This is a genomic window from Streptomyces sp. NPDC028331 (genome assembly GCF_055565775.1).
Genome location: NZ_JBVHTR010000014.1, coordinates 1 through 56,201 on the forward strand (window position 1 = coordinate 1; position 56,201 = coordinate 56,201).

Below are 56,201 nucleotides of genomic sequence, written 5' to 3' on the forward strand. Positions count from 1 at the left end.
CTCCCCCCCCCCCCCCCCCCCAACCCCCCCCCCCCCCCCCCCCCCTTCCCTCCCCCCCCCCCCCCCCCTCCCCCCCCCCCTACCCCCCCCCCCCCCCCCCCCCCCCACCCCCCCCCCCCCCCCCCCTCCCCCCTCCCCCCCCTCCCCCCCCCCCCCCCCCCCCGCAGTCGGGCTTCCCGCTGGGCTACGGAGTGGGGGGTGTCCGGGAAGCTCCTTCAGCCGGTTGCGGGTTCGGCGCGGCGGTCTGCGGGGCGGGCGGCGTCGTGGCGCGGGAGCGGACCAGGGAGGCGGCCGCGGCGGCCAGGGACATGGCGATGGCGAGGGAGAAGACGACGACGAGGCCGTCGTGGAACGGCTGCGAGATCAGGTGGGGGAAGAACTCGCGTCCTGTCAGGTGCGCGGCCGCGCTCGGAGAGAGGTGGCCGAGGATCGTCGGCCCGAGCAGGTGCTGGATCGGGTTGTAGCCGAGGAAGGCGGCGAACAGGACGCCCACCGGCGGCAGTCCGGCGACGGTGTGGGCGGCACCCGCCGGGACGCCCTGGGCGGTGAGCCCCGCGGTGAGCGTGTGCGGCAGGGAACCGGAGAGTCCGGCCACCATGAGCGAGAAGAACACGCCCATGGACAGCACCATGCCCGCGTTCTGGAAGGTGGCGCGCATGCCGGAGGCGGCACCGCGGGCGTGGGCCGGCACGCTCGACATGATGACCGAGGTGTTCGGGGCGGCGAACAGGCCGCCGCCGAGGCCGTTGAGCAGGATCAGCACGGCGAAGATCCCGTAGGAGAAGTCGCTCGGCAGGAGGAGCAGCCCGGCGAACGACACGGCCATCACCAGGAACCCGGCGGCGGCGAACAGACGCGCGCCGAACTTGTCGGACAGTGCTCCGGAGACCGGTCCTGCGAGCAGGAAACCGACGGTCAGCGGCAGCATGTAGATGCCGGCCCACAGAGGGGTGTCGGCGTAGTCGTAGCCGTGCAGGGGCAGCCAGATGCCCTGCAGCCAGATGATGAGCATGAACTGCAGTCCGCCGCGGGCGATGGCGCCGAGCAGGGTGGCCGCGTTGCCGCCCGCGAAGGCGGCGTTGCGGAACAGGCGCAGCGGGAACATCGGCTCGGCGACCTTCATCTCCACGACGCAGAAGACGGCGAGCAGGGCCGCACCGCCGCCGAGGCCTGCCAGCACCCAGGGGTTGGTCCAGCCCATGGTGTGGCCGCCGTAGGGCTGGATGCCGTAGGTGATGCCCACGAGCAGGGCGGTCAGCCCGGCGGCGAAGGTGATGTTGCCCCACCAGTCCATCCGCCCCGGCCTGCGGATCCCGGCCTCGTGCAGTGACTTGTACGCCCAGAACGTGCCGATCAGTCCGATGGGTACGTTCACCCAGAAGACGGAGCGCCAGTTCCACGTCACGAGCGCTCCGCCCAGGACCAGGCCGAGGAACGACCCGGCGATGCCCGCCACCATGTTCACGCCCAGGGCCATCCCGCGCTGGCGGGCGGGGAAGGCGTCGGTGAGGATGGCCGCCGAGTTCGCCATCAGCATCGAGCCGCCGACGGCCTGCACGATGCGCCAGCCGATCAGCCACAGCGCCCCGTCCCCGCCGTGGAAGGGGTCCAGGGACAGCACCACCGAGGTGAGCGTGAATATCAGGAAGCCGGCGTTGTAGATGCGGACGCGGCCCATCATGTCGCCGAGCCGGCCCAGGGCGACCACCAGCACCGCCGTGACGAGCATGTAGCCCATGAGCATCCACAGCAGGTAGCTGACGTTGGCGGGCTGGAGGGGGTCGAGCCGGATGCCGGTGAAGATGCCGGGCAGGGAGATGAGCACGATGGAGCTGTTGATCGTGGCGAGCAGCATGCCCACGGTGGTGTTGGTCAGCGCGACCCATTTGTAGCGGGGGTGGTCCACGCCGATCCACGTCCTGCGCTCGCGCCGCTGCTCGGGGGCGGCGACGGCGGGTGTGTGACGGGTTTCGTCAGTGGTCATCGCGTGCTCCCGGTGGGCTGCTGTTCGGGCAGGGGGCGCGGCTGCGTGACGTGCTCGAGCATCCGCTGCACGAGCGGCAGGGCCGTGCGCAGCGCGCCTGCCAGCGCCTGCTGTTCCTCCTCGGAGAGGCGGGCCAGCAGGTCGGCCAGGCGGGCGTCCCGTGCCCGCCTGCGCTCGGCGAGCAGGGCGCGCCCGGCGTCCGTGATGGCGACGAGCGTGACCCGCCCGTCGCCCGGATCCTCGATGCGCTCCACCAGCGCTTGGCGTTCCAGGCGCTGCACCAGCTGGGTCATCGAGGGCTGGGCGACGCTCTCCGCCGCCGCCAGCGCGGTCAGCCGGACCGGGCCCTCCCGCTCCAGCCGGGCGAGCGTGGACGCCGTGGTGAAACTCATGTCCCGCCGGTCGGTCAGCGTTCTGACGACGGCGGAGGCGACTTCTGCCAGCGCCCGCGCGGTTTCGCGCGGGTCGTCTCCGGTGTGGGGCTGCTCCATGCCTTCCAAATATCACGCGCCTATATAGGCGACCTATAGAAATTCGGCAAAGGATCCCGCCGGGGCAGCCCGGCGGGCGAGTCGAGCTGCGGTGGGACGCCGGTCGGCCCCGGCCGGGCGCCAACCGGTCGGGGCCGGGCGAACAGCGCGGCGACGGAGGGCGGTCTCCCACGTGTCAGTGGCCGGCGGTGGCCTTCCAGTCGACCAACTGGACGATCACACCGTTGGGGTCACGGACCTGGAAAGCGCGCTCGCCCCACTCCTCCTCGGTCAGCGGCATGGTGACCGTGACCCCCTCGGCGCGCAGGCGCGCCAGTTCCCCTTCGAGGTCGTCGACGACGAAGGCGAGGATGAGGCCGGCGGCGTGCTCGTCGCGCTGGTCCGCCGGGAGGGTGTCCAGCCCCCTCCGCAGGAAGACGACGTTCATGCCCACGTCGTCCCGCGTCAGGGACGCGAACCCGTCCGCGGCCATCTCCTCCCGGAACCCGAAGTGGGTGCGGAGAAAGGCGCTGGACGCCCGTTCGTCGTCGACGTTGAGTGACACGGCACTGGCAGTGACCTTCATGGAGGCTCCTACGTCCCGAAGTTTTCCCTGTACGACTCTGTACGCCGTACAATGTACAGCGTACAGAGATTCGGTGCGAGAGGATTGCCCTCGTGCCTACGGACCGAACCAGCGCGGGCGACCCGGCCCGCACCCTCCAACTGCTGTGGCGCCACTCGGCGCCCGACCGCGGGCGCGGACCGCGACGCGGGCTGAGCATCGACGCGGTGGTCGAGGCGGCCACCGCCATCGCCGACGCCGAAGGCCTGGACGCGGTGACCATGCGCCGCGTGGCCCAGGAACTCGGCGTGGTGCCGATGACGCTGTACACCTACGTCCCGGGCAAGGCCGAGCTCCTCGACCTGATGCTCGACGCCGCCTACGCCCGCATGCCCCGGACGGACACGACGGGACAGCCCTGGCGCCGGCGCGTCACCGCCATCGCCGACGAGAACAAGGCACTCTTCGAACGCCACCCGTGGGCCGCGGCCGTCTCCACCGCCAGGCCCCCGTTGGGGCCGGGGCTGATGGAGAAGTACGAGCACGAGCTGTCCGCTTTCGAGGGCCTCGGCCTCAGCGACGTCCACATGGACGACTGCCTCACCTACCTGCTCACCTTCGTACAGGCATGCGCCCGCGCCGCCGCCGACGCCCGGGCCGCCCGGCACGACAGCGCCATGAACGACGAACAGTGGTGGCAGGTCAACGCCCCGCTCCTCGCCCGGGTCCTCGACGCGGACGCCTTCCCCACGGCCGTCCGCGTCGGCACGGCGGCGGGCACGGCGCACGGCAGCGCCTACGACCCCGACCACGCCTACGTCTTCGGCCTGCAACGCACCCTCGACGCCTTCGCCTCCCTGATCGACGAGAGCCGCGACGCGAACGCACCCACCTCGACGTAGGAGGTGGCCGGCTCGCAGTGGGCCGGGCGGGGCGATGTCCGGTGCGGGCGGGTCGCCGCACCGGACCGATCAGGATTCGAGAAGCGCCGGTCACGTCGGCGCACCTAGTCTTGGCCGCCGGGCCGGCGGACGTCGTCGCGACCGCGCCGACGGAGGAGGGCCGGACGTTAGGCTCAAAGCCGCTCGGACCGAGCCAGGCGACGCCCACGAAGACCGCGAAGGCGGCCCCGCGCAACGGATGGAGACACCATGAGCATGGCCACGAACACGGACCCGCAGTCGCCTGCGCCGCACGTCGCCGACAGCCACGACCTGATCCGTGTGCACGGGGCGCGCGAGAACAACCTCAAGGACGTCAGCGTCGAGATCCCCAAGCGCCGGCTGACGGTGTTCACCGGCGTGTCCGGCTCGGGCAAGAGCTCACTGGTGTTCGACACGATCGCCGCGGAGTCGCAGCGGCTGATCAACGAGACGTACAGCGCCTTCGTGCAGGGCTTCATGCCGACGCTGGCCCGGCCCGAGGTCGACGTACTGGACGGGCTGACCACCGCGATCATCGTCGACCAGCAGCGGATGGGGGCCGACCCCCGCTCCACGGTCGGCACCGCCACCGATGCCAACGCGATGCTGCGCATCCTGTTCAGCCGGCTCGGGCAGCCGCACATCGGCTCGCCGCAGGCGTTCTCGTTCAACGTCGCCTCCGTCAGCGGGGCGGGTGCGGTCACCCTCGAACGCGGCGGCAAGACCGTGAAGGAGCGGCGCGACTTCAAGATCACCGGCGGCATGTGCCCGCAGTGCGAAGGCAGGGGCACGGTCACCGACATCGACCTCACCCAGCTCTACGACGAGGGCAAGTCGCTCGCCGAGGGCGCCATCACCGTCCCCGGCTACAACGCGGGCGGATGGAACATGCGGCTCTACAAGGAGTCGGGCCTCCTCGACCCGGACAAGCCGATCCGCGACTACACCGAGGCCGAGCTGCACGACTTCCTCCACCACGAGCCGACCAGGATGAAGATCGCCGGCATCAACATGACGTACGAGGGGCTGGTCCTGCGGGTCCGGAAGTCCTTCCTCGCCAAGGACCGGGAGGCGCTGCAGCCGCACATCCGGGCGTTCGTGGACCGGGCGGTCACCTTCACGACCTGCCCCGACTGCGACGGCACCCGGCTGAGCGCGGCGGCCCGGTCGTCGAAGATCAAGGGCATCAGCATCGCCGACGCCTGCGCCATGCAGATCAGCGACCTGGCCCAATGGGTGCGCGGCCTCGACGAGCCGTCGGTGGCCCCGCTGCTCGCGAAGTTGCAGCACACACTCGACTCGTTCGCGGAGATCGGCCTCGGTTACCTCTCGCTCGACCGGCCGTCGGGCACCCTGTCGGGCGGCGAGGCGCAGCGCGTGAAGATGATCCGTCACCTCGGCTCCTCACTCACCGACGTCACCTACGTCTTCGACGAGCCCACCACGGGTCTGCACCCCCACGACATCCAGCGGATGAACAACCTGCTGCTGCGGCTGCGGGACAAGGGCAACACGGTGCTCGTCGTGGAGCACAAGCCGGAGGTGATCCGGGTCGCCGACCACGTCATCGACCTCGGCCCCGGCGCCGGCACGGCGGGAGGCACCGTCTGCTTCGAGGGCACCGTCGAGGGGCTGCGGGCCAGCGGCACCATCACCGGGCGCCACTTCGACGACCGGGCCGCGCTCAAGGAGACGGTGCGCAGGCCCACCGGCACGTTGGAGGTGCGCGGCGCGACGACGCACAACCTGCGGGGCGTCGACGTCGACATACCGCTCGGGGTGCTGGTCGTGGTCACCGGCGTCGCCGGCTCCGGCAAGAGCTCGCTCGTCCACGGGTCGATCCCCGCGGGCGCCGGCGTGGTGTCCATCGACCAGGGTGCGATCCGCGGCTCCCGGCGAAGCAACCCGGCGACGTACACGGGACTCCTCGACCCGATCCGCAAGGCGTTCGCGAAGGCCGGCGGTGTGAAGCCGGCGTTGTTCAGCGCCAACTCCGAGGGCGCCTGCCCCACCTGCAACGGCGCGGGCGTCATCTACACCGACCTGGCGATGATGGCCGGCGTCGCCACCACCTGCGAGGAATGCGACGGCAAGCGGTTCCAGGCCTCGGTGCTGGAGTACCACCTCGGCGGCCGCGACATCAGCGAGGTGCTGGCGATGTCGGTGTCGGAGGCGGAGGAGTTCTTCGGCGCGGGCGAAGCGCGCACGCCGGCCGCGCACGCCATCCTCCGCCGGCTGGCCGACGTCGGGCTCGGCTACCTCACCCTCGGCCAGCCCCTCACCACGCTGTCCGGCGGCGAGCGGCAACGGCTCAAGCTGGCCACGCACATGGCCGACAAGGGCGGCGTCTACGTCCTCGACGAGCCGACCGCCGGGCTCCACCTCGCCGACGTCGAGCAGTTGCTCGGCCTGCTCGACCGGCTCGTCGACTCCGGCAAGTCGGTCATCGTCGTCGAGCACCACCAGGCGGTCATGGCCCACGCCGACTGGATCATCGACCTCGGCCCCGGCGCGGGCCACGACGGCGGCAGGATCGTCTTCGAGGGCACGCCCGCCGACCTCGTCACCGCCCGCTCCACCCTCACCGGGCGGCACCTGGCGGAGTACGTCGGCGCCTGACCGACCGCGGCCGAGGTATCAGCGTTCCCGCCTCGGCCGCCTCCCTTGCCCCAAGGCGCAGTCGACCAGCCGAGAAGGGGATGCCGAACCGACGAGCGACGGCACCATACGCACTTCCGTCGTCACACAACGCAAGGGAAAATGCGCGGACTGTCACGCCAACACAACCGGTCATAAAAAGAGGTAGAAACGGGCGCAATCGGGCGTAAAACGGTCTAAGCTGGACATTGCGCCAGCCAAGGTGCACTGCATGACCGCCTTGACGCCAGGAGAGCCGAATGATCCATGGAGCGAATGCAGCTCCTGATCCAAACCCCCGCGCCGACGCCGCTTTGGCCGCACGTTGCGAAGTGTGCAATGGCTGGGGAAGCGTGATCACCTACTCGGGGCGCCACGAACTGTGCTCCACCTGCCAGCTCGACGCCGATCAAGAGGACCACTACGGCAGCAACACGTACCAGTCCAGGCGCAACGGCTGACCGGACGGGGAGCACGGGGCGCACTAGACGTGCTCCCCGTCGGTGAACTCGCCCGGCCCTCCCCGTTGTCACCGCCCCCTGCCGCAGCTCCAGTCCGTCGGCCGCAGCCACGCCTCGCTCGACGCACGCGGCCGAGCACCGGCCTAACGACCCAGGGACCGACCCGAATCAAGGGGTTTCACCCAATTGCGTTGGCGATATGATGGCCGTGTGGCGACGGGAGCACAGCTCCCTGGCCCCGAAGGGTCCGAGCCGTCAACCAGGCCTTCCTGGCCGGCTGCTTGAACGGCCTCGGCAGCGACAAGACCACAGCGGTCCTCCCCCCGCGGCCCGACGCGTGCAGCGTCGAACTCCTCGCGGACGGTATGGGTCAAGGCCCCTCGGAACCGGACCCGCCTGCGGGCGGTGTGCCGCGGCGGAGGAGCCGCGGACCAGGAGCTCCTGCGGCCGATGTCGCGGGGATGCTCGCCGTCCGGCCGGTGGCCCGGCGCCCGGCCCCGGGCTGCGGAAGCTCCCCCCACACGTGCTCACCGGAGCATCCCATGACTGCCAGGGGTTACACGCACCGAACTCCGACTTCCGCGGAACCGCGGTACGCCGCGACGCCGCGGTCATTCGCCTCCGACTGGGGGCTCCTGCTGATCAGGCTGACCTTCGGACTGCTGATGGCCGGGCACGGCGCTCAGAAGCTGTTCGGTCTTTTCGGAGGCAAGGGCCTGACCGCGACCGGTAACGGGTTCGCGGCCCTCGGATACCACCCGGGAAAGGTATTCGCCCTGGTCTGCGGCCTGTCCGAATTCCTCGGCGGCCTCGGACTGGCTCTGGGGCTGCTCACACCGCTCGCCGCCGCCGCCATCATCGGCGTGATGATCAACGCCATGGCAACGGTGACCGGCGCACACGGCCTGTGGGCGACCAGCGGCGGCGTGGAGTACGGCGTCTGCATCGCCGTTGTCGCTCTGGCCGTCGCCACCATCGGCCCCGGTCGGCTCGCCGTCGACCGGTTCTTCCGTTGGGGTGCGGGCGGCTGGGCCGAGGGTGCCCTCGCCCTGGGCCTCGGCGGAATCGCCGCGGCCGTCGCACTCAGTCTCTGAACTCCCGGGAGACGGCCGTCACCTGCGACCGGTGAGCGGCACTGGAAGCCGCGGTTCGGTGCGCGGGTGGCGGGTCTCCGGCTCCGCCCGTGCGGGGCTTGACGCCTGGCGGGCCGCGGAAAGACCACGTGTCATTGGTGAAACCGCTGGTGACAGGGCCGGTCAGGAGGAGCGGCTGCCGCCCACCGCGTCGACGATCATGGACGGCCGACTGGTTTCCGGGCCAGTTCGTAGGCGAAGCCGACCGTTTCCACGAGGCCGTCGTCGCCTCCGTAGCGGCCGAGTGCCGCCGTGAGGTCGGCGTCGAACTCAGCGGCGTGCTCCGCGAGCACCGCGGGCGGCAGGAACGACGTCGACCGGATGTGCCCGGCGAGTTCGTCAACCGTCCAGTGGTGCTCGGCAGCGAACTCATGTCGCCCGGCGGGCTCGAAGCCGGCACGGGACAGTACGTCGCGGTCCGGGTCCTGCTGCCGTGGCTTGTCCCAGCCGGGCGGAACGCGGTCGGTCGCACCGAGCGCTTCACGCCACCTGTGCAACACGTCGTCGAGCGCCCGCTGCCAGTCCCTCGGGCCCACCCACGGGGAGGTCGACCAGCACAGCGCAAGACAGCCACCGGGCTCCAGCCAGGCGTGGGACCGCTCCGCGACCAGGGCGCGGTGCAGTCGATGGAAGGCGTTGCCGATGACGATCAGTTCGAAACCGCCCGGCTCCGCCCGCAGGTCCTCGGCGCTCGACGTGACGGCCCGGACATGGGCTGCACCGGCGGCGACCGCCTTGGCGCGAACCACCTCGGTCATGTCGGGTTCGGCGTCCACGGCCCATACGTCCGCGAACCAGCCGCGCAACGGGAACGCGAGCTGGCCCGTGCCGGAAGCGAGGTCGAGCAGGCGTCCGCTCCCCGACGGGGCAGTCCGGCGGACAAGGTCGGTGATCATCGCGTCCGGGTAGGGCAGCCGGAACCGGTCGTAGTACACGGCGGTGCCCCGGTACAGGCCTGGCTCGAAACTCACCTCGTCGGTCATGCGACCACCTTCCAGCCGGGCGGACCGAAGGCCGGCCGGCAGCCGGCCCACTTCTGCATCGGCCAACGGTTGCTCGGGTGTCGGCCCGGGGGAACGCACACTGTACGCGGCACAGGTAGGGAGGGGTCAGTTCCGTCTGTCCGCCGGGGAGGCGGCAGCCCGCTCTCCCTGTGCGTCTGCGTGCGCGAGCCGTTCGACGAGGAGCATCGCCGCGTCGTCCGCCAGGCGGCCCCCGGTATGGCGGATCAGCCCCTGGTGCAGCCGGTCCAGGAACTCGGACGGGGTGCACGGGTGCACCGCCTCCATGGCCTCGTGCAGGGAGAAGTAGACGCCGTCGGGGCTGCGGGCTTCGATCACTCCGTCGGTGTGCAGCAGCAGACGGTCACCCGGCTCGAACGGATAGCTCTCCACCTTGGCAGGGGGACCGGCGACGAAATCCTCCAGGCCCAGGGGAGGCAGGGGTGAAGTGGGCATCAGGGCCTCGACCTTGCCGTTGCGCAGCACCAGGGGCGGCGGGTGCCCTCGATTGACCACCTGGACCACGTGTCCGTCGGGCACCTGGGCCACGACCGCCGTCACGAAGTCCTCGGCCTGGTCTTCCCCATGGCCTTGGCCGACGGTGCTCGGCCCGGCGCGTTCGAGCGCGGCGGCACAGTGGTTCATCACCTCCGCCAGGTCGGCGTCGTAGTGCGCGGCCTCCCGGAACGCGCCCAGGACCGCGGCGGCCAGGCGCACGGCGGGCAGCCCCTTGCCACGGACGTCCCCCACGATCATCCGGACCCCGTACCGGGTGTGCACGGCCTCGTACAGGTCGCCCCCGATCTGTGCCCCCGTCTCGGCCGCACGGTACAGGCTGGCCAGCTGCACCGCACCCAGCCGGGTCGGCACCGGCTGCAGGACCACTCGCTGCGCCGCCATGGCGACCCGTCGCACCTGGTCGAGCTCGCTCTGCGCGCGCATGCGCATGGCGTTGCTCATGGTGATGCTGGCCACTGACACCACGAGGAGGGACAGGAGGTTGCTGTAGGCCTGACCGGCCCAGCTCTGGTGGAGGGTGGCGGTGATCGCGGTGACGGCGAAAGCGGCGGCGGCTGCCGAAAGGGTGCCTTTCGGCCCCATCGTCAGCGAGGCCACGGCCGGCATCGCGGCGAGGATGGGTCCGGTCACCACAGCGTGTGCGGGCGAGAGCTCGATGCCCAGGGCGAGCAAGATGATCACGAACGGCACGCACTGCGCGAGTCTGAGGAGGACCCGGCTGTGACCGTCCGCTCCTGGTGGGTCGGATGAGCTCAGCAGCGACCGCATGGCTACAGCCTGCCTCGCCGAGGTCGCGTGCTCCACTCAGGGCGCACGTCGCCCTCAACGCAGGCTCATCGTGTCCACGTTCGGGACCACACCATGGGGAGCGGCCGCCGGGACCTGGTGTACCGCTTCAGGGAGCGCCTTGTACGGGGCTGCGAACCCCTCACCCCGGTGACCGGTCGCATGCCTGGTGCCGTCCTTGAGTGTCCGGTACGTCGCTCCGGTCATCGCGGACGACAGCTTCGCCCTGTGGATGGCCCGGCATCGATTCAGCAGGTGCCGTGGACGGGAGCGGAGAGCCCTTCACCGAGTGCCGCGATCGCGGCGGGCCCGTGGCCTGCGGCGAGCAGTGGGGTGCGGACGTCGCGGTCGAGATCGGGGAGGAAGCCGAGCAGGACGTCGGCCGGTCCCTCGATCCGCAGGCGGCCCAGCGCGGCGGGCAGCAGCAGGCTCTCGGCCCGGGCGAGTCGCTCCCGTCCGCCGGGGGTGGCGACGGTGACGGGCGGTCCCGCGTTGCTGAGGATCAGCCCGCCGGTGAACTCGTGTACCAGGGGCGCGGCGGTGCCGACCCGCCACCGCTCCAGGGCGAAGTGGGGACCGGCGCACAGCACGGTGCGCTCCACGCCGTCGTCCACCGGCACGCTCAGACCGGACTGGAAGTCGGGGCGCGGCTCGGGTCGCCACTCCTCCAGAAGCCGCTCCAGATTGGTGTGCCACTCCTGGTCGGTGATCGGCGAGCCGTCCTCCATCCGGTGCCGCATGGCGTGCTGCTGGATGTCGGAGGTCTGCTCGATCTCGTAGACGAGGGTGCCGGGGCCGAAGCTGTGCAGGGTCCCGCCGGGGACGTAGAGGGTCTGTCCGGCGCGTACCGGCAGGCGGCGCAGGACCGCGTCGAAGTCCTGCGCGAGGAGGGCGCGGTGGAGCCGGTCGCGGTCGACGCCGGGTTTGACGCCGACGAGGGCGGTGGCGCCGGGGGCGGCTTCCAGAACGTGCCAGGCCTCGGTCTTGCCGTTGGGCTGGTCCTCGAGGCGGCGGGCGGTCTCGTCGTCGGCGTGCAGATGGACCGGGAGCGGCCCGGTGGCATCGATGAACTTCGTCAGAACGGGGAAGCGCTCACCGTGCCGGCCCGGGCCGACCAGTTCCTCCGGGTGCTCCCGGACGAGTTGTCGCAGGGTGTGCCCGGCCAGCGGTCCCTCGGTCACCACCGCGCCCTCGCCGTCGACGTCGCTGACCTCCCAGGTCTCGGCGACCGGACCGTCGGGCAGCCCCGCACGGCCCCATCGGTCGGCCAGGACGCGGCCGCCGAAGACATGCTGTTTGACCGGGGCGGTCAGCCGCAGCGGGTACCAGTCCACGAGGTCCGCCTCCTCAGAGGATGGGCTGTCCGCCGGTGACGGCGACCCGGGCGCCGGAGACGTACGAGCCCTCGTCGGAGGCGAGCAGGACGTAGACCGGCGCGACCTCGGCCGGCTGGCCGGGGCGGCTCAGCGGCACCTGCGAGCCGAAGTTCTCGACCTGCTCCGGCGGCATGGTCGCGGGGATCAGCGGCGTCCAGATCGGCCCGGGTGCCACGCTGTTGGCGCGGATCCCCCGCTCACCGAGCATCTGCGCCATGGCGCCGACCATGTTGGCGATGCCCGCCTTGGTGACGTCGTAGGGCATCAGGGCGGGCGGGGGCATGTCGGAGTTGACCGAGGTGGTGGCGATGATCGACGATCCCGGCCGCATGTGCGGCACCGCCGCCTTGGCCAGGTGGAACAGCGCGCTGAGGTTGATCGCCAGAGTGCGGTCCCACTCCTCGTCGGGGATCTCCTCCAGCGATCCGTGGGTCATCTGGAACGCCGCGTTGCTCACCAGCACGTCGATCCTGCCGAACGCCTCCACGGCCCGGCCGACCACCTCGCGGCAGTGCGCCGGTTCGGCGAGGTCTCCCGGAACCAGCACCGCCTTGCGGCCGGCGCCCTCCACCCAGTGCGCGGTGTCGCGGGCGTCCTCTTCCTCCTCGGGCAGGTAGGAGATCAGCACGTCCGCGCCCTCCCGGGAGAACGCGATGGCCACCGCCTTGCCGATGCCGCTGTCGCCGCCTGTGATCACCGCGGCCTTCCCGGCCAGTCGGTCCGACCCCCGGTAGCTGTGCTCTCCGTGGTCGGGCCTGGGCCGCATCTCCGCTTCGGTCCCGGGGGGCTGCTGCTGCTGCGCGGGTTGCGTCATGGAACAACACATCCTTGACCTGTGGGGCGAATGAGGCGGGAACGGGGCGACGCAGCCCCGAACTCCGGGAACGGCTACCCGGGAACATTCGGGAGAAACAGCTCATATCGCCTGACGTGCTCGCCGGCGGTCGTGCCGTCTGGCGTTCAGTCGCGGCTCGGCCGGCTTCCCGGTCGCCGGACCCGGGCGTGCAGGACCAGGGCCAGCAGTCCGCCGAGGGTGGTGTCGACCGCCCGGTAGAGGGCGGAGTCACCCGGTGGCGCGGCCACCACCTGCAGGAACAGCAGGACGTACCCGGCGATGCAGGCGCAGAACAGCCCGTAGTTCACCGGCTGCAGCGTGAATGCGCCCCACAGCAGTACCGCCACCGCCGCCACCAGGCCCGCTCCCCGCAGCGGGACGGCGTCGGCCACGACGCCCACCACCAGTACCCCGACCAGCGTGCCGGCCCAGCGGTCCACACCTCGGCTTGCGGTGGTGACCCAGACCGGTTTGAGGACGTTCAGCAACGTCAGGGTGATCCAGTAACCGCGCTGGCCCGGCAGCAGCCATTCGGCGGCCGCCTGCGCGAGCGCCAGCCCCAGGGCGAGCCGGAAGGCGTGCCAGCGGGCCAGCGGATCCGGATGCGTGAGCGCCCGGCCGGTCGACCGCAGCACCTCCCGGATCGGCGGCCGGTCCGGGTGCGGGTCGGCGCGCCGGTGTCCTGACGGCGACCATGCCCGCAGGACGGCCCGCAGAGCGGCCCTGCGCAGCAGCAGGCCCAGCGCGAGCTGGGCGAGGCCGCCGATCACGATGCCCGCGGCCAGCAGTGCCGCGGTGCCGGCCGGCTGCGGCGACCGGCCCAGCGTCACGAATCCCACCATGGCCTGCACGCCCATCGTGGAGGCCGCCTGCCCGGTGCGGGCGAGCAGTCCCGCGACCGCCCCGAGGAGGGCGAGCACGACGATCGAGACGGCTGGGGCGCGCGCCGTGACCATGCCCAGGAAAGCGGCGGTGGCGAGCGCGGTGAGCGACACGCACATGGCCGCGCGCGGACGGGACAGCCCGGCGGTGGTGCCCACCGCCCCGGCGTTGACCGCTCCCGCGGCGACGATCATGCCGGGGCGCGGACCCCACAGGGCCGTTGCGGCGGCGAGCACGGCACCGGCCCCGAGGGCGTAGCGCAGCCCTGCCCCCGGCGTCGCCCGGGACCAGTTCATGTCCCGGGCACGCCCCACCACCTCGGCGAGCCGCCACCGGCTTCCCCTCACCACGGCCGTCCTCCGGCTCAGAAGTCAGCATCGTCGCCAGGACATGTGGCTTTCTGGCGGGGATGTATGCAGTTCAGTTGTAGGCGGCGGCGAACATCCCGGGCTCGTAGGAGCCTCCGCGCTGGTGCACGATGACGGCGAGCCGGTTGGCCGCGTTGATCAGGGCGACGAGGGAGACCAGTGCGGCGATCTGGTCGTCGTCGTAGTGCTTGCGGACCTGGGCCCACGTCTCGTCGGACACGCCGTGGTGGGCGTCGGCGAGCCGCGTGCCTTCTTCGGCGAGCGCCAGCGCGGCCCGCTCGGCCTCGGTGAATACCGTGGACTCGCGCCAGGCGGCGACCAGGTTGAGCCGGACCGCGGTCTCACCGGCGGCTGCGGCCTCCTTGGTGTGCGCGTCGATGCACCAGCCGCAGCCGTTGATCTGGCTGGCGCGCAGCGACACCAGCTCCTGCGTGGCCCTCGGCAGCGGGGACTGATGGATCACGAGGCCGGCGTTTGCGAACCGCTTGAAGAACTTCGTGGCGATCTCGTTGTCGAACATGTTGAATCGGGCGTCCATGACTTCGTCCTCACTCGTGGTGTCGCACTGGACGAACACGAGATGCCGACGATCCGCTCCCTGTGACGGGCCGGTGGTGTGACGTGCGCCACCCCTCAGGGGTGTCACAGCGAGGCGGGGACCGGCGTCTTGTGCGCGTGGAACGGTCACGAGCGAGCAGGCAGGAGCAGCCGGTGGAGAGCGGGCACAGCGAGCGCGCACAGGACACGGCCGGGCAGCACGCCGGCGGCGGACTCATGGACCCCGGCACCGAGGCGTTCGTCGCCCATCGCAGCCTGCTGTTCACCGTCGCCTACGAGATGCTCGGCTCGGCCGCCGACGCGGAGGACGTCCTGCAGGAGACCTGGCTGCGGTGGGCGGGTGTCGATCTCGGCGCGGTGCGGGACCGGCGTGCGTACCTGGTCCGGATCACCACGCGCCAGGCCCTGAGCCGGTTGCGCACGCTGGGCCGCCGCAAGGAGTCCTACGTCGGCCCCTGGTTGCCCGAGCCGCTGCTGACCGCACCGGACGTGGCCGAGGACGTCGAGCTCGCCGACAGCGTCTCGATGGCGATGCTGCTGGTGCTGGAGACGCTCACGCCGACCGAGCGGGCGGTGTTCGTGCTGCGCGAGGTGTTCGACCTCGGGTACGAGGAGATCGGTGAAGCCGTCGACAAGAGCCCTGCCGCGGTCCGTCAGATCGCCCACCGGGCGCGGGCGCACGTCGCCGCGCGCCGGCCGCGCGGAGCCGTCTCTCCGGCCGAGACCCGAGAGGCGCTCGAGGCGTTCCGTCGCGCGGTCGAAACGGGGGACCTGCAGGGGCTGCTCGACATCCTGGCACCGGATGTGGTCCTCATGGGTGACGGTGGCGGAGTCAAGCAGGCCGTTCCGCGGCCCGTGCTGGGGGCCGACAAGGTGGCCCGCCTGCTGGTCGCCGGACTGGGCAAGGTCGCCACCGTGGCATCGCTGCGGCCGACGCAGGTCAATGGCCATCCGGCCCTGGTTCTCCGGCTCGACGGCGAGCTCGACACCGTCATGGCGGTGCGTATCGACGACGGCCTCATCACCGGGCTCTACGCCGTGCGCAATCCCGAGAAACTGTCCCGCATGCGGCGGGAGACGGCCCTGAGCCGCTGAGCCCGGCCATCGCCCGGGTGCCCGACCTCGACGGGGGGCGACGGCCCGGCCTCCGCACCGGCGCGTCGTCCTCCGTGTCCGGCCCGGTCGTTCTCGTCGGCCGCTCCGGTGACGAAGGTGTGCGGTGCCGGGCAGACCCTCGCGGCGGGCACCGCACCCCCTTCCCCCGGTTCAGGCCGCCGCGGCGGCGGGCCTCTCCGCTGCGGCCAGCAGGTCCATGAGCGTGGCCCGGGCCCGCGCCACCCTCGAGCGGACCGTGCCCACCGGGCAGTGGCTCACCTCGGCCGCCTCCGCGTAGGGCAGACCGAGCAGTTGGGTGAGGATGAACGCCTCCCGGCGCTCGTCGGGCAGCGTGGACAGCAGGTCCAGCAGGGCGATCCCGTCGTCGAAGCCGGGCAGCCCCCGCGGCTGGGCCAGCTCGACGGCCAGTTGCCAGTCCGCCGCGTCGGACAGGCGGGGCCGGGCGGCGGCATGCCGATGACTGTCGATCACCGCACGCCGGGCGATGGACAGCAGCCACGCTCGGGCCGACGACCGCCCTTCGAAGCGGTGCAGACTGCCGAGTGCGCGCAGGAACGTGTCCTGCGCCAGGTCGTCGACCGCCTGCGGATCGCGGCACAGGTGCGCGACGTAACGCAGGACGTCGCGGTGCAGAGCACGCACGAAGTGCTCTACGGCGTCCATGTCGCCGCCACGGGCGGCCAGCGCCCAGGCGGTCGTCGACTCGTCGTCCGACGCCGCCGTGTCACATGCGTCGCGTGAGGTGGGCAGGGCAGAAGTGATCACCTGGAGTCCTTCTCGGGTCATCCGGGATCCGGACCGCGGGCAGGCGGAAGTGCGGGCGGTCCGGCGAGTTCCGGCGAGGGTGGGAGACGGCCCTACGGCGCTGTGGCGCCAAGGCGCCCGTGCGGGCGTACGGCCGTGGCCCGAGGCGCGCAGGCGGCCTCGGGGAAACCGGCTGTCCTCAGACGACAGCCGTCCCTCGTGGGGGACCCCGGTGGGTGATCGTGTGGACGAGAAGGAGAAGACGCGGCGCCCGGTCCGAGCGACCGCGACGCACACGGAAGCGCGGGCGGTCCTGGGGGACGGGCAGGGCGAGCAGCAGCCGCAGCGGCGCGGCGAGCCACCCGGCGACGGCACGCAGGATGCGGAACGCGGCCTTCTCCCCGTGGGCCAGCCATAGGCCGCACAGCAGCGCGGCGAGCAGGTGGGCGCCCAGCATGCCGAAGGACGAGGTGTCGAAGGCGGAGTGGCCCATGTGAGCGGTGGGACTTACGCCCATGTGCCCCATGCCCATATGCCCCATGCCCATATGCCCCATGCCCATGTGCCCGAAGTCCATGGAGTCCATGGGCATCGAGCCCATGAAGCCCACGTCCATAGACCCCATGTCCATAGACCCCATGGGCGTTGAGCCCATGGGCGTTGAGCCCATGGGAGGCAGGGAACCCCTGTTCATCAACGCCATGGTTCCGGACGCCTGTCCCGGAGCCGGCGACTGGGCGAGCGAGAACGCCGAGTGGAGCACCGTCTGGGCGGCGACGACGACCGTCACGATCAGGGGCAGCCCGCGCTCCCGCCCGGCCAGGCACCAGCCGACGGCGCCGGTCACGGCAGCGCCCGCGGCCAACGCCCACGCGGGCACATGGCTTCCGGACATCATGACGTGTCCCAGGGCGGCGAGCAGCACGCAGACGGCCGCGAACACCGCGGCTCGTATCGCGCGAGAACACCACCCAGCCGTCACGGCGCCTCATCCTCGCATCCGGGCTTCGGTCGTCATGCGTGGGTACGGACAACGACCCGGCTCTCCACTCAAGCAGAAGCGCGTGATCCAGAACACAGGGCGGGGCGCGCAGATCCTCCGTCCGAGAGGTGATCGTCATCTCACCCGGTACCCGCCGGATCCTGCCGGACCCGCCGCTCGCGCGCCGCGCAACCGGGCCTCTGTGCTTGCCGATGCGCAGCACGTCCACCCGGTCATGCCGGTCTCCCCCGACAGAAGTCGGAAGCGGGCGGCGTTCGGTTCCCGGCCCGTTCGACGGAGCCGAAGCAACGCAGGGAGCACGAGCGCACGCCTGCGCTTTCCGCGCCCCCAGACGCACCAGGGGCGCGCGTCCACGCCATCCGTGCCGGGTATCCCCTGGACAATCCCCCCGCGACGGCCGGTCCCGGGCATCCGGACGCCGAGGCGCCGCAATCCCCCATCCACGGAAGGTGGAGCGACATGTCCGAGACCAACGGCTTGGAGCCCGTGGCAACGTTCTGCGGGAACTGCAACTGCGGCTGCCCCCAACTGTTCGTCGACCCCAACGCCCCGGCCGACCGCCGGATCGTCCTGACCGACGACTTCGGCCAGCGCGTCCAGATGAGCGCCGACCAGTTCTCCTCGCTCATCGACGACGCCAAGGCGGGCAGGCTGGACGGCATCGCCCTGCCTTGACCCACCACCAGGCCGCGGCTCCCGCCGGCGGCAGCCGCGGCCTGGGACATCGATCCACCCCCGGTCAGTGCGTCGCACCGGACTGCGCGGCGTCCCCGGCCCTCCACAGTCCCGCACCTGCGTACCCTGTTCCCGTGTCAGCCTCCCGCCTGCGGCGCGTCGCCGTCCTTGTGCTCGAGGGTGCGAAGCCGCTTGACGTCGGCATTCCCGCACAGGTGTTCACCACTCGCGCGAGCATGCCCTACGAGGTACGGGTCTGCGGCGCGGCGCCCGGTCTCGTGACCGGCGGCGACGGCCTGTCGTACCACGTCGCCGACGGCTTGGACGCGCTGGCGTGGGCCGACATCGTCTTCATCCCCGGTTACCGGTTCCCGGACCGCGACGATCCGCCGCAGGCCGTCGTCGACGCGCTGACCGCCGCCCACGCCCGGGGGATCCGGCTCGCCGCCATCTCGACGGGCGCCTTCGCGCTCGCCGCGACGGGCCTGCTCGACGGCAGGCGCGCCACCACGCACTGGCATTACACACGGGCCCTCGCGGCGAAGCACCCGCTCGTTCGGGTCGACGAGAACGTCCTGTTCGTCGACGAGGGCAGCGTGCTGACATCGGCCGGCGCGGCCTCGGGCATCGACCTGTGCCTGCACATCCTGCGCGGCGACCTCGGGGTGGCCGCGTCGAACCACGCGGCCCGGCGCCTGGTCGCGGCCCCCTACCGCAGCGGCGGCCAGGCACAGTACGTGCCGCGCAGTGTGCCCGAGCCGCTCGGCGAGCGGTTCGCCGCCACCCGGGAGTGGGCGCTGCACCGGCTCGGCGAGCCCCTCACCCTCGAGGTGCTCGCCCGGCACGCGGCGGTGTCGCCGCGCACGTTCTCGCGGCGCTTCGTCGAGGACACCGGGTACACGCCGATGCAGTGGGTCATGCGCGCCCGGATCGACGTGGCTCGCGAACTGCTCGAGCGTTCGCAGCGGAGCGTCGAGCAGATCGCCGCCGACGTCGGTCTCGGCACCGGTGCGAATCTGCGGCTGCACTTCCAGCGCATCCTCGGCACCACTCCGAGCGAGTACCGGCGCACCTTCGCCCAGGGCGAGTAGCCGGGCCGCCCCCGTCCCCGGCCGGCCGTCCGAGGACGGCAGGTTTGCCCTGGCGCGATCCTTGCGAAGGGTGGCGATCACGCCGCTGTCAGGGGCGGACGCGCGACCGTGACCCTGGTGGCGAACCGAAGGGACATGACTCATGACTCGCATCGCCGTCAACGGATTCGGCCGCATCGGACGCAACGTGCTGCGCGCACTGCTCGAACGCGGCAGTGACCTGGAGGTCGTCGCCGTCAACGACCTCACGGAGCCCGCCACGCTCGCACGGCTGCTCGCCTACGACACGACGGCCGGCCGGCTCGGCCGCCCGGTGACCGTCGACGGGGACGCCCTCGTCGTCGACGGCCGTCGGATCACGGTGCTCGCCGAGCGGGAACCGGCGCTGCTGCCGTGGGCCGAACTGGGCGTCGACATCGTGCTGGAGGCGACCGGCCGCTTCACCTCCGCCAAGGCCGCCCGTGCCCACCTGGACGCGGGCGCGAAGAAGGTGCTCGTCAGCGCGCCCTCCGACGGCGCCGATGTCACGCTCGCGTTCGGGGTCAACACCGACGCGTACGACCCGGCGGTGCACACGATCGTCTCGAACGCCTCGTGCACCACCAACGCGCTCGCGCCGCTGGCCGCGGTGCTCGACGAACTCGCCGGCATCGAGCACGGGTTCATGACCACGGTGCACGCCTACACGCAGGAGCAGAACCTGCAGGACGGTCCGCACCGCGACGCCCGCCGGGCCCGTGCCGCCGCCGTCAACATCGTGCCGACCACGACGGGCGCCGCCAAGGCGATCGGCCTGGTGCTGCCGAACCTCGACGGCAAGCTGTCGGGCGACTCGATCCGCGTGCCCGTCCCCGTGGGCTCGATCGTCGAGCTCAACACGACCGTCGCCCGCGACGTGACGCGCGACGACGTGCTGGCGGCCTACCGCACCGCGGCCGAGGGGCCGCTCGCCGGCATCCTCGAGTACTCGGACGACCCGCTCGTGTCCTCCGACATCACGGGCAATCCGGCCTCGTCGATCTTCGACTCGGCCCTCACCCGCGTCGACGGCCGCCATGTCAAGGTGGTCGCCTGGTACGACAACGAGTGGGGCTTCTCCAACCGCGTCATCGACACACTCGAGCTCCTCGCCACCCGCTGACGGGAGTTCTCTCGGGGGAAGCGTCCCTCTGGAACCAGTCCGCCCCTGGGACCCGTTCGGGGTTCCAGGGGCGGCTCGTCCCACGGTGCCGGGGGTCAACTGGTGCTGAGCATGCCCTTGCGCAGCCGGGCGAGCGTGCGGGACAGCAGGCGTGAGACGTGCATCTGGGAGACGCCGAGGCGTTCGCCGATCTGCGCCTGGGTGAGTTCCTCGACGAAGCGCAGGTGAATGATCTGCCGGTCCCGCTCGTCGAGTTCGGCGATCATGGGGGCCAAGGCATGGAAGTCCTCCACCAGTTCCAGCGCCTGGTCGTCGGTGCCGATGAAGTCCGCGAGCGCGGTCTCACCGTCATCGCTGTTGTTGATGGCGGCGTCCAGGGACGAGGAGTTGTAGCCGTTGGCCGCCAGACGGGCCTCGACGACCTCCTCCTCGGACAGGCACATCAGCTCCGACAGCTCCTTGACCGTCGGAGCGCGACCCAGGCGGCTGCGGAGCTCCTCGGTGGCGCGCGCGAGCTGGACCCGGGCTTCCTGCAGGCGCCGCGGCACGTGCACCGCCCACGAGGTGTCACGGAAGAACCGCTTGATCTCACCCACGATGTACGGGATGGCGAAGGAGGTGAACTCGACCTCCCGCGAGAGTTCGAACCGGTCGATCGCCTTGATCAGTCCGATCATGCCGACCTGGACGATGTCCTCCATCTCCTCCGGCCCGCGGCTGCGGAACCGGGCCGCCGCGTAACGGACGAGGGACATGTTCATCTCGATCAGCGTGTTGCGCGCGTACTGGTACTCGGGCGTGCCCTCCTCCAGCACCGCCAACTGGTCGAAGAACAGCTTCGACAACGTACGGGCGTCCTTGGGTGCGACCCCGGACGGGTCGGCGAGCTGCGGCAGTCCGGCTATGTACGCGTCCGTCGTCGCCGTGGTCGCTGCCGTCACGTTTTCCCTCCCGGATCCAAGCAGGCCTCCCTGCCTGCATGTGCTGACGAGCCGTCGTGTACCCCGGCGTCCGCCGGGCATGCCAGCCTTTTGCGCGCGACTTTCCGCCACGACTGTCGTCACGGCATGCCGTCGCGACCCGGAAAGGGTGAAATGGGCTCCGCAACCTGCGGTCGGGACACGTGGGAGCCGCCGCACCGCGGCGGCCCCCACGGGCTGGGCCCGCTCACCAGGATCACCGATGGCGTCCGTGCGGCGCGCCCGTGTGCACCGCCCGCGCTACCCGGAGCGGCGCCGGGCTCCCGCGCGCCGCTTGAGCGCGCGGCGTTCGGTCTCGCTCGTACCGCCCCACACTCCGATGGTCTGGTCGGTGTCCAGCGCCCACTGCAGACACTCCTCCTGCACGGGGCAGCGTCGGCAGACCGCCTTGGCCTGCTGAGTCTGCAGCAGCGCCGGTCCCGTGGTGCCGATCGGGAAGAAGAGGTCGGGATCCTCGTGTCGGCACGCGGCGTGGTCTCGCCAGTTGTCCATGAAAGTCACCTGCGATCGAAAGTCGTCCGTGCCCTCGGAAAACGTGTACGCGCTTCGGGTCACCTGCCGACACCCGGATGAAACCGGACGAAAAGCCGTGCATGTGTAAGCTTCGCGGAATCCTCACAAGTCCATCCGGCTCGGCGGGGATCCACCACCCGTACGAGTGCCCTCACTCGGCGCCCCGGAAGGTCTTGCGGTACGCGCGTGGCGACACGCCCAGCGACTCGCGGAAGTGCTGCCGCATCGCGGTGCCCGTACCGAATCCGGTCCTCGCCGCGACACGGTCGACCGGTTCGTCGGTGCGCTCCAGCAGTCGGCGTGCGTACTGCAACCGCTGCTGGGTGAGCCACTGCATCGGCGTCACACCGGTCTCCCGCCGGAACTTGCGGGTCAGGGTGCGCACGCTCATCGCCGCCCGGTCGGCCAGGTCCTCCAGGGTGAGCGGTTCGTCCAGGTGCCGCAGCGCGTAGGACCGGGCGGCGGCGGTCGAGGTGTCCCCCGGCTCGGGGACGGGCCGCTCGATGTACTGTGCCTGCCCGCCTTCGCGGTGCGGCGGTACCACCGTGCGCCGGGCGACGGCGTTGGCGATGTCGGCACCGTGATCGCCACGGATCATGTGCAGACACAGGTCGATCCCCGCCGCCACGCCGGCGGAGGTCAGCACGCCCCGGTCATCGGTGTAGAGCACATGGGGATCCACCTCGATCTCCGGGTACAGCGCGGCCAGTTCGGCGCACGACTTCCAGTGCGTCGTCGCCCGCCGTCCCGCCAGCAGCCCCGCGGCCGCCAGCACGAACGACCCCGTGCAGATCGACGCCAGCCGGGCCGTGGCGGGTATGTGCTCCAGGGCCTCGCGTACCTCGGCGCCCAACCGCCCGCGCGCCTGCGGCCCGTAGTCCTCCAGGGCGGCCGGCACGATCACGGTGCCGGCGCCCTCGAGCGCCTCGGGCCCGTAGGGCACGTTGACGGTGAAGTCGGCGTCCGTGGGGATCTCGCCGGGCGACGGCGCGCACGTCACGACGGAGTACAGCGGCCGTCCCCGGTCGTCCTCGGCCGTTCCGAACAGACGGTGCACGATGCCCAGTTCCATCGGCAGCAGTCCCGGGCGCACCAGTACCGCCACCCGGTGCGCCGTCCCACGTGACACGGTCATGGCCGGATTCTTTCACTACCGGTCCAGCTGGCCAGTGGTTTCGGGCCGCGCGCCCGACCAAGGATGGACCGCATGCGAGACCTGACCGGCCGTCCTCGAAACCCCCTGGCCCACCGTGCCTGGTGGGTCGCCACCGTCACCGGAGTCGCCATCGTCGTCGCCGGTTCGTTCTCCACCATGCCGGGCATCCTGCAGGAGCCGCTGCACGACGAGTTCACCTGGTCGCGCGGATCGATCGGCCTCGCCGCCTCCGTCAACATGGTGCTCTACGGGCTCACGGCGCCTTATGCTGCGGCCCTGATGGACCGCTTCGGCGTCCGCCGGGTCGTCGTCACGGCACTCGGCGCCGTCGCCGCCGGGTCGCTGCTGGCCACCACGATGAACGAGGCCTGGCAGTTCACGCTCTACTGGGGATTCCTGGTCGGCCTGGGCACCGGTTCGCTGTCGATGACCCTCGGCACCACCGTGACCAACCGCTGGTTCGCCCGTCGGCGCGGGCTCGTCACCGGAGTCCTCTCCTCGGGCAGCGTCCTGGGCCAGATGGTCTTCCTGCCCGCCCTGTCCTGGACCATCGGCCACCACGGCTGGCGTCCCGCCCTGGTCAGCCTCGCCCTGGCCGCGCTCGCGGTCGCTGCCCCGGTGTGCCTGGTGGTGCGCGACCACCCCGCCGATGTCGGCCGACGCCCCTACGGGAGCCGCGCGTTCGTGCCCCGGCCGGCTCCTGCGCCCGGCGCCGCGCACCGCACCCTCACGGCTCTGCGCAGTGCCTCGCGGAGCGTCCCCTTCTGGCTGCTGGCCGCCGCGTTCGCCGTGTGCGGGGCGTCCACCAACGGCATCATGTGGACCCACTTCGCGCCGGCCGCCCACGACCACGGCATGCCGGTCACCACCGCCTCGACGCTCCTGGCGTTCATCGGTGTCTTCAACGTGGTGGGCACCATCGCCTCCGGCTGGCTCACCGACCGCGCCGACGCACGACGGCTGCTCGCCGCCTGCTTCTTCCTGCGCGGCCTGCTCCTGGTGTGCCTGCCGCTGATCATGACGGCCACGGTCGACCCGCCGATGATGGCCTTCGTCGTCCTGTTCGGCCTGCTCGACCTGGCGACGATCCCTCCGGTCATCGCCCTGTGCCGCACCTTCTACGGTGCCGACAGTGCCATCGTCTTCGGCTGGGTCAACGCCGCCCACCAGGTCGGCGCGGCGTCGGCCTCCTTCCTCGGCGGCGCCGCCCGCGACACGTTCGGCAGCTACGACCCCGTCTGGCTGAGCCTGGGCGCCGCCTGCGCGAGTGCCGCGCTGCTGTCCCTGGCCCTTCACACGAGCACGCCGGAACGACCCGCCGCTGCGCGGGAGCGGGCCCAGGACAGCGCGGTCGGCGACTGCTGAGGGGTTCTCGGTCGTGACCGCCGCGCCGGTCGGCTCCGCGTTCGCCGCCCCGCTCGAACGACGGATGCCCCTGGCGGGCGTTCTCCCCGCAGCACGCGTTCTCCCTCAGCGGGTGTTCTCGTTCAGCGGGCGGTCTCCCTCAGCGGGCGGTCTCGCTCAGCGGGCGGTCTCGCTCTGGCGTCGGAAGGGGGTGGACCGGTTCGCGACTGTGGTGCCGCGTGCCGCGGCGCGGGCCGGGCCGTCGGGGAGGGTGAAGGCGAAGACCGCGGTCACCGCCGCGATCGCGGCCAGGGCGAGGTAGGCGTGTCGGTAGGCGGTGACGGGCGGGTCCGCCGCGGCCGCCGCGGGGGTGCTCAGCACCAGGGCCATGGTCACCGCCGCGGGCGCGAGGGCGCCTCCGGTCTGGCGTACGACGGTGTTCAGCGTGGACGCCTGGGCGAGGTCCGGTCGCGCGATGGTCGCCAGTGAGGCCACCGTGGTCGGCATGAAGACCCCGCCCATGGCGACACCGAGCAGGAACATGTAGCCGCGGAAGGCCCACAGGCCGGTGTGCTCGTCACAGGTGGCGAACAGCAGCAGGACCGCGCCGACTCCCGCCATACCGCAGCCGACGATGACCCTCGGGCCGATCCTCGCGTAACAGGCACCGGCGACCTGAACGGTCAGCAGCACTCCGAAGGCCTCGGGAAAGGTGCTGGTGCCGGACTCCAGGGCGGTGCGGCCCTGTCCCTGTTGCAGGAAGAGCGGGCCGAGATACATGGCGCCCAGGATCGGCACCAGTCCCACCAGATTGATCAGGTTGGTGTCCCTGAAGAGCCGGTCCGCGAAGAGGCGGAGCTTCAGCAGGGGCTCGGCGACGCGCAGTTCGAAGGCGATGGTGGCGGCGAGCAGGGCGGCGCCGAGCACCAGGGCGGTGACCACTGCGGCGGAGGACCAGCCGCGGTTGGGTCCTTCGCTGACGCCGAACATCACGGAGCCCAGGGCCGCCGCGCTGAGCAGCAGCCCGGGCAGGTCGAAGCGTCCGGGCCGGGGGCCGCGGTGCCCCGACAGGAACAGCAGCCCGAACAGCACGGCCGGCAGGCCCACCGGCAGGTTGACGTAGAAGACCCAGCGCCAGGACAGGTGGTCCACCAGCAGGCCGCCGAGGACCGGAGCGGCGGCCGGTGCGATCTGCTGCGGAATGATCATGTACCGGGAGATCCGCACCTGCTCCGAGGAGTTGAAGGTGGAGAACAGCAAGGAGGCCGAGGCGGGGAAGAGGACTCCGGCCGACAGTCCCTGGAGCGCGCGGAAGGCGACGAGGGGCCCGAGGCCGGTGGCCGCGCCGCACAGCAGCGAGGAGCCGAGGAAGCCGGTCAGCGCGGTGAGCAGGACGCGTTTGGCGCCGAACCGTTCGACCAGCCAGGCCGAGGCGGGGATGGCCATGGCCAGGCAGACCGGGTAGACCACGACCACCCCGTCCAGGGCGGCGGTGGTCAGGTGGAACTGACGGGCGATCGACGGGAGCGCGACCGTGGTGATCGCTCCGTCGACGATCGCGATGAACGTGACGCAGACGCACATGACGGGGACGACCAGGCGCTGGCCGGGACGGAAGGAGGAGAGGGGCAGGACAGGACGACGGCTGAGCGGAAGCACATACTGAGCATACTCAGTATGAGGATGCTCATAGAATGGATTATCGCGACGGAGCGGGGGATCCACATGGCAGTGCAGGGCAGCAGCGACATCCTGGTCGACGAGCTCTACGAGACGGCCCACCAACTGCGCCGCTTCGTGGAGTCCCGGCTGCGTTCCCACGGCGCCTCGGTCGCCCGGCTCCGCGCCCTGCGGATGCTCGCACGGGCAGCGGAACCCCTGCGGATGCGGGACTTGAGCGAGATGACGGGGGTCGCGGCCCGGACCACGACGAGCATCGTCGACAGCCTGGAGCGCGACGGCCTGGTGGAGCGTGTGCGCCATCCGCACGACCGCCGGGCCTTCCTGCTCCGCCTCACCGACCAGGGCCGTCAGTGCCATCGCGAAGCGGAAGAGGTGGACCGCCTCGCGCTGGCCGAGGCCACGGCCGACCTGAGCGCGGAAGACCGTACCCGGCTACGGGCCCTGCTCGCACGCATCCGGGAGGCCACGGCCTGACAGGGGCGCGCTTCAGCCCGATGACGACGACGGGAAGCCCACGGTGAGCAGGGCCCTGTCGTCGGGCATCTCCGTGTCGGGCTGCTGGTGCAGCAGCAGGGAACAGACGCCCTCGGCGTCGAGGCCCGCGGTCGAACGCGCTGTCTGAAGGAGCTGTTCCAGGCCGATGTCCAGGCTCTGGCCACGCCGTTCGATCAGGCCGTCGGTGTAGAAGACGAGCGTGGCACCCGCCGGGACGGTGGTCTCCGCCTGCGGGTAGTCGGTGAACGGGACGGGGCCGAGCGGTGGGGCGAGGGCGCCCTCCAGGTACCGGCCGGAGCCGTCGCCGTGGATCAGCAGGGGCGGCGGATGGCCCGCCCGGGAGTACCGCAGGGTGCGGGTACGGCGGTCGTAGACGGCGTAGCAGGCCGTGGCCATCAGGCCGTGGTGGTAGGTGCCCAGAAAGTCGTTGAGCTCCGCGAGGACGGCGGGCGGACGTCTACCGCTGCGCCGGGCGATGCTGCGCAGCGCCGTGGTGGTCTGGGCCATGGCGGTGGCCTCGGCGATGCCGTGGCCCGCGATGTCGCCGATGGTGAGGCCGACGGTCTCCTCGTCGAGAAGGTGGACGTCGTACCAGTCGCCGCCGACGTCCACCAGCCGGGTGCCGGGGGCGTACCCGCCGGCGATGTCGAGGCCGTCGACGGACGGCAGGTTGGGCAGCAGGCTGCGCTGGAGGCGTTCGGCCAGGCGGTGTTCGTGCTCGAAAAGGCCCGCCCGGCGCACGGCCTGGGCGATCTGCTGGCCGATGGCGACGGTGTGCTCGGCGTCCTGCTCGGCTCCCGGCGCATAGTGGATGACCAGGGTGCCGAGGGTGACACCTTCGGCCTGCAGCGGGACGCGCTGCTCGCTCTCCTGCGCCTGCCCGGGGACAGACGGGGTGTACGGCCGGTCGAGGTCCACCCAGGGGGCCGTCGTGACGGGCAGCGTGTCGGCCGGGCCGAGGGACGGCACGATGCGCCGCGGGTACAGCTCGAGCGTCACGTCCGCGGCGTCCAGAGCTTGGGGAGCGCACTTGTGCACGGCGTCGCAGACGTCGGAGAGGGTGGCGCTGGCCGCCAGGGCCGCCGTGAGCCGGTACAGGCGCTGCATGCGCGCGCGGGCCCGTTGCTCGGTGCGCAGCAGCCGGTCGCGCTGCTGGGCGATCGCGTGCCGGTAGGCCATCTGCTGGTTCAGCAGGCTGACGCGCTGGCTGAGCGCCACGAAGCGGTCGCTGACGTCGAGCCGGGACAGGTGCAGTTGGACGACCGGCTCGCTGCCCTTCCACCAGGTGGCCCGGCCTCCGTGGCAACGCAGGCGCAACGGGTCGCCGGCGCTGTTGCGCACGGTCATGACGCCGGGCAGCGGGGAGCCGCTGCGCAACCACTGGGCCATGCGCCGGCGCATGTCGGCGGGGTCCAGCACCAGGTCCGTGAGCTCCGCTCCGGGGCGGAGCGTGTCCACCGTACGGTTCGTGGCGGGATTGGCGGCCACCACCCGGCCCGAGGCCGTGCACACGACGACGGCGTGGGGAAGGAGCCCGGCGATGGCGCGGAACATCGCCGGGTTCATCTCAGCCACCCGTTCCGGGTGGTCCGTCGACCGCGTCGCCGTCGACCGCCGGGGCGTCGCCGAAGTACTCACGGCCGGGCTCCTCGCCCAGATCCAGGTCGAGTTCGGGATCGAGGTGCACCACGACGCGGCAGCCCGTGGCTCCGCGGGCGATCGTCTCCTCCAGCTCGACGCGTGCGTAGCCGAGATTCTGCGCGGCGATGGTGCCGAAGACGTTGGAGGTCATCATGCACATCGACTCCCGCCCCAGGACCTTCTCCGCGAACGGGCAGCTTCGGCTGCCCAGGACGATTCTGTGCCGGTCCTGGGAGATGAGGTAGAAATCGCCCCCGATGCGCTGCTTGAGATCGACCAGCACGTCGGCGACCTGGCCCCGGGTGAGCTGCGGCAGGCCCATGGCCTCGGTGTAGGCCTCGTTGATCTGCAACCCCACCGACTGGCCGACCAGGCTGATGTAGCCGGAGGCCTCCTCGAGTCCGACCACGGACTCAAGGGACGTCGCCAGTTCGCGGACCAGTCCACGCATGAACACGTCGCGGTCCAGCTCCACCTGCGCATCCTTGGCGAGGTTCACGACGGCCCCTCCCTGTCGCGGAGTACCGTGCGCACGGCCGGCGCGGATGTCGACTGACAGGTCCCCTGTCACCACACGGTCTTCGGGGAGCATACCGCCCTTGCCGCCGACGAAAGAACCCTCGATTCCGGAGCCGATCCCCCACGTTCGGGGCCGGCAGTGCCGCGGCGACGGCCCACTGTTCACACCGTAGGAGGAACCACCGACCATCGGGGGGCGCCGGGACGTCGTTCAACGAGTGGATCCGGGCCGGGCGTGAACCGGCGGGCAGCCGGGCAGAGCCGCTGTCCGCGTGCGGGCCGCCGTGCGGGCCGGCGTTCCCCTATGCCGTCGGCCCGCACGAACTCCGGTGGGCCACTGGGCCATCGGCCGCCCTCGGCGCCACGGGGCGTATCAGGCACCCCCCGGTCGCCTGATACGCCCCGTCGCACCACTGGCGAGCGCCCGCGGGCCGGGATGCGCGTCCGTTGCACGTCGATGCCGCCCGGTTGGAGTGTGGATCAGCGAGGGGTGGGACCGGTATGGGTAGAACTGCGTAACCGAGCGGCCGGACGAACGGAGACGGACACGTGGCACAGGGGCCGGGCGCGGCCTACGAACGCATGCTGTCGGTGGCCATGGCGGCGCTCCACGAGAGCGAACCCGGGCGGCTGTGGCCGCTGCTGGCCGCCGCGCTGCCGGACGTGTGCGGCGGCGAGGTCCTGATCTACAAGCTGGACGACTGGAGCGAGCGCGCGGGCACGGTCGGTGCGGCGCCCGACGTGGCGGCGGCGTTCGACGTGCTCGAGGACGAGGCCCTGGGGCTTCTGCGCGCCGGGTTCCCGTTCGCGGGGCATTACGCGAACGAGCGCGACCGCGCGCCGGTCACGGCCGCCCGGGTGCCCGGAGCCCCCTGGTCGGTGAGCGCGACCGCACGTCTGGTCGACGACGTGCTGGACATGGATCACGTGCTGGCGATCCCGCTTCCCGGGGCGACCAGCCCCGTCACCGGGTGTCTCGTCTACCGCTCGGGAACGGACTTCACCGACGACCACCTCCACCTCGCCCGGCAGGTGCAGCCCCTGCTGGCGGCCGTCGACCAGCAGCGGCTACTCCTGGAACGCTGGCAGCGGGTCGCCGCTGCGGACGCTGCGCAGGAGGTGGCCGCGGACTGTGATCTCACCCCGCGGGAGACGGCTGTCCTGCTCCTGCTCGCCGAAGCGCTGACCGCCGCTGCCATCGGCCGTCGTCTCGGCATATCCGACCGGACCGTGCACAAGCACATCCAGAACGTCTACCGCAAACTGGGCACCCGCGACCGCATCAGCACCGTGCTCCGCGCCCAGCGACTCGGCCTCGTGCCCGCGCCGGAGCCACCCCACCGCCGCCGCGGCACGGTGTAGCCGACGTCCTGCCCGGAAACGCGGGTCGCGTCCGCGGTCGCCGGGCCGGTCACCGGCCGGGCGCCCGCTCGGTGGCCTCCCGGCCGCCCTGGGGCGCCCGGCCGTTTCCGTCCGGGTCGGCGCGTGCCGCGAACGAGCCGTGCCTGCCGCGCTTCGGGGGCGGGCCGCTGACCGTGCACCCCGGGCGGGCGCGTCGGACGCCCGGGGCACCCCCCGCCCACCGGCCGTCGGCGGTCAGTCCCGCTCCGTCGGCAGCAGTCGGGCGATGGCCGGTTCCAGACGTGGCAGCGCCCGTTGGCCCATCAGTGCCAGAGCGATCGCCGCGGCGACGCCCGCCCAGCCGAACGGCCCGAGCGGGGTGCAGCCGAACAGGCGGCTGACGCCGGGCGTCTGGATGAGCGCGACGAGTGCAACGGCGGAGCCGATGGCCGTGACACGGACCAGCGGGCTGTCGCGGCGGTCGGCCAGCGTCTGGGCGAGCTGGGTGCCGACCACCCCGCACAGGGCCATCGTGCCGGAGCGGCGAGCGCTGCCCGGGGTGAACCGGCCGATCAGCCAGGCCGCCACCGCACCCAGGCACGTGGTCAGCGCGCGGTGGCGGATCTGCCGGATCAGGGGCGCCCCGAGGACCTCTGGCACCCCGTCCACGGAAGCGGCGTCCTGCTGTCCTTCCTGTTCCTCCGTCGCGCTTTCCTGACGCTGCGGCGTCACCGCGACCGCCATGGCCGGGAACAGGTCCGTGAACAGGTTCACCAGCAACATCTGACGTGTGCTCAGCGGGGCCGTCCCCGACAGCAGGGTGCCGATGGCCCCGAAACCGATCTCGCCCGCGTTCCCGCCGATCAGGATGGCGACCGCGTCGGCGACGCTGCGCCACAGGGCGCGGCCCTCGCGGACCGCCTCGACCAGGACGGTCAGATCGTCGTCGGTGAGCACCAGGTCGGCGGCGTTGCGCGCGGCGGCCGATCCCCGGGCACTGATGCCCACGCCGACGTCGGCGGCGCGGATCGCCGCGGCGTCGTTGGCGCCGTCGCCCACCATGCCGACCACCCGGCCGGCCTCCCGCAGGGCCTCGACGACCTGGAGCTTCTGCTCCGGTGCGACCCGGGCCACGACGCCCGCGTCGGCGAGCATGCGGATCCTCACCGACCGGTCCGCGGCGGCCAGTTCGTCGCCGGTGACCACGACGGTGTCCTGCGGCCAGCCCAGTTCGGTGGCGATCGCCCGGGCGGTCTGCGGATGGTCGCCGGTCAGCATGACCGGCCGTACGCCGACTTCCCGCAGGTCCCGCACCAGGGCCTGGGACGTCTCGCGCGGAGCGTCGGAGAGCGCCAGCAGACCGGCGAACTCCAGCCGCTCCAGCGGTCCTTCGAGGGCGCCGGACTCCTTCTCGTCCTCGCCCAGGGTGCGCCGGGCCACCGCCAGGACCCGCAGGCCCTCGCCGGCGAGCGCCCGGGCGGTGGCGGAGGCGTGGTCCGGCAGCGCCGAGCAGGCGGGCAGAACGGTCTCCGGGGCGCCCTTGACCACGAGCGTGCGCGGACCGTCGGCGGCGCTGCCGACCGCGGCGGCATAGCCGCGGGCCGCCTCGAACGGCAGGCCCTCGGCCTGCTCCCACTCCGGGTCGGCTCCGGCCGCGTCCAGGACGGCCGCGTCGGTGGCGTGCACCGGCCGCTCGGAGCCGCCGTTCAGCCGGGGGCAGGCGCGTGCCGCGTCCCGTACGATCCCGGCGACCGCCGCCTCCGCCGCGCCGTGCACCGTGCCGTCGGCGTCGGCGACACGCGTCAGGCGCAGCCGGTTCTGCGTGAGGGTGCCGGTCTTGTCGAAGCAGACGGTGTCCATGCGGCCCAGGGCCTCCAGCGTGCGCGGGGTGCGCACCAGGACGCCGCGGTGGCCGAGCCGCCGGGCGGCCGCGAGCTGTGCGACCGTGGCGACCAGCGGGAGCCCCTCGGGAACGGCGGCCACGGCGACGGCCACACCGCCGCTGACCGCCTCCCGGATGGGCGTGCCCCGCAGCAGCGCCAGTCCGGTCACCGCGGCTCCGCCGCCCAGTGTGAGCGGCAGTGCCTTACGGGTGAGTTGCTGCAGCCTGGCCTGCACGCCGGCGGAGGGCGGGGTGCGTGCGGCGAGCGTCACGGCACGGGCGGCCTCGGTGCTCTCGCCGGTCTCCACCACGACGGCCCCGGCCTCGCCGGCCACCACGGTGGTGCCCTCGAACAGCATGCAACTCCGGTCGGCGAGGGGGGCGCCCGGGGTCGGACCGACCTGCTTCGCGACCGGCAGGGACTCCCCCGTCAGCGCCGACTCGTCGACCTCGAGGCCGTCCTGCCAGAGCACTCGTGCGTCGGCGGGTACGACGTCGTCCGCCTTGAGCTCGATCACGTCGCCGGGCCTGAGCCGGGCGGCGTCCACCGTCCGCGCGGGCTCTGCCGCGTCCTCGTGCGCGGGTGCGACGCGTGCCTTCTGCTGCTGTTCGGCGAGCAGGCCGGACAGCGCCCGTTCGGCCCGCAGCCGCTGTACGCCCCCGACCAGCGCGTTGAGGTCGAGCGCGCCGACGACGAGCGCCGCGTCGACGACGGAGCCGAGGATCGCCGAGGCGGCGGAGCCGACCGCCAGGACCGGCGTGAGGGGGTCGTCGAGTTCGCCGCGCACCGCCCGGGCGAGCTGGAACGACCAGCGTGCCGGAGCCAGGGCGGGCATCCGCGCGGCGGTGCCGGCCGCCTTGCGCAGCCGGGCCGTGACCAGGTCCACCGGGTCCGGTTCGCGGGCTCGTTCGCCGACGAGCCGGGCCTGAGCCTCCTCCGGCGGCAGCTCGTGCCACGGCACGCGCGGGCGGGGGTGCGGGGCGCGGGCAGCGGCGACGCCCAGCGCGGCGCGCGCTCCGGACGCGAGGGCCGTCGCCGCGCTGACGTCGACCGGCACGTGCCGCAGACCGGGCAGCAGGCCGCCCCGCCCCCGGCCGCCCCTGGACTCGCCGACGGCCACCAGCAGCCCGGAGAGCGCGGCACCGGAGCGGGCCAGGGTCTGTGCGCGGCGGCCGACGGCACGTGCCGCGGGGACCGCGGCCAGCAGCCGCCACACGTCGCGCAGGCCGTGCCGGGCCAGGACGTCCGCTCCCCACACGACGGCGGCGTCCCGGTCGGTGAGGGCGACGGCGACGTCACCGGCGAGCAGTCCTGCCAGGACGGTCTGCTCGTCGGCCGAGGTCAGTCGGGCGACCGTGACGACGCCGCCGGAGTCGCCGCGCAGCCCGTGCACCACGTCGTCCAGCGGTCGGCGTGCGTCCACGACCTGGTCGGCGAGTCCGGTGAACTCCTCCAGCGCGGGATCGTCCACGACCACGACGCGCAGCCCGGCGCGGCGCGCCGCGTCCAGCACGACCTCGGCCCAGGGGTCGGCGTCGCCGCCTTCGGTGCGCAGCGCGCTCGGGTGCAGCACGACCGTGCCGGCCGTCTCCAGTTGCCGCAGCCGCTGCGGGTCGCGCACCAGCACGCCCTCGCGTGACAGTGCGCCGCTCAGCACGGCGTGGAAGGCGGCGGGTCCGTAGCGCGCGGCCTTCGGCGAACCCGCCAGCACCGCCTCGGCGGCCTCACCGACGTCGCGTTTGACCAGCAGGGTCACCGCGGCGCCGATCAGGCTTCCGGTGGAGGCACGTGCCGCGTACTCCTGGGCCGGGGCGGGGCGCAGCCGGGGACGCGGAGCCCGGCCCGCGGGGACGCTGACACGCTCCGGTGTGCACAGCTCGTCGTGGACCGCGTCGAAGGCGGCCGCGCGAGCCATCGTCTCCCCCAACTGGCAGGATCGCAGCGCTCCGTCGAGCACCAGCGACGTGGGGGTCTGGCCGGCACCGTGTGCGGCCGCGTTCGCCCAGGCCAGTGCCAGGTCCATACCGGTGCGGCCCAGCCGGGCGCGCAGCAGGTCGCGGAAGCGCGGGTTCTCCCGCAGCAGGGTCACGGCCGCGGTCACCAGGCGGGGCGACGGCGGCAGGCGCAGCGCCGACCCGACCACCGCGGCCGCGGTGCCGGCCACGTCGGCCGCCAGCGCGGCCGCCGCGGCCCGTACCCCGGAGGGCTCGGCCGGATGCGGGTACTCCTCCGGCAGGTCGTCCGCGCGGAGCAGCCCGTGGCGTTCGGCGATGCCGGTCGCGTCCTCCACGACACGGTCGGTGGCGGCGTCCTCGGTCGCGGCCACCACCAGCCGGGCCAGCCCGCCGTCCCAGTACGCGAAGGCCACATCGGGGTGCTCCGCCAGTGCCGCGGCCACCCGGCGTGCCTTCGTGGCGATTCCGCCCGCCCACCGCTCCTCCGCGGGAACCGCCGGCCGCAGCGCGAGGTGCGCCCGATTGCCCGACCGCCACGGGCGGGGACGGCCCGGCAGCGCGTGCCGGGCGACGCGGGCGACCCGGACCGCGGCGTCGGCGCTTCGCACCCCGGCCCGCGCCGCCTGGGTCACGGCTCCCGCGGCCGCGCCCACGGCCGTCGGGGCCGACTGCTCGAACAGGCGGGCCGCCGCCGGCACGGCGCGCCGGGCGGTGGCCGAAGGGTTCATCAGCAGTGCGAGGACCATGACGCGCCCTCAGCCGGCCGTACGGGCGCGGCGCGTGTCCGAGCCGTCGCGTCCGGAGGACGCCGCGGGCCCCGTCACTGACGCGGACCTGGATTGCTGCGGCCGGGGCTGCGTGAGCCAGGCCACCGCCGCAGCGGTGAGGGCGACGGGCCACTCCACCACACCCACCGCGCCGAGCACTCCGGCCCCCGCGTAGACCGCCGACCGCCGCCCTCGCGGCGACACGGCGCCCACCTTCTCCAGCGTTCCCTCGGCCGCTCGGCCCACCGTCCCGGCGCCGGGCAGCCGGCCCAGGGCCGAGGCCGCGTCGCGCACCGGCCGGGGAACGGCCCTCAGCGGCGCCGGCAGGGACGATGACTTCTGCTCCGCCATGACTCACCTCATCCGTGGTGACATCGCTTTCTCGCGGGGCCCGGGTTCCCGCCCGCACGCCGGCCATCCCCAGGTCTTGGTCACGTTGCGGCCCCGTGTGTTGCCTTGCGCGCTGCCGTGCCCGCCGAGGACGACGCCGCACCGCTCGCCGAGTGGGGACGCGTGGCCCCGCAGCGGCCCGCGGCGCGCATACGTGCGGGGAGGGGCGGGGACACCGTGGGGGCCGGGACGGACAGGGCACAGCCGGCCAGGGGCGGGAACGTGCGCGGCACGGCCGTCAGTGGGTGACGACCTCTTCCTGGTCGCCCGGTCTCCCTGGTCGCCCGGTCTTCCTGGTCGGTCAGCGGGCGTCGGGGGTGTGCTTCTCCGTGCGGAGGTAGATGCGGGTGGTCGTGCCGTCCGGACCGGTGTGCAGGCGGACCAGGTCGACGAGGACGTTGACCAGGAGCAGGCCCCGGCCGCCGGGCTGGGCGCCGGGCGGAGGGATGCGCCCGGCCAGCGGATCGGTGTGCACTCCTGCGTCGCTGACCTCGCACACGAGTTGCCGGTCCTGCGCCCACATGCGCAGGGTGCCACGGCCGCCGCCGTGCACCACGCTGTTCGTGGTCAGCTCGGCCACCGCGAGCTCCAGGTCCGCCGCCCGGCTCTCTGCCAGGCCCAGCAGTGCCGCCTGCTCGGTGGCGAAGCGGCGGGCGGCGGGCAGCGCGGCGGCGTCGAAGGCGAACGGGGAGGCGTCGAGCGGTGCGGGAGGAAGGGGCTGGTTGTAACGGATGACGACCTGCTCCGGCGCGTAGGCGGCGCTGGCGCGCTCCTTGCCGCCCTCGATGAGCGTCGGATGGGTGGCGTGCGCGTCGGCGATCACCTCGGAACCCAACCGGGAGGTGTCGTACGGGCACAGGATGCTCACCGCCCGGCCCTCGAAGGCCGCGTTGATCAGCGCCTCGTGCTGCACGCACGCGGGATATTCGGTCGCGGTGCGTCCGGCCCAGATGGGCTCCCCGATGATCCGCACCCGGCCCGTGGGGTGGGCGTCCGCGAAGCCGCGCAGCACCCGGGGGATGATCCGCCCCGGATTGCGCCCGGCCTCGGTCATGTCCAGGAACTCCACGGCCTCGCCCTGTTCACCGAGCGCGTCCTGCAGCAGACGCAGATTGTCGCCCGGCACGGCCACCGCCACCGGCTCCCCGGCGGCCAGTCCGTCCCGCACGAACGGCACGGTGCCGGCCAGGAAGTCGTCCCGGCCGGAGTAGAAGAGGGCGGGGTGCCAGAACCGGTCGCCCACCGTCGTGCCACTCATGACTGCGCCACCTCGATCACCGACAGCTCGGGCCAGAACAACTCCAGCATCCGCCGCAGACTCACCGGGGGCCGGGACAGCACGATGCGCCGCCCGTCGCCCAGGGCTTGGGCCGCCGCCGCGAGCGAAGCGACGCCTCGGACGTCGATGAAGGTCACCGCGGACAGCTCCAGATGACACACCGGCTCGTCCCCGTGCACGATTTCCTCCAGCAGACGCTCCCACACCGGCTGCGTCGTCAGGCTGACTTCGCCCTCCGCCCGCAACCCGGCCCGGTCCGGCAGCGGCCAGCCCGTCAATGCGGCCGTCGGCAGGGGCTGGTCGGCCTCCTGCCGCGTGCCTTGTGGTGTGTCCATCTCTCCACCTTGTGCGGCTGCTCCCGAACCCAGCCAGTATGGCCCACGGCCGGACGAGGCGGTGCGGCGGCATCGCGACGGCGGGCGCTCGGCATGGCCCGGGACCGCCACGGCGGCGCTCAGGGGCCGTCACCCCGGCACCCCGTCGGCCGGATCGCCGGGACGGCGGACGATTCGGTGCGGGCACTCGGTGGTCGGCCCCGCCCGTCGTGCGCCTGCCCAGCGCGGTCAGCCGAGCGCCTGGTACACGGAGGCCGTGGTCAGGCCGTACACCAGGTGCGGCAGCGCGTCGGACACCCAGGACGTGAGGTCCCAGGAGGTGGGGTCGGCCACGGCGAGCGCGGTGGCGGGCACATCACTGCCGGCCATGGCCGCGGCGCCGAGCAGGGGCCCTGCCGCCCACAGGGGCGGTGCGCCGCGGCGCCCCAGCAGCCCGTACGCGGCTCCGACGGCGAGACCGGTGACGTAGCCGAGCAGCGCTCCGGCGGCCTCCTCGCGGTGGGATTCGGTCTCTCCGCCGCCCAGTTCGATGCCCGTGCGGTCGGCGAGTCGGTCCGCGACCTGGGCCGGCATCCGGCTGGAGGACCGGCCGCGCAGCAGCATGTCGCCGTAGGCGGCCACGTTCTGCGCGACCGTGCCGGCCGCCCCGGCGAGCAGGCCTCTGGTCACAGGTCGCATACCCCGCACTCCCCTGTGGTCGGCGATACCGGACTGACCCTTCGGGTTCCCCGCGCGCCGCACCCAAACGTCGCCGGTCGGGTGACGGCCGATCGGGTGCCGTCCGTGGCCTGGAGTGCGCGTGCCGACATGGGCTTCAGCGGTGGTAAGAGGCCCGTGGCGGGCCACCGCGCTCAACGGGCACAGGTGCGGCGGCTTCTCAACAGGGACGGGCGTCGCCCGGCGGAACGACAGCCGGGCCGTGTGCGCGGTGGTAAGCGGAATGCATGAGACCCTCGCGTATCGCCGCACGTCTGTGCTCGCTCCTCACCGCCGTCTACGCCCTCGTCGCCACCCCCACCGCACACGCCGCTCCTCGCGCGTACGCCGCCGGGTACGTCGCCCTCGGCGACTCCTACTCCGCCGGTGTCGGTGCCGGCGGCTACCTCAGCTCCAGCACCGACTGTCTGCGCAGCAGTCATTCCTTCCCCGCCCTGTGGGCGGCGGCCCACGCGCCGTCCAGCTTCGACTTCACCGCCTGCAACGGCGCCCGTGCCCGCGACGTGCTGAGCAGTCAGCTCGGCCCGCTCAACGCCCGTACGGGGCTGGTCAGCATCACCGTCGGCGGCAGTGACGCCGGCTTCTCCCATGTCATGACGACCTGTGTGCTGCACAGCTCGGGGACCTGTCTGGACGCCGTCCACGAAGCACTCGACCGCATGGACGGCGACCTCCCCGGCGACCTCGACCGCCTCTACGCCGCCATCCGGGCCAAGGCTCCCCACGCCCATGTCGTCGTCCTGGGCTACCCGCACCTGTACCAGCTCAACGGAAGCTGCAGGACGGGGCTGCCGGACACCACCCGTTCCGCCCTCAACGGCGCCGTCGATCACCTCGACAAGGTCATCGGCGAACGGGCCGCGCACCACGGGTTCACCTACGTCGACGTCACCGGCGCCTTCGCCGGTCACGAGATCTGCTCCGTCGCCCCGTGGCTCCACAGTGTCAACTGGCTCGCTCCGACCGAGTCGTACCATCCCACCGAACGGGGACAGTCCCAGGCCTACCTCCCCGCTCTCACCCGTACCGCCTGAACACGCCGACCGACGCGGCGAGCACCTGCGCGCCGGCCGCAAGGGCCAGGGTGCCGGGGAGGGACCGGGCGGCGGCGGCCCCGGCGAGCGGCGCTCCGAGGGCGAACCCGGTGATCTTCAGGCCGGCTCCCGTGGTGAACACCTGACCGCGCAGGTGTTCGGGGGTCTCCCGGTGGCGCTCCGCGAACAGGGCGGTGAGCTGGGGCCCTTCACCGATTCCGGCCAGGAGGACGGCGCCGGCGAGTGCGGCGGGCCGCCCCATGGCGTCCAGAAGAAGCAGCGCGGCGGCCTGCACGAGGGCACCGGCCCACAGCAGGGTGTCCGGCTCGACCGGACGCGGGCATCGCGCGAGTGCGGCGTTGGCCGTCAAGGCGGAGACGGCCGCGCCGGAGAGCAGCATCGCGCCCTGGCCGGCTCCGCCGAGCACGCGTTCGCCGAGGAGCGGGAGGCAGGCCGTCAGCATGCCCTGGGCGGCGCAGGAGATGACCGAGGTGAGGGTTGCGCGAGCCAGGCGGGGGGGCACGGACGATGAACCGTACGCCGGCGACGAGTTCGCGGAGCGGGGAGGCGGCCTTCGGGTCGTTCGAGGGTCGGTCTTCGGCGGGCGGCCCCACGCGGCCGGTACGGCCAGGCCGATGAGCACCGCGGAGGCCGGTGCTCCGTACGCCTGCGCGGCAGCGCCGGCCAGGGCGGGCCCGAGCAGGCCGGCCAGAGCGAAGGTCAGCGCGTCGAGCGCGTTGGCTCGCACGAGGTGGTCGCGCGGCACCACTCGGGGGAGTTGGGCCGTCCAGCCGCCCGACAGTGCCGGTCCCGGAATGCCCGTCAGCACGGCGATCAGCACGCAGACGGCGAGGGGGAGGCGGCCGATGCCGACGAGGATCGCCAGCAGACCCGTTCCGTGGAGCGTGAGCGCGACGGCGAGCAGACGGCCCGGGCGAGCCGTCCTGTCGAGGAGCACCCCGAGCACCGGCCCGCCCAGTGCGGCGGCGACCGTGCCGGCCGCGATCAGGGCATCACCCAGGGCAGCGGCCCGGAGCGCCGGTACTGCTCCCGCCGCTGCGCGACCCGCGAACGCGTCGCGGCGCACCGGCGCTCACGGTCCGCCGCCGCACGGACGACGGGATGCAGCGACGCCACACCCACAGATGGCACAAAACTGGGTAAATCCACCTGAATGGGGGAACTGTGTACATAAGGAAAAAATCAATCCTCATCGAGAGGCACAGCGATGTCGTATCCGCAGCACTCCAGTGGAATGGGCACGCATCCCGAGATAGCGGAGATGCGGGAACGGCTCGAGCGCACGGCGGCCAGCAGCGGGGCGATCGCCCTTGAGGGGCTGATCCTCATGGCAGGTGTCTACGCCGCCATATCGCCCTGGGTCGTGCACTTCTCCGGTACGCCCTTCATCACCGTCAACAACCTGATCGTCGGCCTCACCGTCGCCCTGATCGGGCTCTGTATGACGCTGGTGCCCGAGCGCATGTTCCGCCTGGCCTGGGTGGTCGCCCCGCTCGGTGTGTGGCTCATCATCTCGCCCTGGGTGGTCACTGCCACGCACAGCGCGCGGGCCGGCATCATCGCGAACAACTGCGCGGTGGGTGCGGTGACGGCTGCGCTGGGCCTGGCGGCCATGGGCCTGACCATCGGCGTCGCACGCCGCGCCCCCCAGTGAGAGGACAGCAGGGGACAGCCCAGCGTGCCGGGCGTACGTGAGCCGCGTACACCGGCACGCTCCCGCCCGTCTCGACGCACCACGACCCGGCCCGGCGCCCGCCGGGACGGCTCAGACGGGTGAGGTGTCCAGGAGTTCCACCACCCGTGTCAGGACGTCCGCGCGGAACAGTGTGCGGGCCTGGGCGACACGGCGGTCGCGGGCGGGGCCGGGGGTGGCGAGGCGCCTGAGGGCTGCGAGCAGTTCGGACTCCGTCTCCGCCAGCTCCGTCAGGCCGAGTGCGGCCATCCTGCGGACGCCTTCCGCGCCGTGGCCCGGCAGGGGGCGGAATCCCACCACCGGCAGGCCCGCGGCGAGCGCCTGTACGGCGGTCTGGCCGGCGGCGTTGTCCACCAGGGCGCCGGCCGCGCGCATGAGCCCGGCCATGTCGTCGACCCACCCCAGCGCGAGGACCCCGGGGATCCGGGCGAGGTGCTTGCGCAGCGCCTCGTTCCGGCCGCACAGCACGACCGGAAGGAGACCGTGCGCGGCCAGCAGCCCGGCGGTGGCGGAAAGACCCGAACCGGCTCCCCAGGCGCCCGCCGACAGGATCACCGGGGTCCGCCCGGGCGCGAACCGGGCGAACCGGCGGGACCACTGCGCGGCGGCCGGGCCCCGGGTGAGGAACTCGGGGGCCACGGCCGGTCCGGTCGCCTCGGCCGGGGTGGCGATGTCCTCGACCACCTCACGGGCGGCTTCGTCGGTGAGGCAGAAGTAGCGGTCGTTGCCCGGGTGGAGCCACTGCCGGTGCACCGCGAAGTCGATCAGGAAGACGGCGCTCGGCACCCCCAGCCGGCCCCGGGACCTGAGGTGGCCGGTGAGCTGCGCCGCGAGGTGGAAAACGGGGAGGACGACATCGGCGCCCGTACGGTCCACCAGGTCCGTCAGGCGGCGGCCCGCGAGGCGGGCCAGGGGGACGCCGCTGGGGCGCCGGCCCGGCCCCCGGCGCAGGAAGGTGCGGTACAGGGCGGCGTACGCCCACGGGAAGTGCCGCACGGAGGCCTGGTAGAAGCGGCGCAGGCCGGTGCCCAGGCCGTACGGCAGGAGGGCGAGCACGTCGACGACGTGCGCATCGTGGCCGTGCTCCCGTGCGCGTCGCGCCAGTTCGCCCGCGACCGTGTCGTGTCCGGCTCCCATGCTCGCGCTCAGGATCAGGATCCGCCGGGAGCCGTCGGAGGACGGGGACGGGGCCGCGGGGACGGCGGCCGGTCCCGTCGAAACGGCCGCTCCGGCCGCCGGGCGGCGGGCAGGGGTGGTGGCCGCTCGCGTCGCTCGGCGTCGAGACCCGGGGGAAAATACACGCACTGGTACTGATTGTCCCGAGCCACACCTTCCAAACCCGCGCGTTTCGCGGGTTTCGTGGTGGGGCCAGCGGGATACTCACCGTCCGCTTCGTCCGCTTCAACCTCTCAGCGCAAGAGTGCTCGACATCAGGAGCACCCGACCATCAGCCGTCGCAACCCGTCCGTACGTGCGGTGTTCGCCGTCGCAGCCGAGCCGAGGTCAGCCGTCATGTCCCATGCTCCCTCCCCTCCTCGATCCGTCCCCGCTCTCTCCGTCGAGACATCGGCTCCCGCCGCCACCGCGCCCGGACACGCCGGTGACCGGGCGACCCACCCGGCCACCGCGCTGGTGACCGGCGCCTCCTCGGGCATCGGGGCGGCCGTCGCACGCCGGCTGGCCGCCGAGGGCGGCTGGCGTCTGGTGCTCAACGGGCGGGACTCGACACGTCTCGCGCAGGTCGCCGACCGGGCATCGGCCACCGGCTACCCGGCGGACCTCACCCGCCCGGGAGCCGGCCGGCAACTGGCCGAGTTCACCCTCGAGCGGCTGGGCCGGGTGGACCTGCTGGTGGCGTGCGCCGGGATCGGCTGGGCCGGCGAGTTCAGCAGCATGCCCCCGCGCGCCATCGACGAGGTGATCGACGTCGATCTGGTCGCCACACTCCACCTGGTACGGCAGCTCGTCCCCCATATGGTCCAGGCGGGTTCCGGACGCGTGGTGATCGTCGGGTCGCTGGCGGGTGCGGTCGGCGTGCGCGGCGAGGCCGTCTACTCCGCGGCCAAGGCGGCGCTCGCGGCGTTCGCCGACGCACTGCGCTACGAACTGCGCGGCACCGGGGTGCGGGTCACTCTGGTGGTCCCCGGCGTGGTGGACACCCCGTTCTTCGACCGCCGGGGTGAGCCCTACCGGCGGTCCAGGCCGAAGCCGGTGCCGCCCGAGCGGGTGGCGGACGCCGTCTGGTCCGCCGTGAGCCGGGGCCGGGACGAGGTGTACGTGCCCCGGTGGATGCGGCTGCCCGCCCGGATCCGCGGTGCGGCGCCCGGCCTGTACCGTCGGCTCGCCGCCGCGTTCGGATGAGTGGCGGGTGAGCGCTCTCACCGTCGTACTGGCGCTGCTCACCGCGCTGTCCAACGCCTCGGCCTCCGTGCTGCAACGGCGGGCGGCGACGGACGAACCCTCGGGCGGGCGCGGGGTGCGGCAGGCGGCGCGCTGGCTCGGCCATGTGCTGCGGCGGCCGTACTGGCTGGCAGGGGCCGGGCTGCTCGCGCTGTCGACCCTGTTCCAGGCCGCCGCGCTGGCCGTGGGCAGCCTGGCCGTCGTACAGCCCTTGCTGGCCACCGAGTTGCTGTTCACCCTGGCCGTCGGCAGCGTCGTCTTCCACAGCCGCCCGAGCCGGCGCACCTGGCTGGCGTTCACCGCCCTCGCCGCCGGACTGGCGCTGTTCCTGGGAGTGGCCGCGCCCTCCCCCGGCCGGACCACGGCCCTGCCGGGACGCTGGGTCCCGGCAGGAGCGGCGGTGGTGTGCGCCGTGGTGGTGCTGGTCGTCTCGGCCCGTGCCGTGCGGAGTGCGGCGCGGGCGACGCTCCTGGGGCTGGCGAGCGCGGTGTCGTTCGCCGCCACGGCAGCGCTGCTGAAGGAGGTCATGGGGCGGCTCCCGCAGGGGGTGGGGGCCGTGCTGACGCAGTGGCCGCCGTACGTGACGGCGCTGATCGGGATCGTCAGTTTCCTGTTGTTGCAGAGCGCGTTCCGGGCCGGCTCCCTGACGGCGTCGCAGCCGGCTCTGACCCTCGGGGACGCGATGGTCGGGGTGGCGCTGGGAGCGGCGCTGTTCGACGAGCAGATCGCCCTCGGGGTGCGGGTGCTGCCCGAGGTACTCGGCTTCGCGCTCATCGGCGCGGGCAGTATCGGACTGGCGGGCGCCCCGTGGGCCGGCGGCGCCTGGGACACGACACCCGACCAGCGGGACGGACCGGATCCCGGCACTGTGGAAGGGGCACCGGGTAGGCCGTCGGTCGGTGGCCCGGACCGGGACCGACCCGGCCCCTGACGACAAGGAGGCAGTTGCCCGATGACTCGTCCTCACGGCACCTCCCCCACCCGGCGCGCGGCGGCCCTCCTGGCGCCGCTCGCGGCGGCGGCCGCGGCCGCGCACATCGGTCCGGCCGCCACCTGGCTGCCCGGTCTGCGCCGCCGTTTCCTGCCCGGGCTGGCCGGGGTGGGCCGGCCCGACCACATCGCTCTCACGTTCGACGACGGGCCCGATCCCGGCTCCACACCGCACTTCCTCGATGCGCTGGACGATCTCGGCGTACGGGCGACGTTCTTCGTGCTGGGCGAGAGCGTGGTGCGCTACCCGGCCCTGACCCGGGAAACCGTCGAGCGGGGGCACGAGCTCGCCGTGCACGGCTGGAGCCACGACCGGCCCTGGCTGCCCTCTCCCGCCCGGGACACGGCGGACCTGGTCCGGACGGTGGACGCGGTCCACGACGCGGCAGGCCGTCGGCCTCGGTGGTACCGGCCGCCGTACGGGATCCTCACGTCGGGGCGCTGGGCGGCGGCCCGGCGGGCCGGGCTGCGACCGGTGCTGTGGACGGCGTGGGGCAAGGACTGGACGGCCGACGCCACGCCGGCCTCCGTACGCGCGACGGCCGACGCAGGGTTGCGCGGTGGCGGGACCCTGCTGCTGCACGACTCGGACCACGCGGCGGCGGTCGGCTGCTGGCGGGCCACGCTCGGTGCGCTGCCCGGCATCGTGGAGGACTGTCGTGCGGCGGGGCTGTCGGTGGGACCGCTCGGCGAACACGGTGGGGAGGCCGGCGCGCAGGAAACGGCGGCGCGGGAGGCCCCGGTGGAGTACGCGGGCGGCGCCTGACCCCGCGTCCGCGAGGACCCGGACCAGGGCCGGGCAGTGGCCGGTCGCCCGAAGCGCCGGTCCGCGGTGCCTGCGCCGTACGGGCGATCCTGTGGCGACACCCGAGGCGCACCCGGCCGCCCGCCCGCCCCTCGGATAGCTTCGCCCGGCGGTACCTGACCATGGCGGCGTGCACCCCGGACGGCGCCCTCGACCCGAAGCAGAGGTGCTGACGTGGCCGGCCTCCGAAGCCTTCCTCCGGTCGGTGCGGAGGAGTTCCGGGCGTTGTACGACCGAGTGCGGCGCCATGGCCCGGGAGGACGGGGCGGCCGTGGCGCGCTCGAGCTGATCACGCCGGACCGTGTCGTGGCCGCGGCCCGCGAAGTCCGAACGGGCCGTCAGGTCGGCCTCGCCGCGCCGGTGGAGACGCACCGGGGACCGGACAGCGCCGAGCCGGCCGAGCACCGTATGACCGGGCCCGTCGCCGGGAGCATCGACGGCCGTGGCGAGCAGTACACCTGGGACCACTTCCGCATGAACATCCACGGCGACGTGGACAGCCACCTCGACGCCCTGTGCCACGTCATCTACGACGGCACGCTGCACGGAGGCGTCGACGCGGCCCGTGTCACGGCGGCCGGCGCCGAGGAGCTCTCCGTGGACGTGGCGCGGAACGGGATCGTCGGCCGGGGCGTGCTGCTGGACATCCCCCGGCTGCGCGGGGTGCGGTGGCTGGAGCCGGGCGATCCGGTGACGGGCGAGGAACTGGCCGCGGCGGAGGCGGCCCAGGGGGTGCGGGTCGGCGCCGGTGATCTGCTGTTCGTCCGGGTGGGCCATCGCCGCCGGCGCAGCGAGCTGGGACCCTGGGAGTCGGGTGCGTCCCGGGCGGGGCTGCATCCGGCCGCGGCGGAGTTCCTGGCCGAGCGGCAGGTCGCGGTGCTCGGCAGCGACGCCGACAGCGATGTCGCGCCGAGCGTGGCCGAGGGGGTCGCCACGCCCGTGCATGTGCTGGCGGTGCACGCGATGGGGGTCCACCTGCTCGACTACCTGCAGTTCGAGGACCTGGTGCCGGTGTGCGAGGAGTTGCGCCGCTGGTCGTTCCTGTGTGTGGTCGCCCCGCTGCGGCTGCCGGGGGCCACCGGCTCGCCGGTCAATCCGGTCGCGGTGTTCTGAGGCCGCCTGCCGCTGCGTCCGGGGGCATGCTGGACAGGTGATCCTTCTCGCCGCGCTGTTCGCCGTCATGGGTGCCGCAAGCAACGCGGTCGGCACCGCGTTCCAACGCAAGGCGGCGTCCACGGTCGCGCGCGGCGGTGGCCTCCGGCTGCTCATCGCGCTGGCCCACCGGCCGGCCTGGGTCATCGGTATCGGCGGCGTCGTCGGCGCCGCGCTGTTCCAGGCGCTCGCCCTGGTGAACGGCCCGATGGCGCTGGTGCAGCCGCTGTTCGTGCTGGAACTGCCGTTCGCGCTGCTGATCGCCGCTCCCCTGATGCGGCGGCGGCTGCCGGCCGCGGCCTGGTGGGCGATCACCGGGGTCGTCATGGGGCTCGCCCTGGTCCTGGGCTCCGCCGCTCCCTCCGGGGTGACGGACCAGGCGTCCATGGTGCGCTGGATCCCGGTCCTCGCGGCCTGCCTGGGTGCCATGGCCGCCGCGGTCGTCATCGCCCGGCCCGCTCGCCCGCCGCTGTTCCGGGCGGCCGTGCTGGCCTCGGCCTCGGCGGTCGGCAACGCCCTGACCGCGGCGCTGCTGAAGTCCGCGACGGGCAGGTTCGCGGCGGGCGGCCTCGTCGCCTTCCTGGAGTCGTGGCAGACGTACGGGTTCGCGCTGACCGGTGTCTGCGCCATCCTGCTGCTGGAGAACGCGCTCCAGGCGGGCGCGCTGACCGCGTCCCAGCCGGCGCTCACCATCGGGGACGCCACCGTGAGTCTGGTACTGGGCATCACCCTGTTCGACGAGCGGATCCGGACCGGCTGGTGGCTGCTGCCCGAGGCCATCGGGGTCGTCCTGATCGTGTGCGGGGTGCTGAGGCTGAGCCGGGCGGTGTCCGGAGTCCATGCGGCCGAGGCCGAACCCCGGCAGGCGTTTGTGGGCGAGGGCCACGGGGACTCGGGGCCGCAGGGAGAGGGCCGGGACAGCCGGGGTCCGCGCGCCCGGCGGGGCCGGGAGGGAGAGCGGCCCGCGAGCGAGGGCTGACCTGGTGGCGAGCTGCGAGGGAGGCATGCGCATGACCGTGGATGACACGCGCTACGACCGGAGCGGCGATGTACCGCTCCGCGGCTACGCGGTCCTGGCGACGACGTTCACGGCGGGCGCCGCGCTGTTCGCCGCGGTGGCGCGCCGCCGGGGGCTGCAGCTTCCGCAGCAGGTGCCGCCGTGGGACGTCGCCCTGCTGGGCACCGCGACGTTCAAGGCGTCCCGGCTGCTGACCAAGGACAAGGTGACCAGCTTTCTGCGGGCGCCGTTCACCCGGCGGGAGTCCGACAGCACGGCCAATGAGGTGATGGACCAGGCACGCGGCAGCGGCGTGCGGCACGCCGTGGGCGACCTGCTGTCCTGCCCGTTCTGCACCGCCGCATGGGTGGCCGGGGCGCTGGTGTGCTCCTACGCCGCGGCGCCGAGGGCCACGCGCCTGGTGTGCGCGGGCCTCACGGCCGTCGCGGTGTCGGACTGGCTGCAGTACGGGTGGAGCGCGACGGCCGAGGCGGCCGAGAGCTGACGCCGGACGTCGGTCCGGGCGTCAGGCGCGCCCCGCCGGTCCTCGGGGAAGGTCAGGACCACGCCCCGCCGGTCCTCGGCGGACGTCAGGCGTGCGCCCCGGGGTCCTCGGCCAGCCGCGCGGCGGTCTCCAGCAGCAGGGCGTGGACGAACGCCTGCGGAAGGTTGCCGCGGAGCTGCCGCTGGGCGATGTCGAACTCCTCGGCGTACAGCCCGGACGCCCCGCATGCGGCGCGGTTGCGTTCGAACCAGCGGTGGGCGTCGATCGACCGGCCCTGCTGGTGCTCGGCGAGCGCCATGACGAACCCGCACAGCAGAAACGCCCCCTCGGCCTCCCCGAGAGGGCGTTCGTCGTGCCGGAAGCGGTAGATGTAGTGGTCGTCGGCCAGCCGTCGCCGGCACTCGGCCAGGGTGGCGCGGGTGCGGTCGTCCTCGGGGGACAGGGCGCCGCGTACGGCCGGCAGGAGCAGGGCGGCGTCGGCCTTCGGGTCGTCGGGGGTGCGCTGCCAGAAGCCGTCGGCGTGCAGGCAGCGCCGCGTGGTCGTGTCCAGGAGGGTGTCGGCGAGGCGGGTGCAGCGGTCGGCGAGCGGATGGCGGGGGGCCGCCGCGGCCAGGGCGCGCAGCCCGGCCACGCAGGTCAGCCGGCTGTGGGACCACCACTGGGAGTCCAGTTCCCAGATCCCGGCGTCGGGCTCCTGCCAGCGTTCGGTGATGGCCCGTACCGCGATCTCGGCGGCCTTCCATCCGTCGGCGTCCAGCCGCTGCCGGCGTTCGGCCGCCGCGAACAGCAGCAGGGCCTCGCCGAAGCAGTCGAGCTGGAACTGCTCCCTGACGTGGTTGCCGACACGGCTGAAGCCGCCGGGGTAGCCGGGCAGGTCGAGTTCCGTCTGGCCGGGGACGCTGGTGCCGTGCACGGTGTAGGCCGGGGCCAGGCGCGGGCCGTCGTCCCGCAGCCGCGCGCCGACGAAGTGCACGGCGCCGTCGAGGAGTTCGGGGGCGCTGGTGGCCGCCGCGGCCTGTCCGGCGTAGCTCTGGTCGCGGATCCACACGTAGCGGTAGTCGTAGTTGCGCCCCGCCTCGGCGCGTTCCGGCAGGCTGGTGGTGGCGGCCGCGACCATGCCGCCGCCGTGGGTGGTCAGGCCGCGCAGGACGGCGTAGGCACGGCGGGCGTCGCGGGGGGCGATCGTGTGGTCGAGCGCGGGTACGGCCTCGCGCCAGGCGCGTTCGGTCGCGGCCCAGGTCTCGGCGGCCCGCGGGGCGGTGCGGGGCAGGGGTGAGGCGGAGCACTCCAGCACCAGGTCGTGGCGCTCACCGGGCTTGAGCACGATCTCGGCCTCCAGGCCCTGACCGCGGGGGACGGCGAACGGGGCGCCCTGCCAGCGCAGACGGTGGGCGCCCGAGGTGAGGTACCACACGCCGTCCTCGGCGCGGTGGGCGGAGGCCAGGGGGGAGCGGCCGTAGTCGGCGTGCGGCTCGAGCAGGACCCGTACGTGGGCCACCGTGTCCACGGCGTGCAGTTGTCGCAACAGCACCAGGCGTCCCGCCTCGCCGGGGAAGGCGAGGGCCTCCCGGCACTCGATGACGCCGTCGGTGGTGACCCAGCGGCTGCGCCAGATGAGGGTGCCCTCCTCGTAGTAGCCGCCGAAGACGTGCCGGGCCCTCGGGGTGATGGCGTAGACGCCGGCGCCTCCGATGAGGGAGGCGAAGACGGCGTCGTTGTGCCAGCCGGGTGAGCACAGCCAGCCGATGTCGCCGCAGGGGCCGATCAGCGCGCCTCGTTCCCCGTCGGCCAGCAGCGCGTAGTCGTGCAGCGCGTGCGGCTGGAACGGTGTGCTCATGTCGTTCTGCCTCCTGACTCGGCCGACCGGGGGGCGCACGGATTCGGGGCGACACGGCCCTCAGGCCGTACGGCTACCCCGTTTGAGCTGCGGCATTGGTGACGGGCGTGTGAGAAGCGTCCCGGCACGGCGGGAGAGATCCGGTGATTGGGCTGCGACCAGTGGGGAAACCGGTGCCCCATGTCAACGACCCGGCGGCGTCCGCCGCCCCGTCCGCTGCCCCCGGCGCGTCCCGCCGCACCGCCACGGGCCCGCGTGGGAGCGGCCGGCGTGCCCGTCGGGTCGCGTGCGCGCCGGGGGTCCTCACGCTGCGTCACTCACCCGGTTGACGTACACCACCGAGCCGCCCTCGCTCCGGCGACGGACGCTGATCGGGGTACTCGACGGTCTTCCGCGACGTCAGCGGCCCGGTGCCCGGACCAGGGGCCCGACACGCCGTCGCCGCGCAGGGAGGAGTTCTCAATGGCCAGCCCTTTGTCACGGAACTGGGACCACGCCGTCGTCACCGGCGGCGCGGGGTTCGTCGGTTCCCACCTGTGCGCCGCCCTGCTGGACGCGGGAGCCGCGGTCACCTGCGTGGACGACTTCAGCACGGGCCGGCCGGAGAACGTGGCCCCCTTGCTCGACCGGCCCGGGTTCACCCTGGTGCGGGCCAATGTGGCGGAAGGGCTGACCGTCGACCGCAAGCCGGATCTCATACTCCACTTCGCCTCCCCCGCGTCGCCCGCCGACTATCTGCGCCTGCCCCTGCACACGATGGACACCGGCAGCCTGGGCACACGCAACGCCCTGGACCTCGCCCACCGCTCCGGCGCGCGCTTCCTGCTCGCCTCGACCTCCGAGGTCTACGGGGACCCGCAGCAGAACCCGCAGGACGAGCGGTACTGGGGGCATGTGAACCCGGTCGGCCCGCGCAGCGTGTACGACGAGGCCAAGCGGTTCGGTGAGGCCCTGACCACCGCGCACGCCGACGCGAAGGGCACCGACACCGGCATCGTGCGCCTGTTCAACACCTATGGTCCGCGGATGCGCGGCCACGACGGCCGCGCGGTTCCGACGTTCGTGCGGCAGGCGCTGGCCGGTGAGCCGCTGACCGTCACCGGTGACGGGCGCCAGACGCGGTCCCTGTGCTACGTCGACGACACCGTCCGCGGCATTCTCGCGGCGGCCGCGCACGGCATGCGCGGCCCGGTGAACATCGGCAACCCCTCCGAGATCACCATGCTCGACCTCGCCCGCCTGGTCATCCGGCTCACCGGGTCGACGTCGGAGATCCGGTTCATCGAGCGGCCGACGGACGACCCGGCCGTGCGCTGCCCGGACATCACGCTGGCCCGCGACAAGCTCGGCTGGGAGCCGGAGGTGGACGCCGAGGAGGGCCTGCGCCGCACCGTCGACTGGTTCCGCGCGACCGCCGGCCGCTGACCCGGCAAGCCTCCGGCCGGCGCCCCCACGGCGGCGGAGCACCCCCGTCGTACCGGATACGCCGTCGCCCACCGCGTCCGTTCCCCTTCACCACCCGCTCCCGTCCGGCTCACGTATCGCCGAAAGGCCTCGGACTCCATGCGCATCCTCGGAATCAACGCCCTGTTCCACGACCCCGCCGCCGCCCTGGTGATCGACGGCCGGACCGTCGCCGCCGCCGAGGAGGAGCGGTTCTCCCGGCGCAAGCACGGCAAGCGGCCGGTGCCCTTCTCCGCGTGGGAACTGCCGGAGAAGGCCGCCGCGTGGTGCCTCGGGCGCGCCGGACTGCGCCCCCAGGACCTCGACGCCGTCGTCTACTCCTACGATCCGGACCTCGCCCGGCCCGCCGAGGCCATGGGCCTGGACGATCCCTGGGACCACCTGCGGCAGACCTACGCCCGCGAGGCCCCCGGCTTCCTGAAGACGGCGCTGCCGGGCCTGGACCCCGGCATCGTCCGTTTCGTGCCGCACCACATGGCGCACGCCGCGTCCGGCGCCTTCGCCGCGCCCGACGCCGGGGACTCCTCGGTGCTGGTGCTGGACGGCCGCGGGGAGCGCGCCTCCCACCTGGCGGCACGCCGGGTCGGGGACCGTCTCGAGCCGCTGTACGCGCAGGAACTGCCGCACTCCCTGGGGCTGGTCTACGAGGAGCTGACCGAGCACCTGGGATTCCTCAGGTCCTCCGATGAGTTCAAGGTGATGGCGTTGGCCTCGCACGGCCGCCCGCGCATGCTGGCCGAGCTGCGCCGCCACGTGTATCCCACGGGCGACGGCGGCTTCCACGCCACCGGGGTGCCCTGGCACGAACTGTGCGCGCCGCGCGGCCCGGACGAGCCGTGGACGCAGGACCACGCGGACGTGGCCGCGAGCGCCCAGGCCGTGCTGGAGGAGACGCTGCTCGACCTGGTGCGCTGGCTGCACGGCAGGACGCACCACAGCGTCCTCACGCTCGCCGGGGGCGTCGCCCTCAACTGCGTCGCCAATACCCGGATAGCCCGCGAGGGGCCCTTCTCCCAGGTGTGGGTGCAGCCCGCGGCCGGCGACGCGGGCACGGCGCTGGGCGGTGCGCTGCTGGTGGCCGCCGGGCACGGCGACGAGCCGGAGCCGATGCCGGGCGCCGATCTGGGCCGGGACTGGTCGGACGCGGAGCTCGGGGCGTGGCTGAAGACGGCGGCGGTGCCCTTCGAGCGGCCCGCCGACATCGCCCTGACCGTCGCCGAGACCCTCGCGGACAACGGGATCGTCGCCTGGTTCCAGGGCCGCTCCGAGTACGGCCCCCGGGCGCTCGGGCACCGCTCGCTGCTGGCCCACCCCGGGCACGCGGGCAACCTGGAACGCCTCAACGACGTCAAGGGCCGCGAGCAGTTCCGGCCGGTGGCGCCGATGGTGCTGGCCGACCGGGCCGCCGAGATCTTCGACGGCCCACTGCCCAGTCCCTACATGCTGTTCGTCCACGACGTGGCCGAGGAGTGGCGGGAGCGCATCCCGGCGGTCGTGCACGTCGACGGCACGGCCCGCATCCAGACCGTGGACCCGGCCGGGGAGCCCCTGGTCGCCCGCATGCTCGGTGAGTTCGAACGGCTCACCGGGCTGCCCGTGGTGGTCAACACCAGTCTCAACACGGCGGGCCGCCCCATGGTGGACGACCCGCGCGACGCGCTGGAGTGCTTCGGCTCCTCCCCCGTCGACCTCCTCGCCATCGGCCCGTACGCGGTGCGGCGCGGGGACTTCTTCCGCGGCGCCGACGCGAGGGGCACGTGATGGCGGAGCACGGAGACGACACCGCGGCCACCGCCTACGCCGACGACGCGTACGCGGTGGTGATCCCGACGCTGGGACGGCCCAGCCTGAGCGCGTGCCTGCGGGCGCTGGCCGAGGCGTCCGGGCCCCGGCCGGTACGGGTGGTCCTCGTCGACGACCGCCCGGGAGATGAGGGCGAGCCGCTCACGGTCGACATCCCGGGGCCCCTGCGCCCGGTCACGACCGTGGTGCGCGGCCGAGCCCGGGGTCCGGCCGCGGCCCGCAACGACGGGTGGCGGGCGGCCGGACGGATCCCCTGGATCGTGTTCCTCGACGACGACGTGGTGCCCGGCCGCACCTGGGGTGACGACCTCGCCCTGGACCTGGCGGAGGCGACGGGACGGACGGGCGCGATCACCGCGCGCATCGACGTGCCGCTGCCGGTCGACCGCAGGCCCACCGACTGGGAACGCAACACCGCCGGGCTCGCCACGGCGCGGTGGATCACCGCCGACATGGCCTACCGCCGAACGGCCCTGGAGGACGTCGGCGGCTTCGACGAGCGGTTCCGGCGCGCCTTCCGGGAGGACGCGGACCTCGCCCTGCGGGTGCAGGCCGCCGGGTGGACGGTGACCGCGGGGGCCCGGACCACCACGCATCCGGTGCGCCCGGCCGACCGCTGGGTCTCGGTGCGCCTGCAGGCGGGGAACGCGGACGACGTGTTGATGACCCGGTTGCACGGGCCCGGGTGGTGGAGCAGGGCGGGCGCGCCACGCGGACGGCTGCCCGGTCACCTGGCGGTGACCGGAGCGGCCGTGGCGGCCCTCGCCTGCGCGGCGCTGCGCAGGCCCCGGGCCGCCGCGGTCTGTGCGGCCGGCTGGCTGGCCGGCACCGCCGAGTTCGCCCTGGCGCGGATCGGTCCGGGGCCGCGGACCCCGGACGAGACGGCCACCATGGCGGTGACCAGCGTCCTCATCCCGCCCGCCGCCACCTGGCACTGGCTGCGCGGTCACATCGTCCACCGGGGAGCGCCGCCGCACGTCGTGTACGAGGCCGGGGGGCGGCCGCGTACGCCGCACCGGCCGCTCGAGGAACGAGTGCACCCATGAGCGGACGTCCCCTGGTGCCCCGTCACCCCGAGGCCGCCGCGCCGTCGGCGGCCGGGCCCTGGCTGTTCGACGGGCCGCAGGGCAGGTCCCCGCGCGCCGCAGGCCCCCTGCCGGCGGCGGTGCTGTTCGACCGCGACGGCACGCTCGTGTCGGATGTGCCCTACAACGGCGACCCCGAGCGCGTCGAGCCGATGCCGACGGCGCGGCAGGCCGTCGACGCCGTCCGTGCGCGAGGCGTCCCGGTCGGGGTGGTCAGCAACCAGTCCGGGGTGGCCCGCGGTCTGCTGACGCGCGCTCAGGTGGAGGCGGTGCGGCTGCGGGTGGAGGAGCTGCTCGGCCCGTTCGACGTGTGGGCGGTGTGTCCGCACGGCCCGGACGACGGCTGCGGTTGCCGCAAGCCCGCGCCGGGCCTGGTGGTGGCGGCGTGCGCACGGCTGGGCGTCCCGGTGGAGCGCGCCGTGGTGATCGGGGACATCGGCGCCGACATGGGGGCCGCCCGGGCCGCGGGCGCCCGCGGCGTGCTGGTGCCGACCCCCTTGACCCTCCCGGAGGAGGTCGAGGCCGCTCAGGCCACGGCGCGCGATCTGCTCGCGGCGGTGCGCCTGGTGCTGGGCCCCGGGGACGGCTCCGGTGACGGCCCGCGCGCCGCCTCGATCGCGGGGGAGGCACGATGACGGACGCACGAAGCCTTCCCCGCACGCTGGTCGTGCGCCTCGACAGCGCCGGTGACGTGCTGCTGGCGGGCCCGGCCGTGCGCGCGGTGGCGGCCGGCTCCTCGCACACGGCGATGCTGTGCGGTCCCCGCGGGGTACAGGCGGCCAAACTGCTGCCGGGCGTGGACGAGGTGCTGGAGTACGACGCCCCGTGGGTGGGTCTGGAACCGGCGCCGGTCTCCCGGGCGGCGACGCGGCAGCTCCTGCAGACGCTGACCGCGGGCTGCTTCGACCGCGCCCTGGTGCTCGTGTCGTACCACCAGAGCCCGCTGCCGATCGCGCTGCTGCTGAAGCTCGCCGGTGTCGGCTGGACGGCCGCCGACAGCGAGGACTACCCGGGCGCCCTGCTCGATCTGCGGCACCGCCGGCTGCCGCACCGTCACGAGGCCCTGGCGGCGCTGGACCTGGCGCGGGACGCCGGCTTCGCGCTGCCGCCCGGCGACGACGGGACACTGCGGGTCGCCACTCCCCCGGACACCACCCACCTCACCGGGTCGGAGCCGTACGTGGTGCTGCACCCCGGTGCCGCGGTGCCGGCCCGGGCGTGGAGTCCCGAGCGGGCGGCGCGGGCCGCGGCCGCCCTGGCCGCAGAGGGCTACCGGGTCGTGGTCACCGGGGGCCGTGGGGAACGGGAGCTGACCGCGAAGGTCGCCGGACCGCACGGGCTCGACCTCGGCGGCCTGACCGATCTGCGCCAACTGGCGGGAGTTCTGGCCGGGGCGCGCGTGGCGGTGGTCGGCAACACCGGGCCGGCGCATCTGGCGGCCGCGGTGGGCACCCCGGTCGCCTCCCTGTTCGCGCCGGTCGTACCCGCCGAGCGCTGGGCCCCGTACGGGGTCCCGCACGTGCTGCTCGGGGACCAGGGGGCGGCGTGCGCGGACACCCGCGCCCGGCACTGTCCGGTGGCGGGACACCCCTGCCTCGACGGCGTGGGCGATGCCGAGGTGCTGGCCGCCGTGGCGGCTCTCGGTGAGAGAAGGCCCCCGGCGATGCATAACGCGGATCAGGCGCGAAAGACGGACCGGGCGGATCTCGACACGGACGCTTCACCCGGCCGGGGCGAAGCGTCCGGCCCGCAGGACGCGTCGGGCCCTGAGCGCGTGTCGGCGCCGCAGGACGGGTCGGGGCCCGAGGACGCGTCCCGCCCCGAGGGTGTGTCCGGGGCGGGCCGCGGGCCCGAGACGGAACGAGGAGCGACCGTATGAACATCTTGTTGTGGCATGTGCACGGCTCCTGGACGACGGCGTTCGTCCAGGGTCCCCACACGTACCTCGTTCCGGTGACGCCGGGCCGCGATCCCGACGGGCTCGGGCGGGCCCGCACGTTCTCCTGGCCGTCCTCGGTGCGCGAGGCGACCCCCGAGCAGTTGCGGGACGCGGAGGTGGACCTGGTCGTGCTGCAACGGCCGCACGAGCCGGCGCTGGCCGAGCGCTGGCTCGGCGGCCGCCGCCCCGGCCGCGACATACCCGCCGTCTACCTGGAGCACAACGCACCGGACGGCGACGTGCCGAACACCCGGCACCCGTTCGCCGACCGAAGCGACCTGACGCTGGTGCACGTCACCCACTTCAACCGGCTGTTCTGGGACTGCGGCAGCACGCGCACCGAGGTCGTCGAACACGGCATCGTCGACCCGGGACACCAGTACACCGGCCGTCTCGCCCGAGGGGCCGTCGTCGTCAACGAACCGGTGCGACGCGGCCGTTACACGGGTACGGACCTGCTGCCCGCCCTGGCGGAGGCGGCGCCGCTGGACGTGTTCGGGATGCGCACCGAGGGCCTGGCCGGCCATCTCGGACTGCCCGAGGAGCGGTGCCGCAGCGCGGACCTGCCGCAGGCCGAGCTGCACCAGGCCATGGCGCAGCGCCGGTTCTATCTGCATCCGGTGCGCTGGACCTCCCTCGGCCTGTCGCTGCTGGAGGCCATGCACCTGGGCATGCCCGTCCTGGCGCTCGCCACCACCGAGGTGGTCGAGGCGGTCCCCCAGGGCGCCGGTGTCCTGTCCACCCGGCCCGACGTCCTGGCCCGGGCCGCCCGGCACTACCTGCACGAACCCGAAGCCGCGGCCGAGGCCGGCGCCCGTGCCCGCCAGGCGGCCCTCGGCCGGTACGGGCTCAAGCGCTTCCTGGACGACTGGGAGCGTGTGATGACGGAGGCGCGCTCATGACCTCATCCCTGCACCCCATCCAGCCCGGCACCGTCGACGACGACGGTCCCGGTTCCCTGTCGATCGCGCTGGTCTCCGAACACGCGAGCCCCCTCGCCACCCTGGGCGGAGTGGACGCCGGCGGGCAGAACGTCCACGTCGCCTGCCTGGCCGGGGCGCTCGCCGACCGGGGGCACCGGGTGACCGTCTACACCCGCCGCGACGACAAGGACCTGCCGGACCGGGTGCCGCTGCGCGAAGGGGTCGAGGTGCGCCATGTGCCCGCGGGCCCGCCGGAGCCGCTGCCCAAGGACGAACTGCTGCCGTAC

General features: G+C 73.3%; 50 protein-coding genes (1 of these 50 running past the window's edge). 25 read left to right on the forward strand and 25 right to left on the reverse strand.

Annotated elements, in window-relative coordinates; all coding sequences use genetic code 11:
• Positions 1-184: 184 nt before the first annotated feature.
• The 3 genes from ACZ4SW_RS21045 to ACZ4SW_RS21055 form a co-directional block, all read right to left on the reverse strand.
• Entirely contained in the window at positions 185-1,984 is a 1,800-nt protein-coding gene (locus ACZ4SW_RS21045; protein WP_468245874.1) for an MFS transporter, read from the reverse strand.
• Positions 1,981-2,475, reverse strand: coding sequence for a MarR family winged helix-turn-helix transcriptional regulator (locus ACZ4SW_RS21050; protein WP_468245881.1), 495 nt, complete (start codon positions 2,473-2,475; stop codon positions 1,981-1,983). Before ACZ4SW_RS21050 ends, ACZ4SW_RS21045 begins: the two co-directional genes overlap by 4 nt.
• 175 nt (positions 2,476-2,650) lie before the next feature.
• Positions 2,651-3,040, reverse strand: coding sequence for a VOC family protein (locus ACZ4SW_RS21055; protein WP_468245887.1), 390 nt, complete (start codon positions 3,038-3,040; stop codon positions 2,651-2,653).
• Between the two features lie 92 nt (positions 3,041-3,132).
• Between ACZ4SW_RS21055 and ACZ4SW_RS21060 the strand changes: the two genes are divergently transcribed.
• The 3 genes from ACZ4SW_RS21060 to ACZ4SW_RS21070 all read left to right on the forward strand — a co-directional run bounded on the left by ACZ4SW_RS21060 (position 3,133) and on the right by ACZ4SW_RS21070 (position 8,134).
• Positions 3,133-3,921 carry a TetR/AcrR family transcriptional regulator gene (locus ACZ4SW_RS21060; protein ID WP_468245892.1) on the forward strand — a complete coding sequence of 263 codons (789 nt, stop codon included), beginning with the start codon at positions 3,133-3,135 and terminating at the stop codon, positions 3,919-3,921.
• Positions 3,922-4,170: 249 nt separating this feature from the next.
• Positions 4,171-6,561 (forward strand): ATP-binding cassette domain-containing protein, encoded by a 2,391-nt coding sequence (locus ACZ4SW_RS21065; RefSeq protein ID WP_468245899.1) that lies wholly within the window; start codon positions 4,171-4,173, stop codon positions 6,559-6,561.
• A 1,021-nt stretch (positions 6,562-7,582) separates the two neighbouring features.
• On the forward strand, positions 7,583-8,134 hold the full coding sequence (locus tag ACZ4SW_RS21070; protein WP_468245904.1) for a DoxX family protein: 552 nt from the start codon (positions 7,583-7,585) through the stop codon (positions 8,132-8,134).
• A 197-nt stretch (positions 8,135-8,331) separates the two neighbouring features.
• Here the strand turns inward: ACZ4SW_RS21070 and ACZ4SW_RS21075 are convergent, their stop codons facing one another.
• The 6 genes from ACZ4SW_RS21075 to ACZ4SW_RS21100 form a co-directional block, all read right to left on the reverse strand.
• Entirely contained in the window at positions 8,332-9,156 is an 825-nt protein-coding gene (locus ACZ4SW_RS21075; RefSeq protein ID WP_468245909.1) for a class I SAM-dependent methyltransferase, read from the reverse strand.
• 126 nt (positions 9,157-9,282) lie between these two features.
• On the reverse strand, positions 9,283-10,374 hold the full coding sequence (locus tag ACZ4SW_RS21080) for a PP2C family protein-serine/threonine phosphatase (RefSeq protein WP_468245915.1): 1,092 nt from the start codon (positions 10,372-10,374) through the stop codon (positions 9,283-9,285).
• A gap of 353 nt (positions 10,375-10,727) precedes the next feature.
• Positions 10,728-11,813, reverse strand: coding sequence for a type I phosphomannose isomerase catalytic subunit (locus ACZ4SW_RS21085; protein ID WP_468245920.1), 1,086 nt, complete (start codon positions 11,811-11,813; stop codon positions 10,728-10,730).
• A 13-nt stretch (positions 11,814-11,826) separates the two neighbouring features.
• Positions 11,827-12,669 carry an SDR family oxidoreductase gene (locus tag ACZ4SW_RS21090; RefSeq protein WP_468245924.1) on the reverse strand — a complete coding sequence of 281 codons (843 nt, stop codon included), beginning with the start codon at positions 12,667-12,669 and terminating at the stop codon, positions 11,827-11,829.
• A gap of 146 nt (positions 12,670-12,815) precedes the next feature.
• Positions 12,816-13,919, reverse strand: a complete 1,104-nt coding sequence (locus tag ACZ4SW_RS21095) for an FUSC family protein (RefSeq protein WP_468245929.1) — start codon at positions 13,917-13,919, stop codon at positions 12,816-12,818.
• 73 nt (positions 13,920-13,992) lie between these two features.
• Positions 13,993-14,478, reverse strand: coding sequence for a carboxymuconolactone decarboxylase family protein (locus ACZ4SW_RS21100; protein ID WP_468245935.1), 486 nt, complete (start codon positions 14,476-14,478; stop codon positions 13,993-13,995).
• Between the two features lie 236 nt (positions 14,479-14,714).
• Here ACZ4SW_RS21100 and ACZ4SW_RS21105 point away from each other — a divergent pair, with 236 nt between their 5' ends.
• Positions 14,715-15,593 carry an RNA polymerase sigma-70 factor gene (locus ACZ4SW_RS21105; protein ID WP_468246859.1) on the forward strand — a complete coding sequence of 293 codons (879 nt, stop codon included), beginning with the start codon at positions 14,715-14,717 and terminating at the stop codon, positions 15,591-15,593.
• 171 nt (positions 15,594-15,764) lie between these two features.
• On the opposite strand, the gene ACZ4SW_RS21110 is transcribed toward ACZ4SW_RS21105, so the two are convergent.
• Both ACZ4SW_RS21110 and ACZ4SW_RS21115 read right to left on the reverse strand, forming a co-directional pair.
• Entirely contained in the window at positions 15,765-16,379 is a 615-nt protein-coding gene (locus tag ACZ4SW_RS21110; RefSeq protein ID WP_468245940.1) for a sigma-70 family RNA polymerase sigma factor, read from the reverse strand.
• A 178-nt stretch (positions 16,380-16,557) separates the two neighbouring features.
• Positions 16,558-17,340: a hypothetical protein gene (locus ACZ4SW_RS21115; protein ID WP_468245944.1), complete on the reverse strand. Its 783-nt coding sequence runs from the start codon at positions 17,338-17,340 to the stop codon at positions 16,558-16,560.
• A gap of 480 nt (positions 17,341-17,820) precedes the next feature.
• On the opposite strand from ACZ4SW_RS21115, the gene ACZ4SW_RS21120 reads away from it, so the two are divergent.
• The 3 genes from ACZ4SW_RS21120 (at position 17,821) to gap (ending at position 20,268) form a co-directional block, all read left to right on the forward strand.
• Positions 17,821-18,036 (forward strand): hypothetical protein, encoded by a 216-nt coding sequence (locus tag ACZ4SW_RS21120; protein WP_468245950.1) that lies wholly within the window; start codon positions 17,821-17,823, stop codon positions 18,034-18,036.
• A gap of 134 nt (positions 18,037-18,170) precedes the next feature.
• Positions 18,171-19,127, forward strand: a complete 957-nt coding sequence (locus tag ACZ4SW_RS21125) for a GlxA family transcriptional regulator (RefSeq protein WP_468245954.1) — start codon at positions 18,171-18,173, stop codon at positions 19,125-19,127.
• A 142-nt stretch (positions 19,128-19,269) separates the two neighbouring features.
• Positions 19,270-20,268 carry a type I glyceraldehyde-3-phosphate dehydrogenase gene (gap, locus tag ACZ4SW_RS21130; protein WP_468245960.1) on the forward strand — a complete coding sequence of 333 codons (999 nt, stop codon included), beginning with the start codon at positions 19,270-19,272 and terminating at the stop codon, positions 20,266-20,268.
• A gap of 95 nt (positions 20,269-20,363) precedes the next feature.
• On the opposite strand, the gene ACZ4SW_RS21135 is transcribed toward gap, so the two are convergent.
• From ACZ4SW_RS21135 to ACZ4SW_RS21145, 3 genes are all read right to left on the reverse strand, one after another.
• Positions 20,364-21,209, reverse strand: a complete 846-nt coding sequence (locus tag ACZ4SW_RS21135) for an RNA polymerase sigma factor SigF (RefSeq protein ID WP_468245965.1) — start codon at positions 21,207-21,209, stop codon at positions 20,364-20,366.
• A gap of 279 nt (positions 21,210-21,488) precedes the next feature.
• A complete protein-coding gene (locus ACZ4SW_RS21140) occupies positions 21,489-21,740 on the reverse strand; it encodes a WhiB family transcriptional regulator (protein WP_468245971.1) in 252 nt (83 codons plus the stop codon).
• A 172-nt stretch (positions 21,741-21,912) separates the two neighbouring features.
• Positions 21,913-22,896, reverse strand: coding sequence for a GlxA family transcriptional regulator (locus ACZ4SW_RS21145; protein ID WP_468245976.1), 984 nt, complete (start codon positions 22,894-22,896; stop codon positions 21,913-21,915).
• Between the two features lie 63 nt (positions 22,897-22,959).
• Here ACZ4SW_RS21145 and ACZ4SW_RS21150 point away from each other — a divergent pair, with 63 nt between their 5' ends.
• Positions 22,960-24,282 (forward strand): MFS transporter, encoded by a 1,323-nt coding sequence (locus ACZ4SW_RS21150; protein ID WP_468245979.1) that lies wholly within the window; start codon positions 22,960-22,962, stop codon positions 24,280-24,282.
• 156 nt (positions 24,283-24,438) lie between these two features.
• Here the strand turns inward: ACZ4SW_RS21150 and ACZ4SW_RS21155 are convergent, their stop codons facing one another.
• Complete coding sequence (locus ACZ4SW_RS21155) at positions 24,439-25,845, reverse strand: DHA2 family efflux MFS transporter permease subunit (protein ID WP_468246861.1); 1,407 nt, start codon at positions 25,843-25,845, stop codon at positions 24,439-24,441.
• A gap of 141 nt (positions 25,846-25,986) precedes the next feature.
• On the opposite strand from ACZ4SW_RS21155, the gene ACZ4SW_RS21160 reads away from it, so the two are divergent.
• Positions 25,987-26,418, forward strand: a complete 432-nt coding sequence (locus ACZ4SW_RS21160) for a MarR family winged helix-turn-helix transcriptional regulator (RefSeq protein WP_468245982.1) — start codon at positions 25,987-25,989, stop codon at positions 26,416-26,418.
• A gap of 12 nt (positions 26,419-26,430) precedes the next feature.
• Here ACZ4SW_RS21160 and ACZ4SW_RS21165 read toward each other — a convergent pair whose 3' ends face one another.
• Both ACZ4SW_RS21165 and ACZ4SW_RS21170 read right to left on the reverse strand, forming a co-directional pair.
• Positions 26,431-28,077, reverse strand: a complete 1,647-nt coding sequence (locus ACZ4SW_RS21165) for a SpoIIE family protein phosphatase (RefSeq protein WP_468245986.1) — start codon at positions 28,075-28,077, stop codon at positions 26,431-26,433.
• Positions 28,007-28,579 carry a methanogen output domain 1-containing protein gene (locus tag ACZ4SW_RS21170; RefSeq protein ID WP_468245990.1) on the reverse strand — a complete coding sequence of 191 codons (573 nt, stop codon included), beginning with the start codon at positions 28,577-28,579 and terminating at the stop codon, positions 28,007-28,009. Before ACZ4SW_RS21170 ends, ACZ4SW_RS21165 begins: the two co-directional genes overlap by 71 nt.
• Positions 28,580-29,148: 569 nt before the next feature.
• Here ACZ4SW_RS21170 and ACZ4SW_RS21175 point away from each other — a divergent pair.
• Positions 29,149-29,961, forward strand: a complete 813-nt coding sequence (locus ACZ4SW_RS21175) for a helix-turn-helix transcriptional regulator (protein WP_468245995.1) — start codon at positions 29,149-29,151, stop codon at positions 29,959-29,961.
• A gap of 234 nt (positions 29,962-30,195) precedes the next feature.
• Here ACZ4SW_RS21175 and ACZ4SW_RS21180 read toward each other — a convergent pair whose 3' ends face one another.
• The 5 genes from ACZ4SW_RS21180 to ACZ4SW_RS21200 form a co-directional block, all read right to left on the reverse strand.
• Positions 30,196-34,524 carry an HAD-IC family P-type ATPase gene (locus ACZ4SW_RS21180; protein ID WP_468246002.1) on the reverse strand — a complete coding sequence of 1,443 codons (4,329 nt, stop codon included), beginning with the start codon at positions 34,522-34,524 and terminating at the stop codon, positions 30,196-30,198.
• Between the two features lie 9 nt (positions 34,525-34,533).
• Positions 34,534-34,896, reverse strand: a complete 363-nt coding sequence (locus ACZ4SW_RS21185; protein ID WP_468246009.1) for a hypothetical protein — start codon at positions 34,894-34,896, stop codon at positions 34,534-34,536.
• Between the two features lie 340 nt (positions 34,897-35,236).
• Entirely contained in the window at positions 35,237-36,193 is a 957-nt protein-coding gene (locus ACZ4SW_RS21190) for an anti-sigma factor RsbA family regulatory protein (protein WP_468246015.1), read from the reverse strand.
• Positions 36,190-36,549 carry an STAS domain-containing protein gene (locus ACZ4SW_RS21195; RefSeq protein ID WP_468246020.1) on the reverse strand — a complete coding sequence of 120 codons (360 nt, stop codon included), beginning with the start codon at positions 36,547-36,549 and terminating at the stop codon, positions 36,190-36,192. The genes ACZ4SW_RS21190 and ACZ4SW_RS21195 overlap by 4 nt, the downstream gene beginning before the upstream one ends.
• 228 nt (positions 36,550-36,777) lie before the next feature.
• Positions 36,778-37,227: a hypothetical protein gene (locus ACZ4SW_RS21200; RefSeq protein ID WP_468246026.1), complete on the reverse strand. Its 450-nt coding sequence runs from the start codon at positions 37,225-37,227 to the stop codon at positions 36,778-36,780.
• Positions 37,228-37,493: 266 nt separating this feature from the next.
• Here ACZ4SW_RS21200 and ACZ4SW_RS21205 point away from each other — a divergent pair, with 266 nt between their 5' ends.
• Positions 37,494-38,300: an SGNH/GDSL hydrolase family protein gene (locus tag ACZ4SW_RS21205; RefSeq protein WP_468246032.1), complete on the forward strand. Its 807-nt coding sequence runs from the start codon at positions 37,494-37,496 to the stop codon at positions 38,298-38,300.
• On the opposite strand, the gene ACZ4SW_RS21210 is transcribed toward ACZ4SW_RS21205, so the two are convergent.
• Positions 38,284-39,321 (reverse strand): MFS transporter, encoded by a 1,038-nt coding sequence (locus ACZ4SW_RS21210; RefSeq protein WP_468246864.1) that lies wholly within the window; start codon positions 39,319-39,321, stop codon positions 38,284-38,286. The genes ACZ4SW_RS21205 and ACZ4SW_RS21210 overlap by 17 nt on opposite strands.
• Positions 39,322-39,528: 207 nt before the next feature.
• Between ACZ4SW_RS21210 and ACZ4SW_RS21215 the strand changes: the two genes are divergently transcribed.
• The gene (locus ACZ4SW_RS21215; protein WP_468246039.1) at positions 39,529-39,975 is read left to right on the forward strand and encodes an SPW repeat protein; all 447 of its coding nucleotides are present in this window, start codon (positions 39,529-39,531) and stop codon (positions 39,973-39,975) included.
• A gap of 111 nt (positions 39,976-40,086) precedes the next feature.
• Here the strand turns inward: ACZ4SW_RS21215 and ACZ4SW_RS21220 are convergent, their stop codons facing one another.
• On the reverse strand, positions 40,087-41,151 hold the full coding sequence (locus tag ACZ4SW_RS21220) for an MGDG synthase family glycosyltransferase (RefSeq protein ID WP_468246043.1): 1,065 nt from the start codon (positions 41,149-41,151) through the stop codon (positions 40,087-40,089).
• Positions 41,152-41,526: 375 nt separating this feature from the next.
• Between ACZ4SW_RS21220 and ACZ4SW_RS21225 the strand changes: the two genes are divergently transcribed.
• From ACZ4SW_RS21225 to ACZ4SW_RS21250, 6 genes are all read left to right on the forward strand, one after another.
• Positions 41,527-42,375 (forward strand): SDR family NAD(P)-dependent oxidoreductase, encoded by an 849-nt coding sequence (locus ACZ4SW_RS21225; RefSeq protein WP_468246049.1) that lies wholly within the window; start codon positions 41,527-41,529, stop codon positions 42,373-42,375.
• A 7-nt stretch (positions 42,376-42,382) separates the two neighbouring features.
• A complete protein-coding gene (locus ACZ4SW_RS21230; protein ID WP_468246055.1) occupies positions 42,383-43,345 on the forward strand; it encodes a DMT family transporter in 963 nt (320 codons plus the stop codon).
• 21 nt (positions 43,346-43,366) lie between these two features.
• Entirely contained in the window at positions 43,367-44,170 is an 804-nt protein-coding gene (locus ACZ4SW_RS21235; RefSeq protein WP_468246061.1) for a polysaccharide deacetylase family protein, read from the forward strand.
• 213 nt (positions 44,171-44,383) lie between these two features.
• Positions 44,384-45,322, forward strand: a complete 939-nt coding sequence (locus ACZ4SW_RS21240; RefSeq protein WP_468246069.1) for a cyclase family protein — start codon at positions 44,384-44,386, stop codon at positions 45,320-45,322.
• A 67-nt stretch (positions 45,323-45,389) separates the two neighbouring features.
• Positions 45,390-46,340 carry a DMT family transporter gene (locus ACZ4SW_RS21245; protein ID WP_468246867.1) on the forward strand — a complete coding sequence of 317 codons (951 nt, stop codon included), beginning with the start codon at positions 45,390-45,392 and terminating at the stop codon, positions 46,338-46,340.
• Positions 46,341-46,371: 31 nt separating this feature from the next.
• Positions 46,372-46,863, forward strand: coding sequence for a DUF1360 domain-containing protein (locus ACZ4SW_RS21250; protein ID WP_468246076.1), 492 nt, complete (start codon positions 46,372-46,374; stop codon positions 46,861-46,863).
• Positions 46,864-46,948: 85 nt separating this feature from the next.
• On the opposite strand, the gene ACZ4SW_RS21255 is transcribed toward ACZ4SW_RS21250, so the two are convergent.
• Complete coding sequence (locus ACZ4SW_RS21255) at positions 46,949-48,700, reverse strand: glycoside hydrolase family 15 protein (protein WP_468246082.1); 1,752 nt, start codon at positions 48,698-48,700, stop codon at positions 46,949-46,951.
• Between the two features lie 462 nt (positions 48,701-49,162).
• Here ACZ4SW_RS21255 and ACZ4SW_RS21260 point away from each other — a divergent pair, with 462 nt between their 5' ends.
• The 7 genes from ACZ4SW_RS21260 to ACZ4SW_RS21290 form a co-directional block, all read left to right on the forward strand.
• The gene (locus tag ACZ4SW_RS21260) at positions 49,163-50,125 is read left to right on the forward strand and encodes a UDP-glucuronic acid decarboxylase family protein (protein ID WP_468246089.1); all 963 of its coding nucleotides are present in this window, start codon (positions 49,163-49,165) and stop codon (positions 50,123-50,125) included.
• A 138-nt stretch (positions 50,126-50,263) separates the two neighbouring features.
• Positions 50,264-51,925 carry a carbamoyltransferase family protein gene (locus ACZ4SW_RS21265; protein ID WP_468246096.1) on the forward strand — a complete coding sequence of 554 codons (1,662 nt, stop codon included), beginning with the start codon at positions 50,264-50,266 and terminating at the stop codon, positions 51,923-51,925.
• Positions 51,925-53,013, forward strand: coding sequence for a glycosyltransferase family 2 protein (locus ACZ4SW_RS21270; protein ID WP_468246101.1), 1,089 nt, complete (start codon positions 51,925-51,927; stop codon positions 53,011-53,013). Before ACZ4SW_RS21265 ends, ACZ4SW_RS21270 begins: the two co-directional genes overlap by 1 nt.
• Positions 53,010-53,687, forward strand: a complete 678-nt coding sequence (locus ACZ4SW_RS21275) for a D-glycero-alpha-D-manno-heptose-1,7-bisphosphate 7-phosphatase (RefSeq protein WP_468246107.1) — start codon at positions 53,010-53,012, stop codon at positions 53,685-53,687. Before ACZ4SW_RS21270 ends, ACZ4SW_RS21275 begins: the two co-directional genes overlap by 4 nt.
• Entirely contained in the window at positions 53,684-54,931 is a 1,248-nt protein-coding gene (locus ACZ4SW_RS21280) for a glycosyltransferase family 9 protein (RefSeq protein ID WP_468246110.1), read from the forward strand. The genes ACZ4SW_RS21275 and ACZ4SW_RS21280 overlap by 4 nt, the downstream gene beginning before the upstream one ends.
• On the forward strand, positions 54,928-55,893 hold the full coding sequence (locus ACZ4SW_RS21285) for a glycosyltransferase (RefSeq protein ID WP_468246116.1): 966 nt from the start codon (positions 54,928-54,930) through the stop codon (positions 55,891-55,893). Before ACZ4SW_RS21280 ends, ACZ4SW_RS21285 begins: the two co-directional genes overlap by 4 nt.
• A protein-coding gene (locus ACZ4SW_RS21290) for a glycosyltransferase (protein ID WP_468246123.1) crosses the window boundary here: on the forward strand, positions 55,890-56,201 show its start. 960 nt of this gene lie beyond the right edge of the window; 312 of the gene's 1,272 nt are visible here — the first part of the coding sequence; it begins with the start codon at positions 55,890-55,892; the stop codon falls past the right edge of the window. Before ACZ4SW_RS21285 ends, ACZ4SW_RS21290 begins: the two co-directional genes overlap by 4 nt.

Coding starts and splice junctions, on each gene's coding strand:
- ACZ4SW_RS21065 (WP_468245899.1), top strand. CDS start 4,171: ATGAGCATGGCCACGAACACGGACCCGCAGTCGCCTGCGCCGCACGTC.
- ACZ4SW_RS21180 (WP_468246002.1), bottom strand. CDS start 34,524: ATGGTCCTCGCACTGCTGATGAACCCTTCGGCCACCGCCCGGCGCGCC.
- ACZ4SW_RS21075 (WP_468245909.1), bottom strand. CDS start 9,156: ATGACCGACGAGGTGAGTTTCGAGCCAGGCCTGTACCGGGGCACCGCC.
- ACZ4SW_RS21220 (WP_468246043.1), bottom strand. CDS start 41,151: ATGGGAGCCGGACACGACACGGTCGCGGGCGAACTGGCGCGACGCGCA.
- ACZ4SW_RS21275 (WP_468246107.1), top strand. CDS start 53,010: ATGAGCGGACGTCCCCTGGTGCCCCGTCACCCCGAGGCCGCCGCGCCG.
- ACZ4SW_RS21265 (WP_468246096.1), top strand. CDS start 50,264: ATGCGCATCCTCGGAATCAACGCCCTGTTCCACGACCCCGCCGCCGCC.
- ACZ4SW_RS21155 (WP_468246861.1), bottom strand. CDS start 25,845: ATGTGCGTCTGCGTCACGTTCATCGCGATCGTCGACGGAGCGATCACC.
- ACZ4SW_RS21190 (WP_468246015.1), bottom strand. CDS start 36,193: ATGAGTGGCACGACGGTGGGCGACCGGTTCTGGCACCCCGCCCTCTTC.
- ACZ4SW_RS21260 (WP_468246089.1), top strand. CDS start 49,163: ATGGCCAGCCCTTTGTCACGGAACTGGGACCACGCCGTCGTCACCGGC.
- ACZ4SW_RS21205 (WP_468246032.1), top strand. CDS start 37,494: ATGAGACCCTCGCGTATCGCCGCACGTCTGTGCTCGCTCCTCACCGCC.
- ACZ4SW_RS21055 (WP_468245887.1), bottom strand. CDS start 3,040: ATGAAGGTCACTGCCAGTGCCGTGTCACTCAACGTCGACGACGAACGG.
- gap (WP_468245960.1), top strand. CDS start 19,270: ATGACTCGCATCGCCGTCAACGGATTCGGCCGCATCGGACGCAACGTG.
- ACZ4SW_RS21195 (WP_468246020.1), bottom strand. CDS start 36,549: ATGGACACACCACAAGGCACGCGGCAGGAGGCCGACCAGCCCCTGCCG.
- ACZ4SW_RS21245 (WP_468246867.1), top strand. CDS start 45,390: ATGGGTGCCGCAAGCAACGCGGTCGGCACCGCGTTCCAACGCAAGGCG.
- ACZ4SW_RS21150 (WP_468245979.1), top strand. CDS start 22,960: ATGGACCGCATGCGAGACCTGACCGGCCGTCCTCGAAACCCCCTGGCC.
- ACZ4SW_RS21250 (WP_468246076.1), top strand. CDS start 46,372: ATGACCGTGGATGACACGCGCTACGACCGGAGCGGCGATGTACCGCTC.
- ACZ4SW_RS21120 (WP_468245950.1), top strand. CDS start 17,821: ATGTCCGAGACCAACGGCTTGGAGCCCGTGGCAACGTTCTGCGGGAAC.
- ACZ4SW_RS21140 (WP_468245971.1), bottom strand. CDS start 21,740: ATGGACAACTGGCGAGACCACGCCGCGTGCCGACACGAGGATCCCGAC.
- ACZ4SW_RS21225 (WP_468246049.1), top strand. CDS start 41,527: ATGTCCCATGCTCCCTCCCCTCCTCGATCCGTCCCCGCTCTCTCCGTC.
- ACZ4SW_RS21100 (WP_468245935.1), bottom strand. CDS start 14,478: ATGGACGCCCGATTCAACATGTTCGACAACGAGATCGCCACGAAGTTC.
- ACZ4SW_RS21255 (WP_468246082.1), bottom strand. CDS start 48,700: ATGAGCACACCGTTCCAGCCGCACGCGCTGCACGACTACGCGCTGCTG.
- ACZ4SW_RS21145 (WP_468245976.1), bottom strand. CDS start 22,896: ATGACCGTGTCACGTGGGACGGCGCACCGGGTGGCGGTACTGGTGCGC.
- ACZ4SW_RS21285 (WP_468246116.1), top strand. CDS start 54,928: ATGAACATCTTGTTGTGGCATGTGCACGGCTCCTGGACGACGGCGTTC.
- ACZ4SW_RS21050 (WP_468245881.1), bottom strand. CDS start 2,475: ATGGAGCAGCCCCACACCGGAGACGACCCGCGCGAAACCGCGCGGGCG.
- ACZ4SW_RS21045 (WP_468245874.1), bottom strand. CDS start 1,984: ATGACCACTGACGAAACCCGTCACACACCCGCCGTCGCCGCCCCCGAG.
- ACZ4SW_RS21215 (WP_468246039.1), top strand. CDS start 39,529: ATGTCGTATCCGCAGCACTCCAGTGGAATGGGCACGCATCCCGAGATA.
- ACZ4SW_RS21185 (WP_468246009.1), bottom strand. CDS start 34,896: ATGGCGGAGCAGAAGTCATCGTCCCTGCCGGCGCCGCTGAGGGCCGTT.
- ACZ4SW_RS21070 (WP_468245904.1), top strand. CDS start 7,583: ATGACTGCCAGGGGTTACACGCACCGAACTCCGACTTCCGCGGAACCG.
- ACZ4SW_RS21270 (WP_468246101.1), top strand. CDS start 51,925: ATGGCGGAGCACGGAGACGACACCGCGGCCACCGCCTACGCCGACGAC.
- ACZ4SW_RS21235 (WP_468246061.1), top strand. CDS start 43,367: ATGACTCGTCCTCACGGCACCTCCCCCACCCGGCGCGCGGCGGCCCTC.
- ACZ4SW_RS21280 (WP_468246110.1), top strand. CDS start 53,684: ATGACGGACGCACGAAGCCTTCCCCGCACGCTGGTCGTGCGCCTCGAC.
- ACZ4SW_RS21090 (WP_468245924.1), bottom strand. CDS start 12,669: ATGACGCAACCCGCGCAGCAGCAGCAGCCCCCCGGGACCGAAGCGGAG.
- ACZ4SW_RS21200 (WP_468246026.1), bottom strand. CDS start 37,227: ATGCGACCTGTGACCAGAGGCCTGCTCGCCGGGGCGGCCGGCACGGTC.
- ACZ4SW_RS21105 (WP_468246859.1), top strand. CDS start 14,715: ATGGACCCCGGCACCGAGGCGTTCGTCGCCCATCGCAGCCTGCTGTTC.
- ACZ4SW_RS21160 (WP_468245982.1), top strand. CDS start 25,987: ATGGCAGTGCAGGGCAGCAGCGACATCCTGGTCGACGAGCTCTACGAG.